Below are 54,528 nucleotides of genomic sequence, written 5' to 3'. Positions count from 1 at the left end.
CAGCGCGGATCATCTGAGCCTCGCCCGACCCAGACCGCTGGACGCTTCGCGGAGCCTCGAAGGAAGAGGGCACCGAGCGGCCGCGGCTCAAACGGCAGATAGCCCTTGTCCCCGCGCCCGGACCTGCTCCGTCGGCAGGATTGGCTCCGCAAGGACAAACCGGGAACAAATGACCGGATGGCGAACGAAAACAGTATGTGAAAACAGCTACTTCAATGGGGGAAAAGGAATGGCGGAGACGGAGGGATTCGAACCCTCGAAGCCCCTTTCGAGGCTTGCTCATTTAGCAAACGAGTGCCTTCAGCCGCTCGGCCACGTCTCCGGGTCGGTCCGCTCTAGGGAATCGGCGGGATTCGGTCAACCCGGATTTGCCGCGGCGGGCCGGGTTGACCGCGCGGGCGCGCGGGACGCCGATGGCGGGCGCGGTCCGGCGCGGGAGATCCGAGCAGGGCCCCACGGAGATCGTCGCGTCCGACGGGTGGACGTCGACGCGGTGGCGGGCTGCCTCGGCTCCTGCGGCGGCGAGGACAGCCCATGCGGCATCTCGCGGGGCGTCTTCGCGGGCAAGGCCGCCAGGCCGCCCCTGCTGCGGATGGTCGAGCGCTGGGAGATGGGGACCACGTGGCTCATCCCCGGCCACGCGATCGAGACCTTTCCCGAGGAGATGAAGGCGGTGGCCGCCGGGCACGGGATCGGCATGCACGGCTACGGCGCGCTTCCGGGCCGAGGCGGAGCCCACGCCCCTGGCCGGCCCATGCCGGCATCGCCGCCATCCTCCGGGAGAGCGGCCCGGTCGACGGGATCCGGTTCGGACTCTGGCGCTTGATGCTGCTCCACCGGCACGGGAAGCGCATCCTGTGGCTGAAGGGCCTCGTCGCGGTGGAAGGAAGGCGTCGCGACGCCGGTGGTGGTCCAGGGCGTGCCGCACCGGATCCCCCTGCCGCTCCACCTCGCCGCGCGGCCGGAAGGGCGGCCAGGAGCCCGGAAGGCGTCGTTAACGAAACCTGTCTAGATGCCTCGGGACCGTGACCGCGGAGGGACGCTGAGGTGAACGCCTGGGTGCCGAAGGAACTCGCCACGAAGCTCAGCGCGCTGCCGCGCCGGCCCTGCGCGCTCCACGCGGCCGGCCACGAGCCGCACCGCCCGGTCTTCGCCGAGATTCTCGACCGCTCCGGCCACGGCACCGGCCACTTCGTCCGCCTGCCGCAGAGCCTCGTCGAGATGATCGTGCGCGAGGCCCGGACCGGACACGATTCCCCTCCCCCGCCCGTGGCGCCGCCGCCGGAGAAGAAGCCCCGGTCGAGGCGCAAGGCGGCCTGAGCGGCCGCATCCGGGCTCCGGCCTCGGCCCGCCGCGCTGGGGCGGCGGACGGTCGTTCCGCCGCTCAGGCGAAGGGCTGGCCGGCCTGCGCCTGGGCCTCGGCGGCCTTCTGGCGGTAGAGCCCGACGAAGTCGATCGGGTCGATGTAGAGGGGCGGGAAGCCGCCGTTGCGCACCGCGTCCGCGATGATCTGCCGGGCGAACGGGAACAGCAGGCGCGGGCACTCGATCATCACCGCCGGGTGGATCTGATCCTGCGGGATGTTGCGCAGGCGGAAGATGCCCGCATAGGTCAGCTCGAAGGCGAACAGCACCTCGGCGCCGATCTTGGCGTCGCCCTCCAGGCGCAGGTCGACCTCGAAATCGGCCTCCGCGAGCTGGCGGGCGTTGACGTTCACCTGGATGTTGATCTGCGGGCCCTGGCCCTGCTGCGGCTGCAGCGAGCGCGGCGCGTTCGGGTTCTCGAAGGAGAGATCCTTGGCGTACTGCGCCAGCGCGTTGAGAGCGGGCGTGAGGTCGTCGGGCTGCGCCGCGGCGCCACCGTTGCCGTTCGGGACCGGGGAATCGGCCATGGTGGAGGTTCCTTCGAGAGTCGTGTGAGCCAAGGCTTGGCGCCGCGCTGGCGCGAAAAGCGGCGCGCGCGGCGGCGCGGTTGGCGCTATCATGCCGGCTGCGCGCGAACAAGCTGAGGCCCGGCCATCCTGCGGTTTGCCCTTCCCCAGCGGCACGGTGCGGCCGACGGCCCGGCCCGCGCGGGCCGCCTGGAAGCCCGGGGGGCGCCCCCCCATATGGAGAGGGACCCGTTGCGGCATGCCGCAGGGCCGTGGATCGGCTCGCGGCTTGCCTTCCGGGGGTGCCGATGCCAAAGCCGACTGCACACGGCGTTCAGGCCCGGGCGGCGCGCGGCGGCCGCCACGATCGGATCGATGATGCAGGACTCCCTCGACCTTACGACCCTCATCTTTCTCGGGCTTGCGGTCTTCGTGATCTGGAAGCTGCGCTCGGTGCTCGGCCAGAAGACCGGCAACGAGCGGCCGCCCTTCAACCCGCTGGTCCGCCGCCGCGAGGAGCCGCCGGCGGCCCCCCGCGACGGGGGGGACAACGTGGTGCGGCTGCCGGGTGCGGGGCCCGACCGGGCCGCCGCCGCGCCCGCCACCGCGACGGTGGCGCGCAACTGGAAGGGCGTGGTGGAGCCGAACTCGCCCGCGGCCCGCGGCCTCGATCAGGTGCTCCAGCTGGAGCCGGCCTTCGACCCCCGCGCCTTCGCGGACGGCGCCAAGGTGGCCTACGAGACCATCGTGATGGCCTTTGCCAAGGGCGACCGCCGCACCCTCAAGAGCCTGCTCTCGCGCGAGGTGGCGGAGGGGTTCGAGCGGGCGATCCAGAGCCGCGAGCGCGCCGGGCAGACCGTCGAGACCACTTTCGTGTCGATCGACCGGGCGGAGATCGTCGGCGTCGACGTGCGCAACCGCGTCGCCCAGATCACCGTGCGCTTCCTCTCCAAGCTGATCACAGCGACGCGCAATGCCCAGGGCGCGGTGGTGGACGGCAGCCCGGAGACCGTGGTGGACGTGACCGACGTGTGGACCTTCGCCCGCACCCTCGGCAGCCGCGACCCGAACTGGCAGCTGGTCGCGACTGAAGCCGGACAATAGCCGCCGGCCGGGTTCGCGCGCATGCCGCCGCAATCCGGTCCGCTCCCGGCCTGCGCCGGCCTTCTGCTCCTGCTCGCGCTGCCCGCCCGCGCCGAGACGCTGCGCCTCGGCGAGGCGGTGCTGGAGCCGGTGGCGATCGCCGCGCTCGCGGGCTTCGCCGAGGATGACCTCGGGGCGGCGCTCGCCGCCTTCCGGGCCTCCTGCGCCCAGCCGCCCCGGCCCGTCCCCGCCGAGGCCACGCCCGGCGCGCCGGGCCAGGACCTCGCGGCGGCCTGTGCGGCCGTGCCCGACGATCCGGCCGCGGCGGGCCGCTTCTTCTCCACCCATTTCGACGCCTACCGGGTCACCCGGCCCGCCCGCGAGGCCCCGCCGGAGCGCCGGGCCGGCTTCCTCACCGGATATTTCGAGCCGGAGCTGCAGGGCGCGCTCGCGGCCTCCCCCGACTTTCCCGTGCCGGCCCTCGCCCGGCCCGGCGACCTCGTCTCGTTCGAGCCGGGCCAGACCCCTCCGGGGCTCGATCCGTCCCTGCGCGCCGCCCGCCGGACGGAGGGCGGACTCGTGCCCTATCCGGACCGGGCGGCGATCGAGGACGGGGCGCTCGGCAGCCAAGCCAGGCCCGTCCTGTGGCTGCGCGACGCGGTCGATCTGCTGGTGCTGCAGGTGCAGGGGTCGGGACGGGTGCGGCTGCCGGACGGGCGCGTGGTGCGCCTCGCCTATGACGGGCGCAACGGCCAGCCCTACACCTCGGTGGCCCGGCTGATCGTGGCCGGGGGCCACCTGCCGCTGGAGGGCCTGACGCTGGCGCGCTGGACCGGCTGGCTGCGCGCCAATCCCCGCATCGCCCGCGAGCTGATCCGCCGCAACGCCTCCTACGTCTTCTTCCGCCTGGAGGAGCCGCAGGCCGGCGCCCCCGGTCCCCTCGGCGGCGGCGGCGTGCCGCTCACCCCGGGCCGCAGCCTCGCGGTGGACGCCGCGCTGTGGCGCTACGGCCTGCCCTTCTGGCTCGAAGGCCGCCTGCCGACGCCGGACGGGGGCACGGTGCCGCTGGCCCGCCTCGTGATCGCGCAGGATACCGGCTCGGCCATCGTGGGTCCGGCCCGGGGCGATCTCTATCTCGGCACCGGCCCCGAAGCCGGCGTCGTGGCGGGGCTGCTGCGGGACGCCGCCCGCTTCACGGTGCTGCTGCCCCGATCGGCCGCCGGCGCCTCGGCGGCCCCGCAGCCGGACCCCGCCCGGTGACCGCGCCGCGCCGCCCGCGGGAGCGCCGCCTCACGGCGGAGGAGCGCCGTCTCTGGGCCGAGATCGCCCGCCTCGTCACGCCGCTGCCGGGCCGGCCCGAGCCCGAACCGGCGCCCGCGCAGGCGCCCGCCGCGGCGGAGCCGCCCTCCCCGCCCCCCTCCCCTCCCGCATCCAGGCCCATCGCGGCGCCTCGCGCGACGGTGCCGGTGAGGCCGGCGCTGCCGCCGCTCGCCCCGATGGAGCGGCGCGTGCGCACCGCCCTGCGCCGCGGATCGCGCACGGTGGACGCGGTGATCGACCTGCACGGCCTGCGGCAGGCGGAGGCCCATGCGGCACTGATCGGCTTCCTGCACCGCTCCCGGAGCGCCGGGCACGCGCTGGTGCTCGTCGTCACCGGCAAGGGCGGCGCCGGGGACGATACCTTCGCCGAGCGCGGCGTCCTGCGCCGCAGCGTGCCCCACTGGCTGCGCCTGCCCGATCTGCGTCCGCTCGTGCTCGGCTTCGAGGAGGCCGCCCTTCACCACGGCGGCAGCGGCGCCCTCTACGTGCGTCTGCGGCGGCGCGGCCCTTAAGGGCGCCGCCGCGCGAAAACAGGATCCGAGCGCCGAATGTTAATGCGACCGGCGCGCGAGCCGCCCGATACTGACGGCGTGCCGGGGTGCTGGGACCGGCATTCGCGTTCGGGGGTCTTGAGTTCATCCCAAGAAGCATCTATGTAAGGGTCTCCCTCCCCAAAGTCAGGTCACGTCGCTTCCGAGCCCCCCGGTTCGACCCTCGCGACCTCCCGGGACAAGCAGGCGACGATCCGCGGCCGGCTTTCCGGTTCGGCACCCGCCTTTCTCCTCTCCAGGCCGCCCCACGGCCGAGGCGCTTCCCGACACGACTCTCTCCCCGCACCGCTCTCACAGCGAATTCCGATGATCGAAGATACCCTCGCACCGATCGAGACCTTCACACCCCCGATGCGGGAGGTGAAGCTTCAGGATCTCAAGTCCAAGACCCCCACCGAACTGATTGCCTTCGCCGAGGAAGTCGAGGTCGAGAACGCCTCGACCATGCGCAAGCAGGAGCTGATGTTCGCGATCCTGAAGCAGCTCGCTGCCAAGGACGTCGAGATCATCGGCGCCGGCACGGTGGAGGTGCTGCAGGACGGGTTTGGCTTCCTGCGCTCGTCCGACTCGAACTATCTGCCCGGGCCCGACGACATCTACGTCTCGCCGACGCAGATCCGCCGCTTCGGCCTGCGCACCGGCGACACGGTCGAGGGGCCGATCCGCGGACCGAAGGAGGGCGAGCGCTACTTCGCGCTCCTGAAGGTCAACACCATCAACTTCGAGAATCCGGACAAGATCAAGCACAAGGTCCACTTCGACAACCTGACGCCGCTGTTCCCGACGCAGCGCTTCAAGCTCGAACTCAGCGAACCGACCCGCAAGGACTTCTCGCCCCGGATCATCGACATCGTCTCGCCGATCGGCAAGGGACAGCGCGCCCTGATCGTGGCGCCGCCCCGCACCGGCAAGACGGTGCTGATGCAGAACATCGCCCAGTCGATCACCCTGAACCATCCCGAGTGCTACCTCATCGTCCTGCTCATCGACGAGCGGCCCGAGGAGGTCACGGACATGCAGCGCTCCGTGAAGGGCGAGGTCATCGCCTCCACCTTCGACGAGCCGGCGACCCGCCACGTCCAGGTGGCCGAGATGGTGATCGAGAAGGCCAAGCGCCTCGTCGAGCACGGGCGCGACGTGGTGATCCTGCTCGACTCGATCACCCGGCTCGGCCGCGCCTACAACACTGTGGTGCCCTCCTCGGGCAAGGTGCTGACCGGCGGCGTGGATGCCAACGCGCTGCAGCGCCCGAAGCGGTTCTTCGGTGCGGCCCGCAACATCGAGGAGGGCGGCTCCCTCTCCATCATCGCGACCGCGCTGATCGACACCGGCTCGCGCATGGACGAGGTGATCTTCGAGGAGTTCAAGGGCACCGGCAACTCCGAGATCATCCTGGACCGCAAGGTCGCCGACAAGCGCACCTTCCCGGCCATCGACATCACCCGCTCCGGCACCCGCAAGGAGGAGCTGCTGGTGCCGCCGGACATGCTCAAGAAGACCTACGTGCTGCGCCGCATCCTCAACCCGATGGGCGTCACCGACGCGATCGAGTTCCTGCTCGACAAGCTGCGGCAGACCAAGAGCAACGCCGACTTCTTCGACTCGATGAACACCTGACGGGACGTGAGGCGCCCTCCGGGGCGCCTTTTTCTTTGCCGGCAAATACAAGAATGTCCCGGCAGGCGAGCCGCACAGCGGCGCCGCCGGGATGCAGGGCGTGACGCCCCTCGGACCCGCATGGAGACGATCTTCGCGCCTGCATCGGGCTTCGGCCGGGCCGCGGTGGCGGTGGTGCGCATCAGCGGACCGCAGGCCCGCGCCGCGCTGGAGCGCCTGAGCCACCACGCGCCCCCTCCCCCGCCGCGCCGCCTGTCGCTCCGGATCCTGCACGATCCGCAGACCGGGGCGCCCCTCGATCAGGCCCTCGTCGCGTGGCTGCCCGGCCCCGGGACCTTCACGGGCGAGGATGTCGTGGAGCTGCACCTGCACGGCGGTGTGGCGGTGCGCGCCGCGGTGCTGCGGGCGCTCGGGCGGCTGCCCGGCCTCGTCCCGGCCGAACCGGGTGCCTTCACCCGCCGGGCCTTCCTCAACGGCCGCATGGACCTCACGGCCGTCGAGGGCTTGGCGGACCTGATCGACGCGGAGACCGAGGCCCAGCGGCGCCAGGCGATGCGCCAGCTCGACGGTGCGCTCGGCCGCCACGTGGAGGCTTGGCGCACGAGCCTGCTCGATGCGCTCGCGGCGACCGAGGCGGCGCTGGACTTCTCGGACGAGGGCGACGTCGATGCCGACGCGCTGCCGCAGGCAAGCCTCGCGGTCGTCGTGCGGGTGCGCAACGGGATCCGGGCGGCCCTCGCCGACGGACGTCGGGGCGAGCGCCTGCGCGACGGTTACACGGTGGTGCTGGCCGGGCCGCCCAATGCCGGCAAGTCCACGCTGCTCAACGCACTGGCCCGCCGCGATGCCGCGATCGTCTCGGCGATTCCCGGGACCACCCGCGATGCCATCGAGGTGCGCTGCGATCTCGGCGGGTTGCCGGTGGTGCTGGTGGACACCGCGGGCCTGCGCGAGAGCAGCGACGTGATCGAAGCCGAAGGCGTCGCCCGGACCCGACGGCGCATGGAGAGTGCCGATCTGGTGCTGTGGCTCGCCGGTCCGGGCGACCCCATCGAGAGGCCCCACTCGCATACGCTGGTGGTGCGCACCAAGGCGGACCTCGTCGCGGCGGCGTCCGGCGGGGCCCTCGCCATTTCGGCCCTCACGGGCGCGGGTCTCGACCGGCTCCTCGATGCCCTCCAGGAAGCGGCCGCGAATGCCCTCGGCGAGGGCGATGCGGTGGTCACCCGCGAGCGCCAGCGCCTCGCCTTGGAGCGCTGCGTCGAACATCTCGACCGGGCCGCTGCCGGAGCGGCGACCATGCCGCCGGAACTCGTCGCCGAGGATCTCCGCCTCGCCGTCAGGGCACTGGGCGAGGTGGCCGGCCGCGTTGGCGTCGAGGAGATGCTGGACCGGCTGTTCGCGAGTTTTTGCATTGGCAAATGACGGGCAGCCGATGCGGCGAACCGGGGCGTTTCACGTGAAAACATCGTGCGCGTTGACGCGCCGCACCGGCCGGTCCACATCAGCCGCATGCACCCTCCCGCCCCTTCCCGCTTCGACGTCATCGTCGTCGGCGGCGGCCATGCCGGCGCCGAGGCCGCAGCCGCCGCGGCCCGCATCGGCGCACGCACCGCCCTCGTCACCCACCGCCGTGACACGCTCGGCGCAATGTCGTGCAACCCGGCGATCGGCGGCCTCGGCAAGGGCCATCTCGTGCGCGAGGTCGACGCCCTCGACGGGCTGATGGGGCACATCGCCGACCGGGCTGGCATCCAGTTCCGCCTCCTCAACCGCCGCAAGGGACCGGCGGTGCGCGGGCCCCGCACCCAGGCCGACCGCAAGCTCTACGCCCGGGCGATGCAGACCGCCCTGGCGGCGACCGAGACCCTCACCATCGTGGAGGGCGAGGTCCACGACTTGACCCTGCAAGGCGGCCGGATCACCGGTGTGACGCTGGCGGACCGGCGCACGCTCTCCTGCGCCGCCGTGGTCCTCACCACCGGCACCTTCCTGCGCGGCCTCATCCATATCGGCGAGCGCAGCGTTCCGGCGGGCCGCGTGGGCGAAGGCCCGGCGATCGGGCTCGCCCACACCCTCGACCGCCACGGCTTCGCACTCGGCCGCCTCAAAACGGGAACACCGCCGCGCCTCGACGGGCGCAGCATCGACTGGCAGACGATCGAGATGCAGGCCGCGGACGACGATCCGGTACCGTTCTCGACGCTCACGCGGCGGATCACCACGCCCCAGATCACCTGCGGGGTGACCCGCACCACCACGGCCGGGCACGATCTCATCCGCGCCAACCTGCACCGCTCGCCGATGTATTCCGGCGGCATCACCAGCCGCGGGCCGCGCTACTGCCCCTCCATCGAGGATAAGGTCGTGCGATTCGGCGACCGCGATGGTCACCAGATCTTCCTGGAACCCGAAGGTCTCGACGACCCGACGGTCTACCCGAACGGCATCTCGACCTCCCTGCCCGAAGAGGTGCAACGGGGGCTTCTCGCCCTGATCCCGGGCTGCGAGCGCGCCGTGATGCTGCGGCCTGGCTACGCCATCGAGTACGATTACGTCGATCCCCGCGAACTCGATCCGACCCTGCAGACCCGCCGGATCCAAGGCCTGTTCCTGGCCGGGCAGATCAACGGCACCACCGGCTACGAGGAGGCAGCGGGCCAGGGGATCGTCGCCGGGATCAACGCTGCCCGGGCCGCAGGCGGGCAGGTTCCGGCGGTGTTCGATCGCGCGGAATCCTACATCGGCGTGATGATCGACGATCTCGTCACCCACGGGGTGAGCGAGCCGTACCGCATGTTCACCTCCCGCTCCGAGTACCGCCTGAGCCTGCGGGTCGACAATGCCGACGAGCGTCTGACCCCGCGCGGGCTCGCCCTCGGCTGCGTCTCGCCAGAACGCGCCCGGCACTACGCCGCTCAGCAAGCCGCTCTCGCGGCCGTGCGCGCCCGCCTCGATGCGTTGAGCCTGACACCGACCGAAGCCGCCCGTCATTCCCTCGGCATCAACCGGGACGGTGTCCGGCGCACCGCCTTTCAGCTCCTCTCCTATCCGGAGATCACCTGGGACCGGCTGGCGGCGATCTGGCCGGAGCTGCGCGCGATGCCGCCCGCCCTCGCGGACCGCCTGTGCACCGACGCCACCTACGCCGTGTATCTCGACCGGCAGCAAGCCGACATCGCCGCCTTCCGCAAGGATGAGGCGATCCGCCTGCCCGCCTCCCTCGATTATGGGCGCATCCCCGGGCTCTCGAACGAGATGCGGGCCAAGCTCGAAGGCGTGCGTCCGCTCACCCTGGGCCAGGCCGCCCGCATCGAGGGGGTGACACCAGCCGCCCTGACCCTGCTCGCGGCCCATGCCCGGCGCGGCGAGACCAACCCCGTAGCCGGGTGAGCCGGCCGAGCCTCTGCCAGACACGCGTGTGCCGGCACCGACCCCGTTCCCTTGCCTGACGACGAGAGCCGATGCCCTTCCTCCGAGACCGCGACGCCGTCCTGGCGCAAGCCGGTGTTTCACGTGAAACAGCCGCGCGGCTCGATCTGTACGTCGCCCAGCTCACGCGTTGGCAGACTGTGAAGAACCTCGTCGGTCCCGGGACTCTGCCCGAGGTCTGGAACCGCCACATCGCCGACTCGCTCCAACTCCTCGACGCCGCTCCCGCCGCCACGCGCTGGCTCGACCTCGGCAGTGGTGCCGGCATCCCGGGCCTGATCCTCGCCATCGCGGGAAGGGAGCGCCCCGGCTTCCATGTCGACCTCGTCGAGAGCAACGGCCGCAAGGGCGCCTTCCTGCAGGAGACGGCCCGCCTCACCGGCGCGCCGGCCCGCATCCACGTGGCCCGGATCGAGGCCGTCGTCGCGACGTTCACGCAGGCCGAGGTGGTCTGCGCCCGCGCGCTCGCTCCCCTTCCCCAGTTGTTGTCCTGGACGGCACCATTGTTGAAAAACGGTGTCACCGGCCTGTTTCCGAAGGGTCGGGAGGCTGCCGCCGAATTGACCGCCGCCCGGGAAACGTGGACATTCGAGGCCGACGTGATCCCGAGCCGGACCGATTCCGCCGCCGGTATCCTCCGCATCTCCAGCTTGAGCGGCCCACTTTCATGAATGCGGACCGAACCGAGGTGAAGGCGGGTCCCTCCCCTCGCCCTCTTCGCATCATCGCGCTCGCCAACCAGAAGGGCGGCGTCGGCAAGACGACGACCGCCATCAATCTCGGCACGGCCCTCGCCGCCATCGGCGAACAGGTGCTGATCATCGATCTCGATCCGCAGGGCAATGCCTCGACCGGACTCGGCATCGACCGCCGCCAGCGCCGCCTCTCCACCTACGACGTCCTGGCGGGCGAGGTCCCGTTGATGCAGGCCGTCCAGGCCACCGCGGTGCCGCGCCTCTCCGTCGCCCCCTCGACGATGGACCTGCTCGGCCTTGAGATGGAGATGGCGAGCGCGCAGGACCGGGCGCAGCGCCTGCGCCGGGTTCTGGAGCCGGTGGTGAGCGACGAGCGGCCGGAGGACGAGCGCTTCTCGTACGTGCTGATCGACTGCCCGCCCTCGCTCAACCTGCTCACCATCAATGCGCTCGCGGCGGCGCACGCCGTGCTGGTGCCGCTGCAATGCGAGTTCTTTGCGCTCGAAGGGCTGAGCCAGCTCCTGCGCACCGTCGAGCAGGTCCGGGGGGCGCTCAACCCGCGCCTCACCATCCAGGGCATCGTCCTGACGATGTTCGACCCGCGCAACAACCTCTCGGCCCAGGTGGTCGCCGACGTACGCGAGTTCATGGGCGACAAGGTGTACGAGACCATGATCCCGCGCAACGTCCGCGTCTCCGAGGCGCCGTCGCACGGCAAGCCGGTTCTGCTCTACGACCTGAAATGCGCCGGCTCCCAAGCCTATCTGCGCCTCGCCTCCGAGATCATCCAGCGCGAGGGGCGCCTACCCGCTGCGGCCTAAGCAGATTTCGCAAAAGTGGTCGCCGGTTTTGCGAAATCTGCGAAGAAACAAGAACCTAAGCGGACGAAGCGTTGGCTTGCCAACGCAAGTCTGCTTAGTTCTGCCGGCGCGATTACGAGACGAGGATCACCTTATGGCGGACGAGACGACCCGCCCGCGGCTCGGGCGGGGGCTCGCGGCACTGATCGGCGATGTCGGTGACGATCCCTCCCCGGCGCCCGCCGACCGCAAGGGCCAGCGCCGGGTCCCCATCGAGTTCCTGCGCCCGAATCCCCGCAACCCGCGCCGCCACTTCGCCGAGACCGAGCTGGAGGAACTCGCCGCCTCGATCCGCACCCGCGGCGTCATCCAGCCGATCGTGGCGCGGGCGGTCGCCAAGGTCCCGGACGCGTTCGAGATCGTGGCCGGCGAGCGGCGCTGGCGCGCCGCCCAGCGCGCCGGCCTGCACGAGGTGCCGGTGGTGGTGGTCGAGATCGACGACCGCACCTCGCTCGAATACGCCATCTTGGAGAACGTCCAGCGCGCCGACCTCAACGCCATCGAGGAGGCGGCCGGCTACGAGCGGCTGATGAGCGAGTTTCGCTACAGCCAGACCGAACTGGCCGAGATCATCGGCAAGAGCCGCAGCCATCTCGCCAACACCCTGAGATTGCTGCAGCTGCCGCCCTCGGTGCAGGAGCAGGTCATCGCCGGCACGCTCACGGCCGGGCATGCCCGGGCGCTCCTCGCCGTGCGCGACCCGGAAGCGGTGGCGCGCCGCGTCGTCCAAGAGGGCATGACCGTCCGCGAGGTCGAAGCCCTGGGGGCCGCCGAGCAGCCCGCGGAGGGCGGCCCGCGTCCCGGCCGCCCGCGCAAGCAGCCGCCCGTCAAGGACGCGGACACGCGCGCCCTGGAGCGGCGACTGGAGGACCTCCTCGGCGTCACCGTGTCGATCGAGCACCGCGGCGGCGGCGGCGAGGTGCGGCTGCGCTACGGCAGCCTCGACCAGCTCGACGGCCTCTGCCGCCGGCTCGAAGTGCACTAGGGCGTTGTCCGACGAAGCGGATACCGGTTCGTCAAAGACGACGCGGAAAAATCAGAGACCTCAAGCGGGATCCGATCGCACCATGATCGGATCCTTCTAGCCGGGCGCGACCCCGGTCAGGAGCGGCGGGCGGCGTCGAGGGCGAGCCGCACCAGCATGTCGGCGGCCAGGGCGTGCGCGAAGACGCCGCCGGCCCGCCGACAGGCCAGCACCGCCTCCTGAAGGCGCGTCACAGCGCGTCGCAGCGCCTCGGGCGACCAGCGGGCGAAGTGGGTCTCGACGATCTTTTGCCGGCGAAAATGCAATCCGCGCCAGCCCGCCACTAGGGCGCTCGGGCTCTTTCCGTCCCCGTCGAGGCGCATCGCCAGGAGCGTCAGGGCGTGCCGCAGGGCGCCACCCAGCATCACCGACGCGTCGAGCCCCTCGGTCTGAAAGCGGCGGTAGAGACGTTCCACCTCGCTCACCTGCCCGGCGAACGCCGCGTCGACCAGCGTGTTCAGCGCCGAGGCCGAGACGTCGCTCGCGATCGCCTCGACATCCTCCAGTTCGATCTCGGCTTGGCCGCGGGCGTAGAGCGCCAGCTTCTCGATCTCGCCGAGGCTCGCCCGCCGGTCTCCTCCCAGACTCGCCGCCAGCGTCTCGCGGGCCTCGCGGCTGATGCGCAGGCCCTCATCCCGCAGGCGGCCATCGATCAGGTCCGCCAGCGAGCGGGCATCGTCCGGATAGCAGGGAATAGCGAGCGCCTCGGCGGCGCGCTCGCAGAGCACGCGCAGCGGCGCCGACTTGGCGAGATCTCCCGCCTCCACGACGATCCGGGTCGCGGCGGAGCCGCCCTTCAGCACGGCTTCAACCGCCGGCGCGTAGTTGCGGCTGCCGGACCGAACCCAGATCGCGCGCTGTCCGCCGAACAGCCCCACCGTGCCGGCCTCGTCGACGAGCCGGCCGGGATCGGCGGCGAGGGTGTCGCCGTCGAGCTTCACCAGCGCGAAGGGATCGGCCGGGTCGGTCACCGCGCTCTCGGCGAGGCGTCGGGCGCGCTCGGCCACCAAGCCGGTATCGGGTCCGTAGACGAGGATGACGGCGATGCGCGGATCCGGCCCGCGCCGCAGCAGGCCCTCGACGTCGCCGGGGCGGACGGCCGTCACCGCCGCCTCAGGGCTGCGTCGCCAGGATCGCGGCGACGCGGCCCTTGATCTGCTCGGAGAGCAGCTTGGCGAGCCGGATCTCCGCCTCGCGTGCGGCTCGGACGCTGGCGTAGCGCTGGACCGACCGGTCGTAGGTGGCCGAGCCCGTCGCGGTGCCGTCCGTCAGCACCCGGCTGCCGTCGAGGGTGGTCACCTTGAAGGTGGCGGTGCCGAACAGGGTCGCGGATTCCGCCCGGCCAGTCACCGAGCTGACGATGGGGGTCTGGACCGACTCGCTCACCGCGAGCTGGAGGCGATAGCGCTTCTCGGAGGGCAGGCCCGAGCCGTCGAGGTCGAACACCAGTTCGCTGCGCAGGTAATGCCCGAGGCGCTCCTGCCCCTGGGGCGTGGTCGCCGGGTCGACCTGGATCGCCGCGAGCACGGCGCTCAGCGGCGCGCCTGAGGCGGTCGGCCCGTAGAGCGGCCGGAAGCAGGCGGTGAGCCCGAGCGTCAGGGTTGCCGCCAGCGCGAGCCGCCGCGCCGTCCTCGCCGTGCTGCCTGCCATTCCGGTCCGTCCTGCCTCGCCAGCACCCCGCCGCATAGCGGGGCGCTCGCCGACTGCCAAGGTTTTCTTCGTAAGCCGTCCCGGCAGGCCGGGTCCGGCCCGCCCGCTCTCGCCGCAGGCTTACCGGCTCCGCCTTAAGGAAGCTCTGCGGCAGGAGCGTGGTGGGGTTCAGGCCACCACGTTCACGATCCGCTGCGGCACGACGATTACCTTGCGCGGAGCCTTGCCGTCGAGCGCGCGCTGCACGGCCTCGAGCGCGAGCACGGCCGCCTCCACCGCCGCGACATCGGCCTCCCGCGGCACGGTGACGTCCGCCCGCTTCTTGCCGTTGATCTGCACCGGCAGGGTCACGCTGTCCTCCACCAGCAGGTCGCGCTCGACCTGCGGCCACGCCGCCTCGGCCACGAGGCCCGGCCGCGCCAGCACGGCCCAGCAGGCCTCGGCGAGGTGAGGCATCATCGGGGCGAGGAGCTGCACCAGGATGCCGGCTGCCTCCGCCAGGGCAGGGGGGCCTGCGCGGCCGAGCCCGTCCTGCAGGGAATTGGCGAGTTCGTAGATATGCGCGACGCAGCGGTTGAAGCGCAGGCGCTCGATGTCCTCCTCGACCGCGGCCAGCGCCTTGTGGGCTGCCTTGCGCACCGCAAGGTCGTCCGCCGGACTTCCGCCGCTATCGCTGCGTTCCGTGATCTCGTTGACGATGCGCCAGACGCGCTGGACGAAGCGGGACGCGCCCTGGACGCCGTCCTCGGTCCAGATCACATCGCGCTCGGGCGGCGAATCCGAGAGCATGAACCAGCGGGCGGTGTCGGCGCCATAAGACGCGATGATGTCGTCGGGATCGACGACGTTGCGCTTCGACTTCGACATCTTCTCGATCGGGCCGATCGCGACCGGCGCGTCGGTTTTCACGTGAAACGCCTGCCGGCCGCCATCGGCCGCGACGATGCGCACCTCGGCCGGCTGCACCCAGGCTCCCGCCGCGTCCTTGTAGGTCTCATGGACCACCATGCCCTGCGTGAACAGGCCGGCAAAGGGCTCGTCGGCACCGCCCCAGCCCACTTTGCGCATCGCCCGGGCGAAGAAGCGCGAGTAGAGCAGGTGCAGGATCGCGTGCTCGATGCCGCCGATATACTGGTCCACCGGCAGCCAGCGGTCGGCGGTCGCCGGATCGGTCGGCTCGTCCGTGAGCCACGGCGCGGTGAAGCGCGCGAAGTACCACGACGAATCCACGAAGGTATCCATCGTGTCGGTCTCGCGCAGGGCGTCGGCGCCGCAGCTGGGGCAGGGGACCCGGCGCCACGCGAGGTCGCGTTCCAGCGGGTTGCCGGGCTGATCGAACGAGACCTCCTCGGGCAGCGTCACCGGTAGATCCTCGACCGGCACCGGAACCACGCCGCAGGATTCGCAGTGGATCACCGGGATCGGGCAGCCCCAGTAGCGCTGGCGCGAGACGCCCCAGTCCCGCAGGCGGAACTGCACCCGGCGCTGCGCCACCGGCGCATCGCCGAGGATCTCGGCCTCAAGGCGGTCCGCCACCGCCGCGAAGGCCTGCTGCGTAGTCATCCCGTCGAGGAAGCGCGAGTTGATCATCCGGCCGTCGCCGTCATAGGCGGTGTCGGTGATGACGAAGGAGGCCGGGTCCTGGCCGGGCGGGCAGACCACCGGCGTGTTGCCGAGCCCGTACTTGTTGGCGAAGTCGAGGTCGCGCTGGTCGTGCGCCGGGCAGCCGAACACCGCGCCGGTGCCGTACTCCATCAGCACGAAGTTCGCGACATAGACCGGCAGGGTCCAGGCCGGATCGAACGGGTGGCGCACCCGCAGGCCCGTGTCGAAGCCGAGCTTCTCGGCGGTGTCGATCGCCTCCTGGGCGGTGCCCATGCGGTGGCAGGCGGCGATGAAATCTTGCAAGGCAGGCGAGGTCGCGGCCACGGCCGCCGCCAGCGGATGGTCGGCCGCCACCGCCAGGAACTTCGCGCCGAACAGCGTGTCGGGGCGGGTGGTGTAGACCTTCACCTCCTCGGGCACGCCGGCGGGCGGCGCGTCGAGGGCGAAGCGCAGCTCCAGACCCTCCGATCGGCCGATCCAGTTCTTCTGCATCAGCCGGACCTTCTCCGGCCAGCGCTCCAGCGTGTCGAGCCGATCGTTCAGGTCCTGCGCGTAGTCGGTGATCCGGAAGAACCACTGCGTCAGCTCGCGCTGCTCCACCAGCGCGCCTGAGCGCCAGCCGCGGCCGTCGATCACCTGCTCGTTGGCCAGCACGGTGTGGTCGACCGGGTCCCAGTTCACTTTGGCGGTGCGCCGCGTCACCAGCCCGGCCTTCAGGAAGTCGAGGAACATCCGCTGCTGGTGCTTGTAGTAGGACGGATCGCAGGTCGCGATCTCCCGGCTCCAGTCGAGCGACAGGCCCATGGATTGCAGCTGTGTCCGCATCGTCGCGATGTTGGCGTAGGTCCACTCGCGCGGATTGACCTTGCGCTCCATGGCGGCGTTCTCGGCCGGCAGGCCGAAGGCGTCCCAGCCCATCGGGTGGAGGACGTTGAAGCCCTTGGCGCGCTTGTAGCGCGCCACCACATCGCCCATTGCGTAGTTGCGGACATGGCCCATATGGATGCGCCCCGACGGATAGGGGAACATCTCCAGCACGTAGTAGGTGGGGCGCGGATCGTCGTTGCGGGTGCGGAAGAGGTCGCGTTCGGCCCACACCGCCTGCCAGTGCGGCTCGGACTCCTTCGCGTTGTAACGTTCGGCCATGAGGGCGTCTTTTCGGACCATGCGGCGCCGGCGGGGAGCCGGCGTCAGAGGGGCAAGGGGAAACCGTCGCGGCGGCAAACGGTTGAGCTTGCCGGGCCCGGCGCCGCGGGACTAGGACACGGTTTGCCAGCCGGGGTCAACGGTCCTGCCGGTCACCCGGGGATCGGCATGGCGGCGGGGTGACGAGGAGGTCCCATGATCGAGCCTGACGCGGTCGCCGCCCGACTCGCGGCGGTGCGGGCCGAGATCGCCCGCGCGGCCATCGACCACGGGCGCGACCCGGCCTCCGTCGCCCTGGTGGCGGTCTCGAAGACGATCCCGGCGGAGGGCATCGTGCCCGCGCTGGAGGCCGGCCAGCGGCTCTTCGGCGAGAACTACGTGCAGGAGGCCAAGGCCAAGTGGCCGGCCCTGAAGGCGCGCTACGCGGATGTCGAACTCCACATGATCGGCCCGCTGCAATCCAACAAGGCACGGGAGGCGGTGGAGCTGTTCGACGTGATCCACTCCCTCGACCGGTCCTCGCTCGCCGCCGCGCTTGCTCGGGAGATGCAGCGGCTCGGCCGCCGGCCGGTGCTCCTCGTGCAGGTCAATACCGGGGACGAGCCGCAGAAGGGCGGCGTGTCGCCCTCCGAAGCCGACGCCTTCCTGGCGGCCTGCCGCACCGAGCACGGCCTGACCATCGACGGGCTGATGTGCATCCCGCCGGCCGAGGATCCGCCCTCGGCGCATTTCGCGCTGCTGCACGCGATCGCGGCCCGGCACGGCCTGACGCGGCTATCGATGGGGATGAGTGCGGATTTTCCGGCGGCGATCCAGATGGGTGCCACCCTGGTGCGGGTGGGTACGGCGATCTTCGGGGCGCGCGCCGCGAAGGGCTGATGCGCCGGCCAGCGAGCGCGGCCAGAAGGCGTCAGTTGGTGCGAAGGTGACGGATCTCGGCCCGCGCCTGCTCCAGGAAGCGCAGGCGATCGTCGTCGGTCAGCGCCTCCGGATCCGTCAAGTCGCCGCGGTAGCGGACGCCGTGGTCCCACAGCGTATTCTTCGGTCCTTCCGCTGCATGGATCTGCCGGGCCCGTACGATCTCGGTCGCAGTGTAGGCGTCGAGCTGCATGGGCGCCTCCCTGGGGTCTCGTTCTGCTGTGAAGTGGACCGGACCATACAGAATGTCGAGGGGGTACGCGAGTATGGCAGCGTTACCAATACGTCCGGCTTCGGACGAATGGACGCTGCATCGCAGCACACGACGTGACGAGAAGAAGAAAATTCTACGGAAACCTGTGTGCGGCTGCGAAGTCGCCGATCAGATCAGCAGGCGGGTGTCCGGCCCGAGCCGAGCCAGCAGGCGGACCAGATCGGCGCGGCGCAGGGCCACGCAGCCTTCCGTCGGCAGGAAGCCCGGGCGCGCCACGTGCAGGAAGATCGCGCTGCCGCGCCCGCGGCGGATCGGGCCGCGGTTGTAGTCGAGATCGATTACGAGGTCGTAGAGCCCGTCCTCGCGCCACAGCCGCTCGGCGCTGATGCCGGGGGCCGGCAGCGGAATCGGCCGGTTGTAGCGCCGGTCCCGCGGGTCGTCGCACCAGCCATCCCCCGGCCGGATCGGACGCAGCGCGAGGCCGGCCGGCGGGCGGGCGCCGAAATGGTCGGGGCGGTAGAAGCCGCCGCGCAGGCGGAAGCAGCCCTGCGGGGAGGCCCCGTCGCCCTCGCGCTTCGCGCGGGTGCGGCCGGTCTTGCCGAGCGCGCAGGGAAACTGCGCCGGCCCGGCGATCAGGGTGCCGCGGGACCGGTCGCGCACGCTGGCGCGCACGCGCAGGAGCGGGAGGGTGAGACGCTTCATCGCCCCCTCATAGGGCGAGCGCCGCCGCGGCTCCAGCGGGCGCGTGACAGGTCGGCGCCGCCCCGCCTAACCTGAGCGCGCGAGGTCCCGGTGACGCAACGATTGACCACACCCGACTGGCTCGGCTGGCTGCCGCCGCGGCTCGTCGTCCTCGATGTCGAGACCACGGGCCTCGGCGACCGGGACCGCGTGGTGAGCTTCGGGGCGGTCGCCCTCGCCACCCGCTCCCTCCTCGATCCCCGCCCGGCCCTGACCTGCCACCACCTGATCTTCGATCCGCGGCGCGCGAGCCATCCCCGGGCCGAGGCGGTGCACGGTTACGACGACTGGCTGCTGCGCCATCAGGAGCCCGCCGCCGCCCATCTCGGCACCCTGGCGGATCTCTTCGCCGACACCGACCTGATCGTGGCCCACAACGCCGCCTTCGACCTCGGCTTCCTCAACCGCGAATTCGCGGCCGCCGGCCGGCCCGCCGTCGCCGGGCGGGTCTACTGCACGATGGAGGCCTATCGCCGCCGCGGCGAGGCCGGCTCGGCCTCCCTCGATGCCGTCTGCCGCCGGGTCGGCGTCGGGCGCACCACCCACCGCCACGGCGCGCTGGAGGATGCGTGGCTGGCGCTGCGGGTCTATCTCTGGCTGCAGGCCTGCCCGGTGGCCGTGGCACGGCCGACGATCGGCCCGCCGACGAACCTGCGCACCCCGCCTCCGCGTCCCGACGGCGCGCTGCCCCCGCGCGTCCCTGCGTAAGCGGGCCCGGAGAGCGCCGCGCGTCGAACCGTGGACACGCCTCTGCCGGGCCTTGCCGCGGCACCGCGCTCCGCTACTCTGCGTCCTGCCAAGCGGCACCATCAGGCCGCGCGCTCTCTGCCGGCCGGGGCGGCCGTCCGGCAGGAGCGGGTTCCGAGCAGGTTCCGTAAGAAGTGTCCCGCTGTTGTCCGACGAGATCCTGCGCCACGTCGAAAACCCCGATCGGGCGAAGCGTCGGTCCGCCGATGCCAGCCTGCTCCCGAGAGCCGGCGGCGTCCGCCTGATCGCGTCCCGAAAGTGCCGTTCCGATGTCGAACGTCCATCGCCTGCTCGTCGTCGATGACGATCCCTCCCTGCGCGAGACCCTCACCGAGCAGCTCGAACTCCAGGCCGAGTTCGAGGTGGTGACGGAGGAGACCGCCCTCGGCGCCGTGGCGCGGGTGGGGGCGGAGCGGGTCGACCTCGTGGTGATGGATGTCGGCCTGCCCGACATGGACGGGCGCGATGCCGTGAAGCAGATGCGCCAGAACGGCTTTCGCAGCCCGGTGATCATGCTCACCGCCCAGACCTCCGAGATCGACACCGTGATGGGTCTCGACGCGGGCGCCAACGACTACGTGACCAAGCCCTTCAAGTTCGCGGTGCTGCTCGCCCGCATCCGGGCGCAGCTGCGCCAGTACGAGGCGAGCGAGGACGCGATCTTCCAGATCGGCCCCTACACCTTCCGGCCCGGCGCCAAGCTGCTCGTCGGCGAGCGCGGCTCGAAGCTGAAGCTCACCGAGAAGGAGACCGCGATCCTGCGGTTCCTGTACCGGGCGGGCCGGCAGGTGGTCGGGCGCGACACGCTGCTCGCCGAGGTATGGGGCTACAACGCGCAGGTCACCACCCACACGCTGGAGACCCACATCTACCGGCTGCGCCAGAAGATCGAGCCGAACCCCGCCGCGGCCTCGATCCTCGTGACGGAAGGCGGCGGCTACAAGCTGCTGCCCTGACGCCCTACCGCGGCGTGGTGCGGCCAAGCCGGATCGGCTAAGCAGGCGGTCGACCGCCCCCGGGCGGCTGGGGGAGACCGGGGCCGTTGGCGCTCGACGACGACATCGCGATTCTGGCCGCCGCCCCGCTGTTCGGATTGATGAACCGGGATGCCCTGCGGCTGATCTCGTTCGCGGCCGAGCATCGCAGCCTGGACGCGGAGGCGGTGCTGTTCACGCGCGGCGACGCGGCGGATGGCGGCTACGTCGTCCTGCGCGGCACGATCCGCCTCGATCCGCGCCCCGCCTCCGCGCCAGCCGTCGAGGCCGGGCCGTCGAGCCTGATCGGCCGCACCGCCCTGTTCCTGACCCAGACGCGCCCGACCACGGCCCGGGCCGCCACCCCCGCCGAGGTGATGGTGATCACGCGCGCCCTGATGCGCCGCGTCCTCGAAGTCTTCCCGGACGCCGCCGCGGCGATCCACGACGATCTGGCGGAGGATCTCGCGCGCCTGACGGGAGATCTCGCCGGCAGCCGCGCCGCACGCCCTGACCCGCCCGGCTGACCGGCGCGCGAGGATGCCGAGGCAAGGATGCGCCGGGAATTGCGCGCCGCACCCGATTGCAAGGCGATCGGATGCTGCTCTAAGCAGACGCCCGGTCCCATCCCGTCAGGAACCCGCCGTAGGAACCCGCCATGTCGCACGCCGAACTCGCCCGGACCATCGAAGCCGCCTGGGAGGACCGCGCACAGATCGGCGCGTCCACGCAAGGCACCGTGCGCGAGGCCGTCGAGGCGGCGCTGGCGCTGCTCGATTCCGGTACGGCGCGGGTCGCCGAGAAGACCGGCTCCCACGACTGGCAGGTCAACCAGTGGCTCAAGAAGGCGGTGCTGCTGTCCTTCCGCCTCAACGACATGGCGGTGATCCCGGGCGGCCCCGGCGGGGCGGCGTGGTGGGACAAGGTCCCGTCCAAGTTCGAGGGCTGGGATGCCGACCGCTTCCGCGAGGCGGGCTTCCGGGCCGTGCCGGGCGCCGTCGTCCGCCGCAGCGCCTACATCGCGCCGGGCGCCGTGCTGATGCCCTCCTTCGTCAATCTCGGCGCCTATGTGGGCGAGGGGACGATGGTCGATACCTGGGCCACCGTCGGCTCCTGCGCGCAGATCGGGAAGAACTGCCACATCTCCGGCGGCGCCGGCATCGGCGGCGTGCTGGAGCCGCTCCAGGCGAACCCGGTCGTCATCGAGGACAATTGCTTCATCGGGGCCCGGGCCGAGGTGGCCGAGGGCGTGATCGTCGGCGAGGGCAGCGTGCTCTCGATGGGCGTCTATCTCGGGGCCTCGACCAAGATCGTCGACCGTGCCACCGGCGAGGTGATGCTCGGCCGCGTGCCGCCCTATTCGGTGGTGGTATCGGGCTCGCTGCCCGGCAAGCCGCTGCCGGACGGCAGCCCCGGCCCCTCGCTCTACTGCGCGGTGATCGTCAAGCGCGTCGATGCCGGCACCCGGGCCAAGACCAGCATCAACGAGCTGCTGCGCGACTGACCTGCGTCAGACGGCGATGTTGTCGATGAGCCGCGTGCGGCCGAGATAGGCCGCCGCGAGCACCCGGGCCGGGCCGTCCACCCGCTCGAGCGGCGCGAGCGATTCCGCGTCGTTCACCGAGAGGTACTGCACCGGGCCGAAGCCCGCGGCGTCGAGCGAGGCGCGGCCCTCCGCCAGCGCGGGCGCGGTCTCGGAGCCGTCCCGCACAGCCTCCGCCACCCGGGTGAGCACCGCGTGCAGCCGCGGCGCCACGGCGCGTTCCTCCGCCGAGAGATACTGGTTGCGCGAGGACAGGGCGAGCCCGTCCTCCTCCCGCACGGTCGGCACGCCCTCGATCACCACCGGGATGTCGAGGTCGCGCACGAAGCGGCGGATCACCTGGAGCTGCTGATAATCCTTCTCGCCGAAGAGCGCCCGGTTGGGCAGGGCCTGGAGCAGCAGCTTCGTCACCACCGTGGCCACGCCCGCGAAATGGCCGGGCCGCAGCGGGCCGCACAGGACATCGGTCAGCCCGGCCACGCTCACGGTGGTGGCAAAGCCCGGCGGATACATGGTGGACACGTCCGGCAGGTAGGCCGCATCCGCGCCTTCCTGGGCGAGCAGCGCCAGATCGCGCTCGGTGTCGCGAGGATACTGGGCGAAGTCCTCGGTCGGGGCGAACTGCGTCGGATTGACGAAGATGCTCACCACCACCCGCGCGCAGCTGCGGCGGGCCTGGCGCACCAGCATCAGATGGCCCTCGTGCAGCGCCCCCATCGTCGGCACGAGCGCGACGCTCTCCTCGGCCACGCGCCACGCGCCGACCTGCGCGCGCAGCGCCGGCAGGTCCGTCAGGCGTGCGACGGGGGAGGGGGGGTGGCTCGACATAGGACGGCTCCAGGCACCGGATTCGGCGCGACCCTAGTGTGGCGGAGGTCCGGGCGCCAGCCGCTGACTCTTGGGCAGGGCTTATGGGCAAGGGCTTATGGGCAGGGGCTCATGGACAAGCGCGCAGGCGGCGCCCGTAGGGATCGTCCGTTCCGAGCGGCGGAGTGAAGCCGTAGCGGCTCGGCTTGCCGAGGCCATAAGCCGAGCCGACGTAGCTCGGATCGTCGAGGCCGTTCGTCGGCACGCGGCCGTAGCCGGGCGGGCAGGCCGGGAGCAGCAGGGGAGGGGGCGGGGGAGGGCGCCGCACCACCGTCTCGTCGCTGCGGGGAAAATAGCGGATGACCGGATTGTAAGCCGGCTCAAGAAGATCGGCCGCGGAGGCGGCGGGCGTCCATGCCAGGAGCCAGAGCACGGCTGCGCCGCGGGGCATCGCCCCGCACCCCACGGGGCTCCGCCCTCGACCCGCCGGGGTCGCGGACCCCGGACCCCGTTCTCGTCCGTCCCGCCGCACGATCCGCCACGCTTGAGATGCCGGCGCCAGGATCCCGCCGCATGGTTAAGACTTCGTCACGTCACGGCCTCGGTGCGCGCGCCCAGCGCGGCCACGAGGTCCGCGGGCGCCAGCAGGATCTGCAACCCGCGCTGCCCGCCATTGACGAAGACCTGCGCGTGGCCGAGCGCGTCGGCGTCGATCAGAACCGGCACGGCCCGCTTCTGGCCAAGCGGCGAGATGCCGCCGACATGATACCCGGTCAGGCGCTCCGCCTCGGCCGGCCGCATCATCGCCGCCGATTTGCCGCCGAAGGCCGCCGCGAGCCTCTTCAGCGACACCTCGCGGTCGGAGGGCACCAGCACGCAGACCGGCTTTCCGTCCACCTGCGCCATCAGCGTCTTGAGCAGCCGCTCGGGTGGCACGCCGAGCGCCTCCGCAGCCTGGAGGCCGATGCGTGCCGCGTCGGGATCGTACGCGTAGGCGTGCACGCTGTGGGCGACGCCGGCCCTGGTCAGCGCCAGGGTGGCCCGGGTGGTCTTCGACATGGGAGGTCGGGAGGTCAGGCCGGGAAGGTGCGGGTGACGAGCCGCCCGACTTCGGCATGGAGCGCATTGCGCGCATCCGGCGTGCCGGGCGATTGCGTGAGATACACCGCAGCGATGAGGGGCGCACTATTTTGCCGGCGAATGACCGCCACGACATTGGCGGTGCCGTTCTCGCCGGTGCCGGTCTTGTCGCCGACCTGCCAGTCCGGCGGCAGCCCGGCGCGCAGTCGCTTGGCGCCGGTCGGGCTCTCGGCCATCCAGCCGAGGAGCCGCGTGCGGCTCGCAGGCGACAGCGCCGGACCCAGCAGGATGCGCTCCAGCAGGCCCGCGATCGCCGCGGGCGTCGTGGTGTCCCGCGGATCGCCCGGGATGGCCGTGTTGAGGGTCGGTTCCGTGCGGTCGAGCCGCGTGACCGTGTCGCCCTGGGAGCGCACGTAGGCGGTGAAGCCCTCCGGGCCGTCCAGCGCCTGAAGCAGCAGATTGCCGGCGGTGTTGTCGCTCCACACCACCGCGGCGGCGCAGAGATCCTCGAGGGTCATCGCCCCCTCGGCCACATGCTTGGCCGTGACCGGCGCGTAGGTGTCGAGGTCGCCCGGGCCATAGGCCATGCGCCGCTCCAGCCGCTCCTCGCCCCGGTCGACCCGCGCCAGCACCGCGGCCGCCGCCACGGCCTTGAAGGTGCTGCACAGGGCGAAGCGCTCGTCCGCCCGATAGGACAGGACGCGGCCGGTGCCGGTGTCGCGCACGCACACGCCGAGGCGTCCGCCCTCCTGCCGTTCGAGGGCGGCGAGCCGCGCGACAGCCTCCTCGGGCCCCTCCGCCGCGACGGCGCGGCAGGCGGCCAACGCGGTGCCGACCAGCATCGCACGGCGGGTAAACTGCAACATGAACACGCTCCGGTTGAGATTCCGGGCGCGGACCCTCGCGGAGAACCTTGGCCCTTTCGGGCTGCCGCCGTGACGGAACCGGGGCGGCGATGTCAGCGCGCGGCCCCGTCCAGGGCGGCCAGGGGATCGGGCGCGGCGGCCTGCGGGGCGGGCGTGCTGCGGGCGAGCGCGCGGGCGAGCCGGCGCAGGTCCGGCAGCGGGGCCGTTCCCTCGCCGAACAGCGCCCGGTCGAGGGCCGCGAGACCGGGGGCGGTGCACGGATCGCCGGCCCAATGGGCCGCGAGCGCCGGATCGGCCGCCGCGAGGTGGGACCGGAATGCCCGGGCCTCACCCCGTCGCGCGGCCCGCGCCAGGCGCCGCAGCAGCGCGGCGCGCGGATCGGGCACCCGGCCGGCGCGGGCGAACAGCGGCAGCCCGAGCGCGAAGGCGCCGAGACCGGCGAGCACCGCGAGCCAGGGCGAGGCCGGGGGCGGGGCGTCGGCCTCGTCGGGATCGGCCTTCGCCCGGCTGCCGACGATCCGGGCCGGGATCTCCGCCTCGCGCATCGTGCGCGTCACGGTGTCGAACCACGGCACCTGGATCGCCGCCAGCGTCACCGGCTCGGCCACGCCGGGCCGCACGTCCCACTGGTAGGTGGCCCGGCTCACCGGCCCGGAGGGGGTGATGGCGGTCTGCCGGTCGATCGGCCCCGCGAAGGTGAGCACGCCGCGGCTGCGCAGGATCGGGCGCGGCGGCAGGCCGTCGCCGGTCATGCCCTTCGCCTCGATGGTGACGGTGCGGCGGGCCGATTCGCCGACCCGCAGGGTCTCGGGTTCGGGCGACCAGACGTCCGTGACCGTCACGGCGGAGGCCGGCAGCCACCACGGCTCCTTCACGTCCGGGCCTCCGGGACCGGTCCAGGCCTTCACCTCCACCGGCACGGGGCTGGAGCGCACGTCGACCACCCTCCGCCCGCCGCCATCGACCACGGTCAGCCGGTGCACGAAGGGATCGATGGTGAAGCGCCCGGCCGCCTGGGGAAACACCGCGATCACCCGCTCGAAGCCGCGCGCCTCCAGGCCGTCGACGCTGGTCTTGAACCAGCGGTCGCGGCCGAGCTGGGTCCAGCTGAAGTTCTGCAGCGGCGGCTGGCGCAGCTCCTCCAGGGTGATCTGCGTCCGGTAGGTGCCCTGGATGCGCAGCAGGATCATCTCGCGCGGATACGGCACGGCGTTGCCGCCGACCTCCGGCGTCACCGTGAGGGTGAGGTCGCCCTCGTCGAGGGCGAGCGCCGGGGCCGGGACACCGAGCAGCGCCGCCAGGACTGCGCGGTGAAGGTGGCGCCGGACGAGGCGCGGGATCCGGTCGGGCGATCGTCTCACCACGGGTTGCTCCCCGGCTGGACGGCGGTGCCGGCCTCCTTGCGGCGCAGGTGCTCGGCCTCGATCCGGCGCTTGAGGAAGCGGCCGGGATCGTCCGTCATGGTGGCGAGCCAGTGCCGGTCGGCGCGGATCTCCTTGGCCTCGAAGCTCTTCGAGATCCGGCGCGCCTCCCGCTCGTAGGCCTGGGTGGCCGCCGCGATGCCCCCGCCGCTGCGCCCGCCCCCCTCCGCGTCGCTCGCCGAGCCCCGGGCCTGGCCCCGGCCGGGATCGATGGAGCGCTGCTCGGCCTTGCCGGTGCGCGAGGCCTTCGAGGTGCCGGGCGCGTCGGAGGCCGACGATGCCTCCAGGCTGCCGGCGAGGCCCTCGCCGAAGGAATTGGTACCCGGATCGTTCGGATCGGCGCTGGCCTTGGGGTTGTAGCGGGTGGTCTGGTCGGCCCGGGCATTGGCCTCGCCGGCCGCATTGCCGCCGAGCGTCAGCCTCTCGTCGAGGAGGCGGGCGACGAGGTCGCGGTTGGCCCGCGCATCCTCGTTGCCGGGGTCGCGCGCCAGCACCGCCTCGTAGGCCGCGAGCGCGCCCGGGAGGTCGCCGGCCCGCGCCAGCGCGTTGCCGCGGTTGTAGGCGGCGGCCCGGCCCTTCGCCTCGCCGAAGGCCGCGGCGGCCTCCGCGTAGCGGCCTGCGGCGTAGAGCGCGGTGCCGCGCCAGCCCGGATCGTCGGCGATCTGCGCCGCGAGGCCCGGCAGACCGGCGGCGAGAAGCGCCCGGCCGACCGTGGCCCGCGGCACCGCCAGCGCGCAGAGGCCGAGGAGCGCGAGACCGGCGGCGAGCGCGCGCGCGCCGGGCCGCGGCAGGCGCCAGCGCAGCGGCCCGGTCGGGAAGGCGGGGACCGCCGGCATCAGGCGGGTCTCCGGAAGAGCAGCAGGGCCGGCAGCAGCGCGAGAAGCACCAGCCAGCGCCCGACATCCTGCCACGCCAGCACCGCGTAGCTGCCGGCCGCGAGGTGGCCCGCGCCCGTCTCGGCCACCGCCGCGACCACCGGGGAGGGGGCGTCGATCTCGCCCGCCGCGCCCCCGCCCGTGCGGGCCAGCCGGTCGAGCGCCGCGCGGTCGCTCCGCGGCGCCTCGGCGGGCAGGCCGGGCGTCGGGATCGCCAGGGTGTGGAGCCGGTGCCCGTCCCCCGCCAGTCCCGCCGCCTCCCGGCGCGCCGGATCGTCGATGCCGCCGCCGTCCGAGAGCAGCACCACGTCGGCCGCCACGGCGCCCATCTCGGCCAGGATCCGGCGGGCGAGCGCGAGCCCCCGGGCCGGGTTGCTGCCGCGGTCCGGCACCGTGGCGCCGTCGAGGGCGAACAGCACCGTGCCGAGGGCGTCCCGGTCGGTGGTCGGCGTGGCCGCCACGTAGGCGTCGCCGGCATAGACCACGACGGCAACCTGACGGGTGCCTGCCGCCTCGGCGAGGCTCTGGGCGACGCTGCGGGCCTCGTCGAGGCGCCCGCCCTCGGCGACGGAGCGCGACAGGTCCATCACCAGGATCGTGGCGTCGAGGTTGCGGTAGCCCGCCGCGTCGCTGCGCTCGAAGGCCGGCCCGGCGAGCGCCAGCGCCAGGATGGCCGCGGCCGCCACGAGGGCGCCCTGTGCCTGGCGCCGCCCGGGCAGGATGGCCCCGCGGGCCCTGAGGCTCGCGAGCAGGTGCGGCTCCACCGCCCGCGGCCAGTCGCCGAGCGGGGCGGCCCGGAACACCGCCCGCCATGCCACGAGCGCGACGACCGGCAGCGCGAGCAGCCACCAGGGCCGCAGCAGGGTGACGGCCTCGATCATGCGGTGCGCCTCGCCAGGATGAGCGCGAGCGCGGTGAGGAGCGCGAGCCCCCCCGGCCAGGGCCAGAGGTCGCGCCGCAGCGGCACCGGCGGCGCCTTGGCGCGGCCGCCCTCGATCGCGTCGATGGAGGCGGCCACCGCCGCGAGGTCGTCGGTGGTGCGCACGCGGAAGAAGCGCCCGCCGCTGGTCTCGGCCACGTCGCGCAGCGCCTCCGCGTCGACCACGTCCGGGTCGCCCTGCACGTCGGCGGTGTCGCGCGGGCCGAGCGCGATGGTGTGGACCTTGATGCCGAGGTCCCGCGCCAGCACCGCCACGTCGTGCGGCGTGGTCTGGCCGGCGTTGTTGGCCCCGTCCGAGAGCAGCACCACCACCTTCTCGCGCGCCGGCGCGGCGTCGAGGCGCTTGAGCGCGAGGCCGAGACCGTCGCCGATGCCGGTGGAGCGGCCGACGAGGCCGATCTGCGCCTCCTCCAGCGCATGCGCCACCGAGGCGGTGTCGAAGGTGAGCGCGGCCGCCACGTCCGCCTGGTCGGCGAAGATCACGAGGCCGATGCGGTCGCCGGCCCGGCGCCGGATGAAATCCGCCCCGACGCGCTTCACGGCGGCCAGCCGCGCGACGTTGCGGCCGTCGAGCGCGAAGTCGATCCGCTCCATGCTGCCGGAGAGGTCGAGCGCCAGCATGATCTCGCGGCCCGAGGCCGGCAGCGCGGCGGCGGGCAGCACGAGGCGGGGACCCGCGAGCGCCGCCACGAGGCAGACCCAGAGCAGCCAGCCGAGGAGCGCGCGGCGGCGCGCGCGCGCCGCCAGCGCCTCGGCCCGTCCCACGCCCGCGACGAGCGAGCCCGGCACCACCAGGGCGCCGCTGCCGCCCGCGCGCTCCGGCGGCAGGAACCGGCGCGCGAAGAGCGGCAGCGGCAGCAGGAGCAGCGCGAGCGGCGCCGCGAGATCGAACCCCGAGAGGCCGAGCGCGCCCATGCTCAGGTCCGGACCCGCGCGAGGAGCCGGACGAGCCCGGCATCGATCGCCTCGGTGTCGGGCACCGTCCGCGCGTAGAGGTCGCGGGTGAGCGCCCGGCCCGGCCCGGCGGTGAAGAAGTCGGTGGCAAGGAGCCGGTCGAGGGCGGCGGCCCGGTCGGCGCCCTCGGCGCCCAGGGTGCGGGCGAGGCGCGCGACGAGGCGCGCCTGCGCGAGGAGCCGGGCGGCCGGGTCGAGCCCGCGGGAGGCGGCGAGGTCGGCGAGCGCGGCGCGGCGCACCGAGACGCGGCGGCGCGCGAGCCAGCCGCGCAGGAGGAGGGTCACGGCGGCGAGCAGCAGGCCGAGGCCGATCGCCGCCAGCACGTCGAGGCGCAGGCCGCCGGGATCGGGCGGCGGGTGCAGGCCGCGCAGATCCGCGAGCGCCGCCTGCGCGGCCGGCGTGAGCGCGCCCTCACAGCACGGCATCGAGCCGCTCCATCAGGGGTGCGAAGGATTCGGGACCGCCCTCGCTGTCGAGGCGCACCCCTTCCAGCCCCACCCGTGCCCAGCGGGCGAGGCGAACGTCGCCGGGCGGCCGGCGGCCCACCTGCGCGGTGCCGCGCCGGCCCTCCGGCGTCGCGAAGGGATAGAGGCCGGGGGGCGGCTCGCGCTCGAAGGCGTCGCTGACCAGGACGAGGCTCAGGGACACCCGCTCGGCGAGCGCCGTCAGCGCCGCCTCGAAGCCCTCGCCCGGCTGGTCGAGGGCGCTCGCGATCACGAGGTGGCCGCCGGCCGGCAGCAGCGTCTGGGCGCGTTCCAGCGCCGGGGTGAGGGGCGGATCGGGCTGGAGCGGAGCCGCGAGGGCGAGCGCGTGGGCGCGGGCGAGCGCGCCGGCCATCGCTCCCATGCCGCGCCCGCCGCCCGTGGGCCGCAGCGCGACCGGCTCCGGGGCGCAGGAGGCCACCACGAGGCCGATGCGGCCCCCGTCGCCGACGATGCGCCAGCCGAGCAGCGCCAGCCCCTCGGCGGCGGCGACCGAGCGCAGCGCCCGGCGGGTGCCGACCAGCATCGAGGGCCGGAAATCCGCCAGCAGCACCACGGCGCGGTCGCGCTCCTCGTGGTGGGTGCGCACGTGCAGCGTGCCGGTGCGGGCGGTGGCGTTGCGGTCGATGTGGCGCACGTCGTCGCCCTCGGCCCAGGGCCGCACGTCGTCGGGCTCCGAGCCGCGCCCGCGCCGCCGCGTGACGATGCCGCCGGGCAGGCCGACGAAGCTGCGCGACGCGAGCCCCGCCCCCCGCCGGGCGAGGTGGCGCAGGCCCATCAGGGCTCCTGCCTCCAGGGCGACGCCGGGGGCGGCGAGGGGATCACCCTCGGGGAGGTCGGGCAGGAGCCCGGATGGAGCGGGGCGTGCCACGGCGCGGCTCAGAGCGGCCGGACCCGCTCGAGCAGGCCGGCCACGAGGTGGCGCGCGGTCCGCCCCTCGGCCGCGGCCCGCCACGTGACGGCGAGACGGTGCGAGAGCGCGTCCGCCGCGAGCGCGGTCACGTCCTCCGGCACCACGTGGTCGCGCCCGTGCAGGTAGGCCCGGGCCTTGCCGGCCAGCATCAGGGCCAGCGTGCCGCGCGGCGAGACCGGGTGCTCGATCGCGGCACGCAGATCCGGCGCCGTGGTGTCGTTGCGGGTGCCCGCCACGAGCCGCACGAGGTAATCCTTGAGGGCCGGGGAGACGTAGGTCCTGAGGGCCGCGGCGCGGGCCGCCCGCAGATCCTCGGCGGTGAGCCGCAGCGGCATCGGGGCGGCCTCCTCGTTCATCTCGCCCTCCACGAGGTCGAGGATGCGCCGCTCGGACGCCTCGTCGGGCATCTCCACCACGACGTGGAGCAGGAAGCGGTCGAGCTGCGCCTCCGGCAGCGGGTAGGTGCCCGCGTGCTCGATCGGGTTCTGGGTCGCCACCACCATGAAGGGGTCGGGCAGGGGGTGCGTGGTGCCGGCGATGGTCACCTGATGCTCGGCCATGGCTTCGAGCAGGGCCGACTGCACCTTCGGCGGCGCGCGGTTGATCTCGTCCACGAGCACCAGCGAGTGGAAGAGCGGGCCGGCCAGGAACTCGAACCGGCCGCCATCCGGCCGCCAGACCGTGGTGCCGGTGAGGTCGGCGGGCATCAGGTCGGGGGTGCACTGCACGCGCGCGAAGCCCGTGTGGAGCCCCTCCGCGAGCCGCTTCACCGCCCGGGTCTTGGCGAGTCCCGGTGCTCCCTCGATCAGCAGGTGGCCGCCGGTCAGCAGGCCGATGAGCAGCCGCTCCACGAGACCGGAACAGCCGATCAGCCCCTCGGCGAGCCCGTCGCGCAGCCGCAGCACCCGGGCGCGCAGGGCGTCGTCGGACGGCCCCGCACCCGTCGGCGGTTCTGCGAGATCCGCGGTTCTCATCACGCCCGGACTCTCGGCTTCGTCTGCACCGCGCACCACACCATCGTCGGCGTCTCCTCGGGCGGGGCTTCTGGTGTGTCCCGCTCGCAGGCGATGTGGCCGCAGCTTGAATCGAGCGTCAATCCCGACAGGGGTCCAACGGGAGAAGCGCCCGAGCAGCACCCTCTCCCGGATGGGAGAGGGGCAGGGGATCGAAGATCCCGCATGGGCCCTCGCCCGCGTGAGGATGTGACGCTTCAGTGTGAAGAGGCGAGCGTAGTGAGGGGAGCGGGACGGGTCCGATTCAGCCGAAAGCCTCGGTGCTGGCAGCGGGCCTCGTCGAGTCTGCTTGCGGCAGCGTCCCACCCTCACCCCTGCCCCTCTCCCACCCGGGAGAGGGGAGTCCGCGCATCACCTTGCTGCGGTCATAAGATATTGAGAGATCGGCAATTCTTGTGGTCACGACGATGCTTCGCGCACTGACGGGCCTGCTGCCGGCGGGATCGTCCAGTGCCCTCAAGCGCTAGATCTGTGCACGGCTATAGGATTTTGATTTGCCAGCTTATTAATGCCTTCACCTCACCGACGATGTTCCTCGATCGCCGTCGCCTCACCATCAGGGCGCCTCGCCGACGCAGGCCCGTCAGGACGCCGGTATGACGAGCCCGGACGGCGCGACGCGTGCGGCCGGCCGGCGGCGCGCGGTCAGCCGCCGCAGGCCGCCCGGCAGCCGCCTGTAGAGCCGCTTGGCCACACCGCGCAGGGTGACGAGCGCGAAAGCGGCGGCCCGGCCGCGGGCCGTCAGCACCAGGACGCGGCCGCGCACCGGCATCCGCCCGGTGGCCCAGCGGGTCTTGTAGGTGTCGTCGGGCGGCAGGAAGTCGTAGAGGGCGGCCCCCTGGCCGGACAGGTGATGCAGCAGGGCCGCCGTCATGGCATGGCCGGGGGCGTAGCGGGCATAGGCCGGATCGAAGCTGCCCACCAGCGAGCGGTAGACCGGCCCGGCCGACAGGCCGAGATCGTACGCGATCGCCCGCGGGCCGACCCGCAGGCGGTGCACGGCGAGATCGCCCGCCGCCGCGGCCTCCTCCAGGAAGGGCGCCACCACCGGATGGGACAACCCTGCACTCACGAGCCCGCGCTGGGCCAGCCATGCCGCCTTGAGACCGAGCGCGGCGCGGACCGCGTCGCGGGCCGCGGCACCGGCCGGCACCGCTTCCACCTGCGGCGGTCCGTCGTCGGCGAAGTCCCGGGCCAGCAGGCGCAGGCGACGCCGCCGCGACTTGGTGCAGGGCGGGTCGCGCCGCGGCAGCGGCACCTGCGGCGCCATCGCGGCCGCGCCGGCCGGCACCCCGGGGGCCGCCCCGCTCCGCGCCAGCACGCCGTCGTCGCGCAGCCGCCCGAGATGGACGAGATCGACGTCGTCCCAGCCCCGCATGACGGCGGCGGCCCGGGCGATCCACACCTCGCGCTGGGGGCCCGGTTCGGCCAGCACGTCACCGTAGGGGGTGATCGGCTCGCCGATCCAGCGGGCGATCCGGGCGCCGAAGCGACGCTCGACCATCAGGGGCCACAGCATCACCAGACGGCCGGCCACGCGCAGCGCGATCACGCGCGGTGTCGCCGCATGGCCCCGCTGCCGGCAGGCCGCGACCCATGTCCGGCACCACGCGTAGGATTGGAAACCCGTCGCCTCGGGCGTGCGCGCTTGGAGCGCGCGCCAGTCCTGCGCGCAGGCGTCGATCGCCTCGAGACTGTCGAGGATCGCGATCTCGGGCATCGCCCCGGCGGCCATCGGCCTCAAGCCCCGCCTAGACCGCGCGCGCGCCGGGCGCGGTGTCGCGGATCCCCTCGGCCGCGGCGGGATCGACCCGGAAGCTCGACCGCGCCGGGTGCGGAGGGGTCGAGGCGAGGAGCTTGTGCAGGCCCGCGAGCGCGAGCTTGGCCCAGGCGCCGGGTCCGAGGGAGGCCTGCGAGAGGACGGCGTCGCGCCCGGTCGCACGGCGGATCAGCCCGTTCGCGTAGTTCACCGCGTAGGCCGCGCGCAGGGCATCGGTCCAGTGTTCCAGCGTGAAGGAGACGCTGAGGCCGCCGCCGTTCACGACCCGGTGCGGGGCGTTCAGCGGCCACGTCGCTATCGTGCCGGGCGCGAGGTCGAGGCAGGCGGCATGGTCGTCGAAGCCGTCCTCGTAGGCGAGCGCGGTGTCGGCGGCCCGCTTCAGGATGATGTCCTCCAGCGCCGCCTGAGGCAGGAAGGGCGGGCGGGGCGGATAGATCCAGACCCGCTTCTCGCCCCGCACCTGCCACAGGCTCTGGCCCGGTACGTCGACATGGTAGGCGACGTTCATGCCGGGCGAGGAGACGAGCACGCTCATGGAGTGCCGGTAGGTGCGCAAGCCCGGCAGCCGCCGCTCCCACTCGGCGAAGATGTCCGCCATCAGGGCGCGATAGCGCGCATCGGTCTCGTGGACCCGCCGCAGATGCACCCAGATGAACCCGCGGCGCACCGCGTCGAGAACCGCCCGGCCGCCCAGGGATCCGAGGTCGCCCTCCCGCCAGGAAGCCGGATCGCGCGCGGTACGGTGCATGGTGCCGACCTGGACGCGGTCGCGCGGGGTCGCGTCGATGAGCTGCTCCAGGGCGTCGTCGTCGAACAGGGGCGAACCCGAGAGGCTATGGCCGAGCCGCAGGGGCCGGGATCCGAACGCAGTCCTCTCCTCCTCCGTCCAGTCGGCGAGAACGCCAGCCATGCCCCGATCCTCCTGCCCCGATCGTCTGCCGGAGGGTAGGAGGACGGACGCGCCTCATCCAGGGCCGACCTTCGGCAGCCCCCATGATGATGCCCGTAACCTTTACTGTCGCTTGGGGTGGAGTGCGGACGGGCCTCAGGCGCAGCGCGCCGCGGGCTCGGATCCGGCGGCCCCCGGGCCCGGCCGCTGCGCCAGCAGGCGCCGGATGCGGCCGGCGACGTGGACGGGCTCGTAGGGCTTGCCCAGGAGCGGCCCGGTCTCGCACAGATCCGCGGCGATCTCGGCGGAGCGGGCCGCGCCGGAGGTGAGGATCACCGGGATGCCCGGATGATGGGTGCGCACCCACCGGGCGAGGCCGAACCCGTCCATCGAGCCCTTGGGCATCTCGACGTCGGAGAAGACCACATCGATGTGCAGGCCCGGGGTGTTGAGGATCGTCACCGCCTCGTCGGCCTGCGAGGCCTCGTGCACCCGGTAGCCGCAGTCGCGCAGGTAATCGGCGATGACGAGGCGGATCAGCACCTCGTCCTCGACGATGAGGATCGTGCGGTCGGCGGCGTCGGGCGAGGGCGTGCTCATGCGGCAGGCCAACCGCCCGGCGCGGCCGAGGTTCCGCGCGATCCGGCGGGCGAGCCGCCGTCCCGTGCCGCCGCGGCCTTCGCCAGGGCCTCCTGACGGCGGCCGAGCCAGAGGGCGTTGAGGAGCCACACGACGGAGAGCGGCACCGCGAGGACCGGCAACGCCGTGGGACCGAGGCCGAGGAATCCGGCGAGCGCATAGGACCACGCGCCCACCTGATCGCCGAGGCGGTACATCACCGTGTCGATGAAGCTCTTGGCCTTGTAGCGGTCCTCCCGCGCCAGCACCGTGAACAGCACCTCGCGCACGGGCCGCGCGATGGCGAAGTTGCCGGCCCGGCGCAGCACCCCGAACACCACCACGGCCGCGATGGTCGGCGTGGCCGCGAGCAGCCCGAAGCCGAGCACGCTCACGAGCGGCAGGATCGCCAGGGTGAGGCCGACGCCGAGCACGCGCACGATCCGCCCGGTGAGGAAGAGCTGCACCCCGAGCGTCAGCACGTTCACGGCGAGGTCGACGCTGGCGAAGAACGCCGTCTGGGCGCCCCGGTCGGGGAAGCTGCGCTTGGCGATCGCCGCCTGCTCGAAATACAGGAAGGTCGAGGTGATGGAGAACAGCACCAGGAACAGGCTGATGGCGAGGAGGTAGGGCGACCTCAGGGTGTGGGTGATGCCCGCCACCACGCTGCCGCCGATCGCCTGCGTGCTCGCCCCCGGCTCGCGCCGCAGCGCGTCCGAGAGCCGGGCCAGCCCGCGCATGCTGAACACCGCGACCTCCAAGAGGAGGGCCGCCGCGACGAGGAGCACACCGGTGGCCACGTCCCGCGCCAGCACCGCCGTGAAGGCCGAGCCGGTGATGGCGCCGAGCGTCGCGCCCGCCGCGATGAAGCCGAACAGCCGCTTGCCCTGCTCGGTGTCGAACACGTCGACGATGGTGGCCCAGAAGATCGAGACCACGAACAGGTTGAAGATCGAGAGCCAGACGAAGAAGGCCCGGCCGATCCACACCGTCTGCTCGCCGTCCGAGAGCGCGATGGCGCCCGCGAACAGCAGGATGTTGGCCGAGAAGAAGCGGTAGGTGAGGGGTACGAAGCGGGCCCGCGGCAGGGTGCGCACCAGCCAGCCGAACGGCAGGTTGATGAGGAGCATGCCGACGAGCGTCGCGGTGAACAGCCAGGGCAGGTTCTCCAGCCCGCCCGCGAGCCCCATCTGGTCGCGGATCGGCCGCATCACGTAGTACGACGACAGGATCGAGAAGATGTAGAGCCAGGACCAGCCGAGCGCCGGCACCTCCTCGGGCCGCACGTCGATCAGGCGCCGCAGCCAGTCCGGGACCCGCAGCCCGGCGCCCCGCGCGGCCGGAATGGCCTCACTCTCGCTCATCCGCCACTCCTCGCGCTCCGCGGCCGGACCCGTGCCACGGGCCTTCCGCGGTGCGTGCTTGGCGGAGGCGCGCGTCGCCCGCAAGACGCACGGCCCGGCCTGCCGATCACCGTGCCGCGACCGCTACTCGACGAAGACCTCGTCGCGGCTGCGGCGGATCGACGGCAGCAGGGCGACGACGAGCAGCACCACCGCGACGAGCAGCAGGCCCGCCGAGATCGGCCGGTCGATGAAGGTGCTCATCTCCCCGCGCGAGATGATGAGCGCCCGGCGCAGGTTCTCCTCCATCAGCTTGCCGAGCACGAAGCCGAGCAGGAGCGGCGCGGGCTCGAAGTCGAGCCGGATCAGCACGTAGCCCACCGCGCCGAACAGGCCGATGAACAGGATGTCGGTCGGCAGCGAGTTGATGGAGTAGATTCCGACGCAGCACAGGAGCAGGATCGCCGGGAACATCAGCCGGTAGGGCACCTTCAGGAGGCGCACCCAGAGCCCGATCAGCGGCAGGTTGATGATGAGCAGCATGACGTTGCCGACCCACATCGAGGCGATCATGCCCCAGAACAGGCCGGCGTTCTTGGTCATCACCTGCGGCCCCGGGACGATGCCGTGGATCGTCATGGCGCCCACCATCAGCGCCATCACGGCGTTCGGCGGGATGCCGAGGGTGAGGAGGGGGATGAACGAGGTCTGCGCCCCGGCGTTGTTGGCGCTCTCCGGCCCGGCCACGCCCTCGATGGCGCCGCTGCCGAAGCGGGAGGGATCGCGCGCGAGCCGCTTCTCCAGCGTGTAGGAGGCGAAGGGGCCGAGCACGGCGCCGTTGCCCGGCAGGATGCCGAGCACCGCGCCGATCGCGGTGCCGCGCAGGATCGGCAGGCCCGACTGGCGCAGGTCGTCGCGGCCCGGGAGCAGCCGCCCGATCGCCTGCCGGACCACGTCGCGGGCCTCGGTGTGGTCGAGGTTGCGCAGGATCTCGGCGATGCCGAACAGGCCCATCGCCAGCACCGGGAAGTCGATCCCGTCGGAGAGGAACGGCAGTCCGAAGGTCATGCGCTCCTGGCCGGTCTCCAGGTCGGCCCCGACCGTCGAGAGCAGGACGCCGAGCAGGATCATCGCCACGGCCTTGAGGATCGAGCCGCGGGCGAGCACGACCGCGAAGACGAGCCCCATGACCATGAGCGAGAAGTACTCCGCCGGCCCGAACACCAGGGCGAGGCGGGTGAGCGGCGCGCCCAAAGCCGCGATCATTACGGTAGCGACGCAGCCCGCCACGAAGGAGCCGATCGCCGCGATGCCGAGCGCCACTCCGGCGCGGCCCTGGCGGGCCATCTGGTGGCCGTCGAGCGTGGTGACGACGGAGGTCGCCTCGCCCGGGATGTTGACGAGGATCGCCGTGGTCGAGCCGCCGTACTGCGCCCCGTAATAGATGCCCGCCAGCATGATGAGCGCGCCGGTGGGATCGAACTTGAAGGTGATGGGCAGGAGCATCGCGATCGTCGCGACCGGCCCGACCCCGGGCAGAACCCCGATCAGGGTGCCGACGAGGCAGCCGATGAAGCAGAGCACGACGTTCATCGGCAGCGGCACGGGGCCGAGGCCGGGCAGCTCCACGGGCACGACCTGCAGGACGGTGCCGAAGCCCAGCGCGAGATTGCCGAGGAGATCACCCATCAGGCGCCCCCGGCGACGTCGGGCTGGGCCACGGGCCGGCGCGGCCCGACGAGCAGCAGCGCGAGGGCGGCCCCGCCCAGGAGCCCGGCGGTGGCCCGCAGGCGCCCGTCCTGCGACCAGCCGGTCGGGAACAGGGCCGCATAGGCCTCCGGGAACATCGGGATCGGCAGGTTGAGGAGATCGCCGAACAGCAGCATGGCGAAGGCGGTGAGGCCGAACCCGAGGGCCAGCAATTCGCGCAGCCGCGCCTCCGCCGTGGCGTAGCCGCCGATCAGCACGGTGAGCGGGCCGGCGCCGAGCAGGCCGAGCCCGGGCGTGGTGATCCCGCCGAGCGCGAAGGGCCGGATGGTGAGCGCGAAGGCGGCGATCGCCAGCAGGATCACCACGGGGCCGCGCAGGGAGAAGCGTTCCAGCGGGTGGCCGGGCCGCACGAGGCCGGCGCCCACGAGGGCGAGGCCGCACAGGCCGAGCCCGACCGCCAGCGCGCGCGGCACCATGCCCGGCCCCATGCTGCGCAGGGTGCCCTGGCTCAGGTCGGCGGTGAGATAGAGCGCGAGCGCCGCGAGCCCGACGAGGATCAGGCCGCCCACGAGGCTGCGCGGACCGCGGATCGGCCCGCGCGCATGAGTGTCGGAACTGGCCGGAATGGCGCGTCCTCCCTGGCTGTCGGGCCGATGGTTCCGGATCCCGCCTTGCCGACGTTGTGCACGATGCTTCGGCGGCCGATCAAGCGGTTCGGCCGTCTTCGTCTCGCCATGCCCCTGGGTTTCTGCCTAAGATGCGTCACCGGTAACGGGCCACGGACACGATGGCCGGCCGAGGGAGGAGACCTGCATGACGTCCGGACTGTCACGACGTTCGCTGCTCGGCGCCGCGGCGCTCGCGCCCCTGGCGAGCCCCGGCCTGCTCGCCCAGCAGGGCTACCCGACGCGGCCGATCCGCTGGGTGGTCGGCTATCCGCCGGGCGGCACCACCGACGTCCTGGCCCGCCTCATCGCCGAGCCGCTCAGCCGCCGCCTCGGCCAGCAGGTCTACATCGAGAACCGGCCCGGGGCCGGCAACAACATCGGCACCGACGCCGTGGTGAAGGCCGATCCCGACGGCTACACGATCCTGCTCGTCAACCCGGCGAACGGCATCAACGCGACGCTCTACAAGAAGCTGAACTTCAATTTCGTCGATGACATCGCCCCGGTGGCGGGCATCACGCGCTCGCCCAACATCATGGAGGTGACGCCGAGCCTGCCGGTGAAGACGGTCGCGGAGTTCATCGCCTACTGCAAGGCCAATCCCGGCAAGGTGAACATGGCCTCCTCGGGCCTCGGCACCTCGGTGCACATGTCCGGGGAGCTGTTCAAGAAGATGACCGGGGTCGACATGGTGCACGTGCCCTACCGCGGGGCGGGCCCGGCGCTGACCGACATGCTCTCGGGGCAGGCCCACGTGCTGTTCGACAACCTGCCCTCCTCGATCGAGCACGTCCGCGCGGGGGGCCTGCGGGCGCTGGCCGTCACCACGGCCGAGCGCTCCCCGGCGCTTCCAGACGTGCCGACCGTCGCCGAGACCGTGCCGGGCTACGAGGCGAGCGCGTGGTTCGGGGTCGGCGCGCCCAAGCGCACCCCGCCCGAGCTGATCGCGCGCCTGAACCGGGAGATCAACGAGGTTCTGACCGATCAGGAGACGGCCAGGAAACTCGCCAACCTCGGCGGCACGCCGCTGCGCCTCACGCCCGAGGCGTTCGGCAAGGTCATCGTCGACGAGACCGAGAAGTGGAAGAAGGTGGTCGAGTTCTCGGGCGCGAAGCTGGATTGACCGACCCCGTCACGGCGCCAGCCCGAAGGCCTTGCGCGCCTCGGGCGCCGTGACGTCGAGGCCGAAGCCGGGGCTGCCCATGGCGAAGCGGCGCGCCGCGTCGAGCGGCCCGACCACGACCGGATCGAAGCCGGCGTCGCGCACCAGCCCCTCCGCCACCGCGACCGCCCCGGGATCGTCGCCCGCGAGCGGCACCGCCATGCGGGCGCCCTCGCGGTGGGCGTTCTTCTGGAAGACCCGGTAATTGGCCGCGTTGAACACCCGCACGAGGCGCGCCCCGGGCAGGTACTTGGCCGAGACCGCGCCGATGCCGGCGGCCTCCGCCTCCGCCGCGAGGTCGCCGTCGCGGGCCTTCGTGGCGTTGCCGGCATCGAGCACGATCTTCCCCTTGAGCGCGGCCGCGTGCTCGCGTCCGATCTCCGGATAGGCCCTGTAGGGCACCGCGATCAGCACCGCCTCGCCGAAGGCCAGCGCCTCGGCGACGCTGCCGGCCCTGGCGAGAGGCCCCAGCCCCGCGACGAGCCCGGCGAGTTCCTCCGGATGGCGGGACGCGAACAGCACCGGATGCCCGGCCTTCACCCACAGCCCCCCGATGGTGCTGCCGATGTTGCCCGCGCCGATCACCCCGACCGGGATCCTGTCGGAGGGTTGGGCGCGGGCGGGCAGCGCGAGCGCGGCGCCGGCCGCCAGCAGGGTGCGGCGGGTGAGATCAGAGGCCATCGATCCACTCCTCCATCTTGCGGCGCTGCGCGGCGTCGGGCAGGCGCCCGCGGGCGGCCCCGAGGTTGTCCTCGACGTAGCGGCGCTGGGCCATGCCGGGGACCGGGCAGGTCACGGCCTCGTGCGAGAGGACGTATTTCAGGAAGAATTGCGGCCAGGTCGCGCAGTCGAACTCCGCCGCGAAGGGGGGCAGCTCCTTGCCCTTCACGAGGTTGAACAGGCGCTCGCGCCCGAACGGCACGTTGACCATCACGGCCGTGCCGCGGTCGCGCGCGAGCGGCAGGATGCGGGCGGCGGCCTCGCGGGCGTCGATGGCGTAGTTCACCTGGATCACGTCGAGGCGCTCGCGCCGCATCAGGGCTTCGAGGTCGCCGTACTGGCGCTCGACCCAGGTGGTGGCGCCGAGGTAGCGGATGCGCCCGGCCTCCTTCAGCGCCTTGAGCTCGGCGAGCTGCGTGTCCGTGTCGATGAGGTTGTGGACCGCGATCAGGTCGATGAGGTCGGTGCGCAGGCGGCGGAAGGACTGCGCGATCTGCGCCTGACCGGCCTCCCGCCCCTGCGCCGCCACCTTGGTGCAGAGGAAGGCCCGCTGGCGCAGGTCGCCCTCGGCCATGATCGCGCCCATCACCTCCTCGGCGCGGCCGTAATCGGGCGCGGTGTCGATGACCCGCCCGCCGAGATCGAGGAAACGCACCACCGCCTCGCGCAAGGGGGGAAATCCCTCCGATCCGGGCTCGACGTTGTAGCGGCGCGAGGTGCCGATCCCGATCACCGGCACCGGCTCGCCCGAGGAGGGGATCGGGCGCCGCAGCAGGTCCGACGCCTGGGGGCTCTGGGCTTGAGCGCTCTGGGCTTGGGCGCGGCCGGCCAGGGGAAGGAGCGACGCGGCCGTCGCTCCGGCCAGGACGGCGCGGCGGGTCAAACTCATCGGCGGTCTCCTCCCGGTTTCATGCGGCAGGACCGATCTAGGGCAGCCCCCGGCCGCGAAACGGCGCATCGCGGACAAATCTGCTTGAGGCGCTATCTCGCTCGCATAAATCGTGGCGCGACCGGACCGATCTGCTCCGATCGCAGGGACGTCGCATCGGTGCGCGACCCGCCGGCCCTGCCGGCGACCGATGCGGCGGGAGAACCGGGAGAGGCGCATGTCCATGCCCACCGCCGTCGTCGTGGGAGTCGGGGCCGAGCAGGGCCTCGGCGCCGCCCTCTGCCGCCGCTTCGCGCGCGCCGGCCACCACGTCCTGGTCGCCGGCCGCACGCAGGCGCGCATCGCGGGCATCGCGGCGGGCCTCGCCGCCGCGGGCGGGAGCGCCGAGGCGGTGCCCACCGACGCCACCGTCGAGGCGGAGGTGGCGCGGCTGTTCGCCCGCGCGGCGGCACCCGGCCCCGGACGGGAGCCCGCGGATCTCGTGGCGTTCAACGCCGGCAACAACCGCCGCATCGACATCCTCGACGTCGCCGCGGCCGAGTTCGAGGATTTTTGGCGGGTCGGCTGCCTCGCGGGCTTCCTCGTCGGCCGCGAGGCCGCGCGCCTCATGGCCCCGCTCGGGCGCGGCACGATCCTGTTCACGGGCGCCTCGGCGAGCCTGCGCGGCAAGCCCGGCTACGCCCACTTCGCAGCCGCAAAGGCGGGCCTGCGCATGGTGGCCCAGAGCATGGCGCGCGAGTTCGGCCCGCAGGGCCTGCACGTCGCCCACGTGGTGATCGACGGGGGCATCGCGGGGGAGCGCCTGCTCACCCGCGCCCCCGCCCTGGCCGAAGCCCGCGGCGAGGACGGGCTGTTGTCGGTCGAGGCCATCGCCGAGTCCTACTGGCAGCTCCACCGCCAGCACCGCTCCGCCTGGACGCAGGAGATCGACCTGCGGCCGTTCCGGGAGCCGTTCTGAGACCGACGGCCAGGGATGCCGACGCATCGGGCCGTCGAGGCATCTCGATGTTTCGACGCCATCAGAGATTCGGCGACAGATCGAGAACCGAACCGTCGGTCATGTCCATTGACCGCCGGTATGGGGCGTCAGTCGCCGCCCCCGCCGCCGTCGCCTCCGCCGTCACCGCCTCCATCCGCGGCGCTGTCGAACCCGGCGTCGAAGGCGTCGAGCCCGTCGAAGGCGTCCCACAGATCGGCATCGACGCCCGCGAGGTCGACGTCCCGGCCTGCGGCCTCGTCGCCTGTGCCGCCCGACCCGCCGTCGCCGCCCGCATCCCGGTGCGCCCGCAGGACGCCGGCGATGCGCTCGAAATGCGGCTGCAGCCCCGGCACGAGCAGGATCGCGCCGCCGAGGGCCGCCGCGAGGGCGGCGGCCTGGGCCGGGTCGCGGTCGAGCCAGACCGGGATGTCGGCCGCCCGCGCCATTAGCCCGGTGAGGCGCTGCCGCTCGGCCTCGCCCGCCGGCGTGGTCCGGAAGCGCTCCACCGGCACGAACAGCACGCGCGTGCGGCAGGCCTCCAGAAGGCCCCGGCGCACGAGGCGGGGCCGCACCAGATCCTTGACGAAGCCCGCGAGGTTCGCGCCGTGATCGCGGCGCGCGAGGCGCACCACCTCCCGCAGGCTTCCCTGGCGGCCCTGCGCCGCGTGCACGAACCGCATCGCCGCCGCGGCCGGGACTGGGAGGCTCGGCTCAGGCCGCCCGGTCGCGACGAGGTTGGGAGGGCGCCGCCCGCCGAACCAGCCCGGCGGCGCCGGGACGATCCGGATGGAGCCCTGCAGGATCAGCGACATCAGGGTCAGCTTGAGCGCCTCGCTGCCCCGGGCCCCGTCGGGGTCGAGGAGCACCAGGGCTTCCGCGGCGGAAAGGGTCGGAGCGGGAGGCATGGCACGGGCTCGGCACGGCGCAGGGGACAAGCGGGCCCCGCGCCCTTCATCCTAGGCTCAGGGCGGGTTAACGATTGCCATCCTACGAGACTTGAGCGGGATCCGCCCGCCTTCAACCGCCAGGAGAGCCGCCGGCGTGCTGCGCGAGATCGTCCTCGACACCGAGACCACGGGCACGGATGCCAAGACCGACCGGCTGATCGAGATCGGCGGCATCGAACTGCTCAACCACATCCCCACCGGCCGCGAGTTCCACCGCTACATCAACCCGCAGCGGGCGGTGTCGCAGGGAGCCTTCGCGGTGCACGGGCTCTCGGACGCGTTCCTGGCCGACAAGCCGGTCTTCGCCGCGGTGCTGCCGGACCTCCTCGCCTTCTGCGGCGACGCGACCCTGGTGATCCACAACGCGGCCTTCGACGTGGGCTTCCTCAACGCCGAGTACGCCCGGCTCGGCGAGGCGGCCCCGCCCGCGATCGACCTCGCAGGCGTCGTCGACACGCTGGCGCTCGCCCGCCGCAAGCATCCGGGCGCGGCCAACAACCTCGACGCGCTCTGCGCCCGCTACGGCATCGACAACACCAAGCGCGTCAAGCACGGCGCGCTCCTCGACGCGCAGATCCTGGCCGAGGTCTATATCGAGCTGCTCGGCGGCAAGCAGACCAGCCTGGGGCTCACGCTGGAGAGCGCCGGCCCGGTGCGGGTCGCGAGCCACGCCGTCCCCGCGGCGCTCGGAGAGCGCGCGGTGAGGAGCCGCCTCACCGAGGCCGAGCGGGCCGCGCACGCGGCCTTCACGGCGAGCCTCGGCGCCTCCGCGATCTGGCGCGACTACGTCTCGGACGAGGCGGCCGGCTGAGCGGCGACGCTCGAACCTGCGGGAGGCGCGGGGCGTTGGGCCGGTCCCTCTTCCGGAGATCCGCGATGGCCCCGCCCAGCCACAAGCCCGAGAGAACCACCAACACCGTGCGGCCGGCGCTCCTCGGGATCGCCCTTCTGGTGATCGTCGTCGCGCTGGTGCTCTACGCGATCGGCTTCTCGCCACGCTGAGCCCCCGACAGATCGCCGCGCCGGGCCGCGGCGATCAGCGCCTCCACCTGCGCCTCGGCGTGCGGGAAGCCGAAGCCGGTCTCGATCAGCGCGTCCGCCCGCCGGCGCTTCTCGGCGTCGGGCATCTGCTTGGCGAGGATCGCCGCGAAGGTCGCCTCGGTCATGCCGGGCCGGGCCAGCACGCGGGCGCGCTGCACCTCGGGCGGGGCCGTGACGACCGCGACCGCGTCGCAGCGCGCCTCGCCGCCGGTCTCGAACAGCAGCGGCACGTCGAGCACCACCAGGGGCGCGTCCGCGTGGGCGGCGAGGAAGGCCTGTTCCGCCTCGCGCACCAGCGGGTGAACCAGCCCTTCCAGCCGCGTCAGGCGTGCGGGATCCCCGATCACCGCGGCGCGCAGGCGGTCGCGGTCGACCGCGCCGTCGGGGGTGAGCGTGCCCGGGAAGGCCGCCCCGATCCGCGCCGCCGCGGCTCCCCCGGGGCCGTAGAGGGCGTGCACGCAGGCATCGGCGTCGTGCACCGGCACGCCGCGGGCGCGGAACATCGCCGCGGTGGCGCTCTTGCCCATGCCGATCGAGCCGGTGAGGCCGAGGATGACGGGCCGGCTCACCGCCGTCCCTCGATGTCGGCGACGATCAGCGCGCGCAGCGCCGGGGTCACCTGCGGCGTCACCCCGAACCAGCGGGCGAAGCCCGGCACCGCCTGGTGCAGCAGCATGCCGAGCCCGTCCACGGTCCGCAGGTCCCGGGCGCGGGCCGCCGCGAGGAGCGGCGTGTCGAGGGGCACGTAGACGATGTCGGCCACGGCCGCCTCGGGCGGCAGCGGGGCGGGATCGGCCGGCAGGCCGGGCGCCGCGGCCATGCCGAGCGAGGTGGTGTTGACGAGGAGACCGACCTCGGCGAGGCGGCCGGGCACCTCCGCGGCGGCCAGGGTCCCGATGCGGTGCGGGTCGAGGGCGCGCAGCGCCTCGGCGCGCGCTGCCGTGCGGTTGGCGATCAGGAGCCGCGGCACGCCGCGGTCGAGCAGCCCCACCGCGATGGCGCGCGCCGCCCCGCCCGCCCCGAGGAGCAGCGCGGGGCGCCCCGCCGCGATGCCGGTCGTGTCGAGCCAGTCCGCGCCGAGCGTGGCGTCGAGATGGGCGACGAAGCCCGTCGCGTCGGTGTTGTCGCCGACGAGCCGGCCGGCCTCGTCGAGGCTGAGGGTGTTCACGGCGCCGATCCGCTCGGCCCGGGGCGTGCGGATGTCGACGAGGCGATAGGCCGCCTCCTTGTGCGGGATCGTCACGTTGCCGCCGACGAAGCCGGCCTCGCGCAGACCCGCCAGGAAGGCCGGGAAGGCCTCGGGCCCGACGTCGATGCGCTCGTAGGAGCCGGGCAGGCCGTGGGCCGACAGCCAGTGGCCGTGGATCAGCGGCGAGCGCGAATGCGCGATGGGATGCCCGACCACGAAGGCCTTGCGCGGGGAGGTCATGGGAGGTCCGGTCGTCAGAAGGCCAGGAGGTCGCGCGCGCGCAGGCGCGCCAGGAGCGGGAGGAGCGGCAGGCCCAGGATCGTCGTGTGGTCGCCCTCGATGCGGGCGAACAGGTGGATGCCGGGTCCTTCGAGCTGGTAGGCGCCGACGCTGCCCAGCACCCGCGCCCCCGCCACCGCGAGGTAGGTGTCGATGGCGGCCCCGTCGAGCGGGCGCATGGCGAGCCGGGCGGTCTCGACGAACGCGTCGGCGAGACGCCCGCCCACGGCCACGGCCACCGCCGCATGGAGCGCGTGGGTGCGGCCCTGGAGCCGGGCCAGATGGTCTCGCGCCCCGCGCAGATCCGCCGGCTTGTGGAACACCTCGCCGTCGAGGTCGAGCACCTGATCGGCGCCGACCACCACCCGGTCGGGGGATGCGGCGGCGACCGCCAGGGCCTTCGCGGTCGCGAGCCGCCGGGCGAGGTCCTGCGGCCCGTCGCCCGGCCGCTCCGCCTCCAGGGCGCGCTCGTCGATGCCGGGCGAGCGCGTCTCGACGGGCAGGCCCGCGGCTTCGAGGAGGGCGCGCCGGGTCGGGCTCGCCGAGGCGAGGAGCAGCGGCGCCGGGGCGCGCCAGAGCGAAGCGGTCATGTGGCGGACCGGGGCTGGGCCATGCCCGCACCAATGCCCGTTTCGGCGGGTTTCGCAAGGCCGGGGCGGGGCTCGCCCAGGACCTCGCCCCAGCGCCCCGGTCAGGCCGCGCGCGAGCCCGTCTCGCCGTCGCGCGCCAGGGCCGCGGCCAGCGCCGCGCGGGCCGCCGCCACGTCGGGCGCCGCCCGGGTCGCCTGCGCGCGGGTGAGGCGCTGGTGGACGTCGAGCCAGTGGTAGCCCGAGCGCACCACCGGGAGCCGCTCGCGCTCCACGAAGGCGCGGGCCTCCTCGACGCTGCGCAGCTGCGCCGGGCAGCCGGCGCGGCCGGAGGTGAGGATGGCAGGGGAGAACAGGGTGCCGGAGAGGACGGTCATCGCGCGACGATCCCGTGCAGTGGGTCACCGCGACGGAACAGGCCGAAGATGGCCACCCGAAGGCAACCGCCTCGGGACAGACCGGCCGTCACGCCAGGCTCAGACGGCGATGAACTTGAGGCGATGCTCGCGATGCAGCTCGACGATTGCCGCGGCGGTCTCCTCGATGGAGCGGCGGGTGACGTCGATCACCGGCCAGCGGTGCTTGGCGAAGAGCTTGCGCGAGGCCGCGACCTCGTTGGCCACCGCCTCGCGGTCGACGTAGGAGGAGGAATCGTCGGCCTTGAGGCTGAGCAGGCGGTTCTGGCGGATCTGCACGATCCGCTCCGGCGAGGCGAGCAGGCCGACGATGAGGGGCTTGCGCGCGCGCTCCAGCGCGGGCGGCAGCGGCATGCCGGGCACCAGGGGAATGTTCGCGGTCTTGAGGCCGCGGTTGGCGAGGTAGATCGAGGTCGGGGTCTTCGACGAGCGGCTGACGCCGAGCAGGATCACGTCCGCCTCGTCGAGATCGAGCGGCAGGTTGCCGTCGTCGTGGGCGAGGGTGAAGTTCATCGCGTCGATACGCTTGAAATACTCGGCGTTCAGCATGTGCTGCGCCCCCGGCCGGGCGGTGGAATGCGCGCCGAGGTAGGATTGCAGCAGGCTGTGCACCGGCTGGAGCACCGAGAGGGCGGGCGAGCCGGTGGCCCGGCAGGCCACCTCCAGGCGCTCGGTGAGGTCCTGCTCGACCAGGGTGTAGAGCACGATGCCGGGCGCCTGCTCGATCTCGCTGATCACCCGTTCGAGCTGCGCCGAGGAGCGGACGAGCGGATAGACGTGCTCGATCGCCGAGACGCCCTCGTACTGCGCGGCGGCGGCGCGGCCGACATTGATCAGGGTCTCGCCCGTCGAATCCGAGACGAGATGGAGGTGGAAGTAGCTGCGGACCACGATGGCTCCCCGGCCAGGCCGACCTGCGGACCCCGGAGGGCTTGTCCACTGCGGGCGCCCCTGAGGAGTCGACGAATGGGGATAACCTTGCCGGCGCAGGAGGTCCAGGCACCGGGGCGGGCCGGTTCATCGACTCCGCCGTCAACAGGCATGCGGGCGCGCGATGCCGGCCCGGGCCGGGTGGGAGAATCCGGGACGCGACCGCCGGCCTGGCGCGGGACTGCGCGTCAAACGCTTCCCCCCCAGGCTGAAACCCGAAACTAGAGCGAACCCGTTAAAGCCCTCTTAACGCCGCGGCGATGGGGACGGGCTGTGGACGCGTCTGCAGCCTCGGGATTCGGCCCTCCAGAAGAAAAAACAGACTCCAAGAATCTTTCCTTCCTTATCTTTGGGCGCGGGACGGGATGCGCCCGATCCGGACGGCCGGGGCGGATCGCGGGCGAACCGGTGTGCGGGAGGCCGGCACTCAGCCGCCGTCCGCCTCGATCAGCGTCCAGTGGGCGATCACACCCATGAGCTGCGCGCGCCGGAACGGCTTGGCGATCACGTCGTCCATGCCCGCCTCGCGGTAGGTGTCGAGCTGGTCGGGCATGACGTTCGCCGTCATGGCAACGATCGGCACGCGTCCGGCGGCGCCCTCCAGCGAGCGGATCCGGCGGGTCGCCGTGAGCCCGTCCATCGTCGGCATCTGCGCGTCCATCAGGACGAGCCGGTAGGGGGCGGTGCGGATCTTCGCCACGGCCTCGGCGCCGTCGGCGGCGGTGTCGACCACGAAGCCTTCCTCCTCCAGGATCAGGCGCACCAGCTCCTGGTTCGCCGGCATGTCCTCGACGAGCAGGATGCGCGGGGCCGCGGAGATGTCCTCGACGCCCGGGCGGACCGGCCCGGGCGGCTCGTCCGGAACCCGCTCCAGGGGCAGGCGGACCCAGAAGGTCGAGCCGTGGCCCTCGAAGCTCTCGAAGCCGATCTCCCCGTCCATGAGCGCGACCAGCCGGCGGCAGAGGGCGAGGCCGAGGCCGCTGCCGCCGACGGGCCGGACCGCATCGGCGCGGGCGAGCGCCTCGCGCAGGCGGTCCTGCTGCGCGCGCGGGATCCCCGGCCCCGAATCCCGGACCGCGACGCGCAGCCACGTGCGGCCGGCCTCCTCCTCGGCCCGCAGATGCACCGTCACGGTGCCCGTCCCGGCCGCCCTGATCGCGTTGGTGAGGAGGTTGAGGAGCACCCGGCCGATCCGCGCCTCGTCCCCGCGCAGGCGCGACGGCACCCCCGGATCGACGGCCACGCTCACCGCCGTGCCGAGGTCCTCGGCGGCCGGCCGCACCGTGGCGGCACAGGTCTCCGCGAGGCGGCGCGGCGAGAAGGCGACCGGGTTCAGCACGAGCGGCCCGGCCTCGATCGTCGCGATGTCCAGAAGGCCGTCGAGCACCGCGAGCAGCGAGGAGCCGGAGGCGTGGATCAGGTCGAGCCGGCGCTGCTCCTCCGGCGTGCGGATCCCGGCGTCGAGCAGAAGATCCGTGTAGCCGAGGATGCTGCTGAGGGAGGTGCGGATCTCGTGGCTCATCCGGGCCAGGAAGGCACTCTTGGCGGCGCGCTCGGCCGCGCTCGCCGCCACTGCGGCATCCCGCTCCCGGGTGCGGGCGGCGAGGTCGCGGCGGAGTTGCCGCCAGTCCGTCGGGGAGGGCAGCGCGACCGCGAGAGGCAGGCGCCGCCAGAGCAGCGCGGCGGCAAGGACCGCCGCGGCCGCGGTCACGGCCCTGGCGGCGGTCTCGAGCCCCTGGCCGGGCTCCCACAGGCCCCAGACCGCCAGGAACTGCGTGATGGCGGCGGCGAGGAGGAAGGCCGCGAGTCCGGCCGGCGTCCCCCGGACGCCGATGTCCCGGCGCCTGGCCGTCAGGATCGCGAGCGCGACCAGGATCGAGACGAGGCACAGCCCGATGACCGCGTCCGAGAGGGCGTTGGGCCAGACCAGCTCCGGTCGCCAGAGCAGACAGGCTCCGCGCGGGGACAGCCCGCCGTCGTCGAAGATCCTGCCCAGATCACCCAGCATCACCGTCCTCCCGGGCGGCGCGCGGGTGCGGTCACCGCCTGTCCGGCCTCGCGGGGGCTTCGCCCTGCCGCGGCCGTGTTGGGACGATCTCACTCACAATTGAGGCGAATATCAACTGGAACGTGCACAATCGGAACGACGGCGAGTGCGGTCCGAAGCATCGCCGCGCGCCGGGTTGCACCGCCCGCCTCCCCGCTCAGCCGCGCAGGCCGGGCGCCTCCCGGCCGGTGCGCGCCACGTACTCCGTGTAGCCGCCGCCGTACTGGTGGATGCCCTCGGGGGTGAGTTCGAGCAGGCGGTTGGACAAGGCGGCGAGGAAGTGGCGGTCGTGCGAGACGAACAGCATCGTGCCCTCGTAGCGCGACAGGGCGGTGATCAGCATCGCCTTGGTGTCCATGTCGAGGTGGTTGGTGGGCTCGTCCAGCACCAGGAAGTTCGGCGGGTCGTAGAGCATCCTGGCCATCACCAGCCTGGCCTTCTCGCCCCCCGAGAGCACCCGGCAGCGTTTCTCGACGTCGTCGCCCGAGAAGCCGAAGCAGCCGGCCAGCGCCCGCAACGAGCCCTGTCCGGCCTGCGGGAAGGCCTCCTCCAGGGACTGGAAGATCGTGCGCTCGCCGTCGAGGAGATCCATGGCGTGCTGGGCGAAGTAGCCGAGCTTCACGCTGCTGCCGAGCGCCACCGTGCCGTCGTCGGGCCGGGTCGCGCCCGTCACGAGCTTCAGCAGCGTCGACTTGCCCGCGCCGTTGACGCCCATCACGCACCAGCGCTCCTTGCGGCGCACCGAGAAGTCGAGCCCGGCATAGATCGACCGGCTGCCGTAGCGCTTGTGCACGCCCTTCAGGCTCACCACGTCGTCGCCCGAGCGGGGGGCGGGCTGGAAGTCGAACGCCACCGTCTGCCGCCGGCGCGGCGGCTCCACGCGCTCGATCTTGTCGAGCTTCTTCACCCGGCTCTGCACCTGGGCGGCGTGCGAGGCGCGCGCCTTGAAGCGCTCGATGAACTTGATTTCCTTGGCGAGCATCGCCTGCTGGCGCTCGAACTGCGCCTGCTGCTGGGTCTCGTTCAGCGCGCGCTGCTGCTCGTAGAAGGCGTAGTCGCCCGAATAGGTCGTGAGCGTGCCGCCGTCGATCTCCACCACCTTGCCGACGATGCGGTTCATGAACTCGCGGTCGTGCGAGGTCATCAGCAGCGCGCCCTCGTAGTTCCTGAGAAAGGCCTCCAGCCAGATCAGGCTCTCGAGGTCGAGGTGGTTGCTCGGCTCGTCGAGCAGCATCGCGTCCGGGTTCATCAGGAGGATGCGGGCGAGCGCCACCCGCATCTTCCAGCCTCCCGACAGGGCGCCGACGTCGCCCTCGATCATCTCCGGGCTGAAGCTGAGGCCGGCCAGCACCTCCTGCGCCCGGCCTTCGAGCGCGTAGCCGTCGAGTTCCTCGAAGCGAGCCTGCACCTCGCCGTAGCGCGCCACCAGCACGTCGAGTTCGTCCGCCCGGTCCGGGTCGGCGAGCGCGGTCTCCAGGGACCGCAGCTCGGCCGCGACCGCACTCACGGCGCCCGCGCCGTTCATGACCTCGGCGACGACGCTGCGGCCGGACATCTCGCCCACGTCCTGGCTGAAGTAGCCGATGGTGACGCCGCGATCGGTCGCGACCTGGCCCTCGTCGGGCTGCTCCTCGCCGGTGATCATGCGGAAGAGCGTCGTCTTGCCGGCGCCGTTCGGGCCGACGAGCCCGATCTTCTCGCCTCTCTGGAGCGATGCGGAGGCCTCGATGAAGAGGATCTGCTTGCCGTTCTGCTTGCTGATTCTGTCGAGGCGTATCATGCGTCCGCGGGGGCGTCGGGTGGGCTCGACGCGCCCTTAGGCCATCGGGCGCGCCAGCGGAAGGGCAGCCCTGCCCGCGCGGCCGCCTCGGCGGCAGTTGCCAGATCGGTCCTCACCGGCGACGATCAGGCCGTGAGGTCGGAGCCGCCGCGATGAAGGACCGGATCAGCGATGCGGTCGAATTGAGTGAGCGCGTCACCCAGGCGTGCAGGACGCACAACGACAGGATGCTCGACCTCTACCGATCCGCCTCGGCCGCCGCGAACGCGCGCGACCTGCAGGCGGCCCGGCACGCCTACCACCAAGCGCAGGAGGCGCTGGCGATCGCGCGGGAGACCACCGCGCAGGTGCTCGGCGCCATCAAGGATTTCGTCGCGGGAGGGCGGCGGGAGGGATGAGGCCGGCCGGCGCGATGGCGCCGCCGAGGCTGCCGGCCGGCCGGCGCGCCTGCAGCGGCAACCGGTCATACACAAGGTTAAGGCCGTCGCTGATCAGCATAGAGGCCCCATCCCTCTGCTCCTTCGACCGTATTCCATCCTCCATCATGCTTCCTGCCGCGTATCGGCGGCGACGCCTGACTGGCGCGAATGGCCGAGAACGTCCAGCGCTCGGTGATGTTGTTGTTGTTCCTGCAAGGCCCGGGAGCTTGACGGGGCCGTTCCGGTCCGGATGAGTGCGCTCCTGCGCGACGAGGCCGTTCCGATCGACACCGGACGGGTGGGCGGGGCGGCCGCCCGCGACGAGGAGACAGCATGGCGACACGGCCCGGCGACCGCGATCTCACCCTGCCGGGGCTCACGGCGCCCGCGGAGATCCGCATCGACCCCTGGGGCGTGGCCCACATCCGCGCCGGCACCCGCCTCGATGCCTTCCGGGTCCAGGGCTTCAACGCGGCCCGCGACCGGCTCTGGCAGCTCGACCTCTGGCGCAAGCGCGGCCTCGGGCGGCTCGCGGGCGATTTCGGGCCGGGCTACCTCGCGCAGGACCGCGCCGCGCGCCTCTTCCTCTACCGCGGCGACATGGCGGCCGAGTGGGCGGCCTACGGTCATCCCGAGACACGGGCGATCGTGGAGGCCTTCGTCGCCGGCCTGAACGCCTTCGTGACGCTGACCGAGGCCGAGCCGGCGTGGCTGCCCCCCGAATTCGTGCGGATGGGGACGCGGCCGGAGCGCTGGCGGGCCGAGGATGTCGTGCGCATCCGCAGCCACGCGCTCGTGCGCAACGCCCTCTCGGAGGTGGCCCGCGCCCGGGTGGCGGCCGAAGGGGCGCTCGCCCTCGACTCCGTCCGCAAGGTGCTGGCGCCCCCTCACGGCCTGCGCGTCCCCGAAGGCCTCGATCCGGCGGAGATCCCGGCCGACGTCCTCGACGCGGTGCGCCTGGGGACCGCGGGCGTCGGCTTCACGGCCGAGCGGCTGGCCGCCCGACGGACCGAGGCGTGGCGCTGGTGCAAGGTCACGGAGCACGGCGAGGTGGTGACCGGGCCCCTCCCGTCCCCTCCGGCGCCCGCGTCCGCGCCGCCGGAGGGCTCGAACAACTGGGCCGTCGGGCCGGGGCGCACCGCGACCGGGCGGCCGATCCTGGCGAGCGACCCGCACCGCGCCTACGGGCTGCCCTCCCTGCGCTACGTCGTCCACCTCACCGCCCCGGGCCTCGACGTGATCGGGGCGGGCGAACCGGCGATCCCCGGCATCTCCATCGGGCATAACGGACGCGCCGCCTTCTCGCTCACCATCGCGCCGATCGACCAGGAGGATCTCTGCGTCTACGAGACCCATCCGGACGATCCCGACCTCTACCGCTACGGCGGGGGCTGGGAGCGGATGCGCCGCGTCGGCGAGGCGATCCCGGTCCGCGGCGGCCCGGACGAGACCGTGTCCCTGGCCTTCACCCGCCACGGGCCGGTGATCCGGGAGGACCGCGCGGCGCGGCGGGCCTTCGCGCTGCGCAGCGTCTGGAGCGAGCCCGGCAGCGCCGCCTACCTCGCGAGCCTCGCCTATCTCGACGCCGACACGCCGGAGGCGTTCGGGGCGGCGCTGCGGCACTGGTCCGCCCCGTCCGTGAACCAAGTCTACGCCGACGTGAACGGCCGCATCGCGTGGTTCATGGCCGGCAAGGCGCCGCGGCGGACGGAGGGCGACGGGCTGATGCCAGTGCCGGGCGACGGGGCCTACGAGTGGGACGGCTTCCATCCGGCCGAGGATCTGCCCCGTGCGATCGACCCGGCGCGCGGCTTCGTCGCCACCGCCAACGAGATGAACCTGCCGCCGGACTATCCGGCGCAGGAGCGCCGGCTCGGCTTCGAGTGGCTGGAGCCGTGGCGCGCGGCCCGCATCGGGACGGTGCTGGCGGCGCAGCCGTGCCATACCCTGGCCGACTCGATGGCGCTCCAGGGCGACGACCTCTCGCTGCCGGCCGCGCGCCTCGCCCGCCTCGTCGGCGGGCTCGGGCTGCAGGGAGCGGCCGCCGGCCTGCTCGCGAACTTCGACGGACGCCTGCACGAGGACAGCCCGGCTGCCGCCCTCGTCGAGGTGTGGTGGATGCACCACCTGCGCCCGGCGCTGCTGCGCCACCTCGCGCCCGCAGCGTCCTTGCGCGCGCTGCTCGCCCCCGGCGACCCGGAGGCGCTTCTCGACCTGCTGGCGGCGCCGCGCCCGCCCCTCGACGCGGCGACCCGCGACCGTCTCCTGGCCGAGACCCTGGCGGCGGCCGAGCGCGACTGCCGGGCGCGCCTCGGCGACGATTCCACGGCCTGGGCCTGGGGCCGGCTGCACCATGCCCTGTTCGCCCACCCGCTCTCCGGCCTCGCAGAGGTCGGCCGCGACGTCGGCCCGCTGCCGGTCGGCGGCTCGGGCGCCACCGTGATGAACACCACCTACCGGCCCGACAGCTTCCGCCTGACCGTCGGGGCCTCGTTCCGAATGGTGGTGGATGTCGGCGGCTGGGACGCCAGCGTGTTCGTCAACGCCCCCGGCCAGTCCGGCGATCCGCGCTCGCCGCACTACGACGATCTCGCCGGGACCTGGGCGCGGCGGGGCTACGTGCCGCTCCTGTTCACGCGCGAGGCGGTCGACGCGGCGAGCGCGCAGATCATCCGCCTGCGCCCCGCCCCCTGAGGCCGCCTCATACCATCGCCCCAGATGCTGACGCATTTATCTCGATCCCGGGCAAGCCCGGGATCCTCCCCCGATTTCGCGGTTCTCCCGCATTTTGCGT

General features: G+C 73.0%; 54 protein-coding genes, 1 tRNA gene and 1 pseudogene. 22 read left to right on the top strand and 34 right to left on the bottom strand.

What is annotated here, in order from left to right; genetic code table 11:
• Window positions 1-230 precede the first annotated feature (230 nt).
• Window positions 231-322: transfer RNA gene (locus tag MFF61_RS27140), tRNA-Ser, on the bottom strand.
• A 156-nt stretch (window positions 323-478) separates the two neighbouring features.
• Here MFF61_RS27140 and MFF61_RS27135 point away from each other — a divergent pair.
• Together MFF61_RS27135 and MFF61_RS27130 are read left to right on the top strand one after the other, a co-directional pair.
• Window positions 479-709: pseudogene (locus MFF61_RS27135) on the top strand (polysaccharide deacetylase family protein); the annotation flags it as partial.
• Between the two features lie 338 nt (window positions 710-1,047).
• On the top strand, window positions 1,048-1,320 hold the full coding sequence (locus MFF61_RS27130) for a hypothetical protein (RefSeq protein ID WP_238240812.1): 273 nt from the start codon (window positions 1,048-1,050) through the stop codon (window positions 1,318-1,320).
• A 64-nt stretch (window positions 1,321-1,384) separates the two neighbouring features.
• On the opposite strand, the gene secB is transcribed toward MFF61_RS27130, so the two are convergent.
• On the bottom strand, window positions 1,385-1,891 hold the full coding sequence (secB, locus tag MFF61_RS27125; RefSeq protein WP_238240811.1) for a protein-export chaperone SecB: 507 nt from the start codon (window positions 1,889-1,891) through the stop codon (window positions 1,385-1,387).
• Window positions 1,892-2,248: 357 nt separating this feature from the next.
• Between secB and MFF61_RS27120 the strand changes: the two genes are divergently transcribed.
• From MFF61_RS27120 to MFF61_RS27080, 9 genes are all read left to right on the top strand, one after another.
• Window positions 2,249-2,974: a Tim44/TimA family putative adaptor protein gene (locus tag MFF61_RS27120; RefSeq protein ID WP_238240823.1), complete on the top strand. Its 726-nt coding sequence runs from the start codon at window positions 2,249-2,251 to the stop codon at window positions 2,972-2,974.
• 21 nt (window positions 2,975-2,995) lie between these two features.
• A complete protein-coding gene (gene mltA, locus MFF61_RS27115; protein WP_238240810.1) occupies window positions 2,996-4,213 on the top strand; it encodes a murein transglycosylase A in 1,218 nt (405 codons plus the stop codon).
• A complete protein-coding gene (locus MFF61_RS27110; protein ID WP_238240809.1) occupies window positions 4,210-4,785 on the top strand; it encodes a Smr/MutS family protein in 576 nt (191 codons plus the stop codon). The genes mltA and MFF61_RS27110 overlap by 4 nt, the downstream gene beginning before the upstream one ends.
• Before the next feature lie 345 nt (window positions 4,786-5,130).
• Window positions 5,131-6,441 carry a transcription termination factor Rho gene (gene rho, locus MFF61_RS27105; RefSeq protein ID WP_238240808.1) on the top strand — a complete coding sequence of 437 codons (1,311 nt, stop codon included), beginning with the start codon at window positions 5,131-5,133 and terminating at the stop codon, window positions 6,439-6,441.
• Window positions 6,442-6,561: 120 nt separating this feature from the next.
• Entirely contained in the window at window positions 6,562-7,866 is a 1,305-nt protein-coding gene (gene mnmE / locus MFF61_RS27100) for a tRNA uridine-5-carboxymethylaminomethyl(34) synthesis GTPase MnmE (RefSeq protein WP_238240807.1), read from the top strand.
• Window positions 7,867-7,953: 87 nt separating this feature from the next.
• Window positions 7,954-9,834, top strand: coding sequence for a tRNA uridine-5-carboxymethylaminomethyl(34) synthesis enzyme MnmG (mnmG, locus tag MFF61_RS27095; RefSeq protein WP_238240822.1), 1,881 nt, complete (start codon window positions 7,954-7,956; stop codon window positions 9,832-9,834).
• Window positions 9,835-9,905: 71 nt separating this feature from the next.
• Window positions 9,906-10,544 carry a 16S rRNA (guanine(527)-N(7))-methyltransferase RsmG gene (gene rsmG, locus MFF61_RS27090; RefSeq protein ID WP_238240806.1) on the top strand — a complete coding sequence of 213 codons (639 nt, stop codon included), beginning with the start codon at window positions 9,906-9,908 and terminating at the stop codon, window positions 10,542-10,544.
• Entirely contained in the window at window positions 10,541-11,389 is an 849-nt protein-coding gene (locus MFF61_RS27085) for a ParA family protein (protein WP_238240805.1), read from the top strand. Before rsmG ends, MFF61_RS27085 begins: the two co-directional genes overlap by 4 nt.
• A 133-nt stretch (window positions 11,390-11,522) precedes the next feature.
• Window positions 11,523-12,413 (top strand): ParB/RepB/Spo0J family partition protein, encoded by an 891-nt coding sequence (locus MFF61_RS27080; protein ID WP_238240804.1) that lies wholly within the window; start codon window positions 11,523-11,525, stop codon window positions 12,411-12,413.
• Between the two features lie 116 nt (window positions 12,414-12,529).
• Here MFF61_RS27080 and holA read toward each other — a convergent pair whose 3' ends face one another.
• The 3 genes from holA to leuS form a co-directional block, all read right to left on the bottom strand.
• A complete protein-coding gene (holA, locus tag MFF61_RS27075) occupies window positions 12,530-13,558 on the bottom strand; it encodes a DNA polymerase III subunit delta (protein ID WP_238240803.1) in 1,029 nt (342 codons plus the stop codon).
• 7 nt (window positions 13,559-13,565) lie between these two features.
• Entirely contained in the window at window positions 13,566-14,102 is a 537-nt protein-coding gene (locus MFF61_RS27070) for an LPS assembly lipoprotein LptE (RefSeq protein ID WP_238240802.1), read from the bottom strand.
• A gap of 168 nt (window positions 14,103-14,270) precedes the next feature.
• Window positions 14,271-16,853, bottom strand: coding sequence for a leucine--tRNA ligase (gene leuS / locus MFF61_RS27065; protein ID WP_238240801.1), 2,583 nt, complete (start codon window positions 16,851-16,853; stop codon window positions 14,271-14,273).
• 195 nt (window positions 16,854-17,048) lie between these two features.
• Between leuS and MFF61_RS27060 the strand changes: the two genes are divergently transcribed.
• Window positions 17,049-17,732 carry a YggS family pyridoxal phosphate-dependent enzyme gene (locus MFF61_RS27060; protein WP_238240800.1) on the top strand — a complete coding sequence of 228 codons (684 nt, stop codon included), beginning with the start codon at window positions 17,049-17,051 and terminating at the stop codon, window positions 17,730-17,732.
• A gap of 31 nt (window positions 17,733-17,763) precedes the next feature.
• Here MFF61_RS27060 and MFF61_RS27055 read toward each other — a convergent pair whose 3' ends face one another.
• Together MFF61_RS27055 and MFF61_RS27050 are read right to left on the bottom strand one after the other, a co-directional pair.
• The gene (locus MFF61_RS27055; RefSeq protein WP_238240799.1) at window positions 17,764-17,964 is read right to left on the bottom strand and encodes a hypothetical protein; all 201 of its coding nucleotides are present in this window, start codon (window positions 17,962-17,964) and stop codon (window positions 17,764-17,766) included.
• A 189-nt stretch (window positions 17,965-18,153) separates the two neighbouring features.
• On the bottom strand, window positions 18,154-18,687 hold the full coding sequence (locus MFF61_RS27050) for a L,D-transpeptidase family protein (protein ID WP_238240798.1): 534 nt from the start codon (window positions 18,685-18,687) through the stop codon (window positions 18,154-18,156).
• A gap of 90 nt (window positions 18,688-18,777) precedes the next feature.
• Between MFF61_RS27050 and MFF61_RS27045 the strand changes: the two genes are divergently transcribed.
• The 4 genes from MFF61_RS27045 (at window position 18,778) to dapD (ending at window position 21,951) form a co-directional block, all read left to right on the top strand.
• Complete coding sequence (locus tag MFF61_RS27045) at window positions 18,778-19,434, top strand: 3'-5' exonuclease (protein WP_238240797.1); 657 nt, start codon at window positions 18,778-18,780, stop codon at window positions 19,432-19,434.
• Between the two features lie 308 nt (window positions 19,435-19,742).
• Window positions 19,743-20,429, top strand: coding sequence for a response regulator transcription factor (locus MFF61_RS27040; protein ID WP_238240796.1), 687 nt, complete (start codon window positions 19,743-19,745; stop codon window positions 20,427-20,429).
• A gap of 86 nt (window positions 20,430-20,515) precedes the next feature.
• Window positions 20,516-20,974 (top strand): cyclic nucleotide-binding domain-containing protein, encoded by a 459-nt coding sequence (locus tag MFF61_RS27035; RefSeq protein ID WP_238240795.1) that lies wholly within the window; start codon window positions 20,516-20,518, stop codon window positions 20,972-20,974.
• A 131-nt stretch (window positions 20,975-21,105) separates the two neighbouring features.
• Window positions 21,106-21,951, top strand: a complete 846-nt coding sequence (gene dapD, locus MFF61_RS27030) for a 2,3,4,5-tetrahydropyridine-2,6-dicarboxylate N-succinyltransferase (protein WP_238240794.1) — start codon at window positions 21,106-21,108, stop codon at window positions 21,949-21,951.
• Between the two features lie 6 nt (window positions 21,952-21,957).
• Here dapD and panC read toward each other — a convergent pair whose 3' ends face one another.
• The 17 genes from panC to MFF61_RS26945 all read right to left on the bottom strand — a co-directional run bounded on the left by panC (window position 21,958) and on the right by MFF61_RS26945 (window position 38,250).
• Complete coding sequence (gene panC / locus MFF61_RS27025) at window positions 21,958-22,818, bottom strand: pantoate--beta-alanine ligase (protein WP_238240793.1); 861 nt, start codon at window positions 22,816-22,818, stop codon at window positions 21,958-21,960.
• A gap of 109 nt (window positions 22,819-22,927) precedes the next feature.
• Window positions 22,928-23,248, bottom strand: coding sequence for a hypothetical protein (locus tag MFF61_RS27020; protein ID WP_238240792.1), 321 nt, complete (start codon window positions 23,246-23,248; stop codon window positions 22,928-22,930).
• 137 nt (window positions 23,249-23,385) lie between these two features.
• Window positions 23,386-23,856: a Cys-tRNA(Pro) deacylase gene (gene ybaK / locus MFF61_RS27015; RefSeq protein ID WP_238240791.1), complete on the bottom strand. Its 471-nt coding sequence runs from the start codon at window positions 23,854-23,856 to the stop codon at window positions 23,386-23,388.
• Window positions 23,857-23,870: 14 nt separating this feature from the next.
• Window positions 23,871-24,743: a class A beta-lactamase gene (gene bla / locus MFF61_RS27010; RefSeq protein ID WP_238240790.1), complete on the bottom strand. Its 873-nt coding sequence runs from the start codon at window positions 24,741-24,743 to the stop codon at window positions 23,871-23,873.
• A 92-nt stretch (window positions 24,744-24,835) separates the two neighbouring features.
• Entirely contained in the window at window positions 24,836-26,104 is a 1,269-nt protein-coding gene (locus tag MFF61_RS27005; RefSeq protein ID WP_373324807.1) for a hypothetical protein, read from the bottom strand.
• Window positions 26,101-27,000 (bottom strand): tetratricopeptide repeat protein, encoded by a 900-nt coding sequence (locus MFF61_RS27000; RefSeq protein WP_238240789.1) that lies wholly within the window; start codon window positions 26,998-27,000, stop codon window positions 26,101-26,103. The genes MFF61_RS27005 and MFF61_RS27000 overlap by 4 nt, the downstream gene beginning before the upstream one ends.
• The gene (locus MFF61_RS26995; RefSeq protein ID WP_238240788.1) at window positions 27,000-27,920 is read right to left on the bottom strand and encodes a vWA domain-containing protein; all 921 of its coding nucleotides are present in this window, start codon (window positions 27,918-27,920) and stop codon (window positions 27,000-27,002) included. The genes MFF61_RS27000 and MFF61_RS26995 overlap by 1 nt, the downstream gene beginning before the upstream one ends.
• On the bottom strand, window positions 27,917-28,894 hold the full coding sequence (locus MFF61_RS26990; protein WP_238240787.1) for a VWA domain-containing protein: 978 nt from the start codon (window positions 28,892-28,894) through the stop codon (window positions 27,917-27,919). The genes MFF61_RS26995 and MFF61_RS26990 overlap by 4 nt, the downstream gene beginning before the upstream one ends.
• A gap of 2 nt (window positions 28,895-28,896) precedes the next feature.
• Window positions 28,897-29,358 (bottom strand): DUF4381 family protein, encoded by a 462-nt coding sequence (locus MFF61_RS26985; RefSeq protein ID WP_238240786.1) that lies wholly within the window; start codon window positions 29,356-29,358, stop codon window positions 28,897-28,899.
• On the bottom strand, window positions 29,345-30,193 hold the full coding sequence (locus MFF61_RS26980) for a DUF58 domain-containing protein (protein ID WP_238240820.1): 849 nt from the start codon (window positions 30,191-30,193) through the stop codon (window positions 29,345-29,347). Before MFF61_RS26980 ends, MFF61_RS26985 begins: the two co-directional genes overlap by 14 nt.
• Window positions 30,194-30,294: 101 nt before the next feature.
• Window positions 30,295-31,302 carry an AAA family ATPase gene (locus MFF61_RS26975; RefSeq protein WP_238240785.1) on the bottom strand — a complete coding sequence of 336 codons (1,008 nt, stop codon included), beginning with the start codon at window positions 31,300-31,302 and terminating at the stop codon, window positions 30,295-30,297.
• 622 nt (window positions 31,303-31,924) lie between these two features.
• Entirely contained in the window at window positions 31,925-33,076 is a 1,152-nt protein-coding gene (locus tag MFF61_RS26970) for a GNAT family N-acetyltransferase (RefSeq protein ID WP_238240784.1), read from the bottom strand.
• 16 nt (window positions 33,077-33,092) lie between these two features.
• Window positions 33,093-34,031 carry a hypothetical protein gene (locus MFF61_RS26965; RefSeq protein WP_238240783.1) on the bottom strand — a complete coding sequence of 313 codons (939 nt, stop codon included), beginning with the start codon at window positions 34,029-34,031 and terminating at the stop codon, window positions 33,093-33,095.
• A gap of 135 nt (window positions 34,032-34,166) precedes the next feature.
• A complete protein-coding gene (locus MFF61_RS26960) occupies window positions 34,167-34,610 on the bottom strand; it encodes a response regulator (protein WP_238240782.1) in 444 nt (147 codons plus the stop codon).
• On the bottom strand, window positions 34,607-35,992 hold the full coding sequence (locus MFF61_RS26955; RefSeq protein ID WP_238240781.1) for an NTP/NDP exchange transporter: 1,386 nt from the start codon (window positions 35,990-35,992) through the stop codon (window positions 34,607-34,609). The genes MFF61_RS26960 and MFF61_RS26955 overlap by 4 nt, the downstream gene beginning before the upstream one ends.
• A 123-nt stretch (window positions 35,993-36,115) precedes the next feature.
• Entirely contained in the window at window positions 36,116-37,660 is a 1,545-nt protein-coding gene (locus MFF61_RS26950; RefSeq protein WP_238240780.1) for a tripartite tricarboxylate transporter permease, read from the bottom strand.
• A complete protein-coding gene (locus MFF61_RS26945; RefSeq protein WP_238240779.1) occupies window positions 37,660-38,250 on the bottom strand; it encodes a tripartite tricarboxylate transporter TctB family protein in 591 nt (196 codons plus the stop codon). The genes MFF61_RS26950 and MFF61_RS26945 overlap by 1 nt, the downstream gene beginning before the upstream one ends.
• 244 nt (window positions 38,251-38,494) lie before the next feature.
• On the opposite strand from MFF61_RS26945, the gene MFF61_RS26940 reads away from it, so the two are divergent.
• Window positions 38,495-39,472: a Bug family tripartite tricarboxylate transporter substrate binding protein gene (locus MFF61_RS26940; protein ID WP_238240778.1), complete on the top strand. Its 978-nt coding sequence runs from the start codon at window positions 38,495-38,497 to the stop codon at window positions 39,470-39,472.
• Between the two features lie 9 nt (window positions 39,473-39,481).
• On the opposite strand, the gene MFF61_RS26935 is transcribed toward MFF61_RS26940, so the two are convergent.
• On the bottom strand, window positions 39,482-40,192 hold the full coding sequence (locus tag MFF61_RS26935) for an NADPH-dependent F420 reductase (RefSeq protein WP_238240777.1): 711 nt from the start codon (window positions 40,190-40,192) through the stop codon (window positions 39,482-39,484).
• Window positions 40,182-41,120, bottom strand: a complete 939-nt coding sequence (locus MFF61_RS26930) for an aldo/keto reductase (protein WP_238240776.1) — start codon at window positions 41,118-41,120, stop codon at window positions 40,182-40,184. The genes MFF61_RS26935 and MFF61_RS26930 overlap by 11 nt, the downstream gene beginning before the upstream one ends.
• 217 nt (window positions 41,121-41,337) lie before the next feature.
• Between MFF61_RS26930 and MFF61_RS26925 the strand changes: the two genes are divergently transcribed.
• Window positions 41,338-42,078 (top strand): SDR family NAD(P)-dependent oxidoreductase, encoded by a 741-nt coding sequence (locus tag MFF61_RS26925; RefSeq protein ID WP_238240775.1) that lies wholly within the window; start codon window positions 41,338-41,340, stop codon window positions 42,076-42,078.
• Between the two features lie 128 nt (window positions 42,079-42,206).
• Here the strand turns inward: MFF61_RS26925 and MFF61_RS26920 are convergent, their stop codons facing one another.
• Window positions 42,207-43,004, bottom strand: a complete 798-nt coding sequence (locus MFF61_RS26920) for a GPP34 family phosphoprotein (protein WP_238240774.1) — start codon at window positions 43,002-43,004, stop codon at window positions 42,207-42,209.
• Window positions 43,005-43,140: 136 nt separating this feature from the next.
• Between MFF61_RS26920 and dnaQ the strand changes: the two genes are divergently transcribed.
• Entirely contained in the window at window positions 43,141-43,857 is a 717-nt protein-coding gene (gene dnaQ, locus MFF61_RS26915; RefSeq protein WP_238240773.1) for a DNA polymerase III subunit epsilon, read from the top strand.
• Window positions 43,858-43,922: 65 nt separating this feature from the next.
• Window positions 43,923-44,048: a hypothetical protein gene (locus tag MFF61_RS33935; protein WP_283206043.1), complete on the top strand. Its 126-nt coding sequence runs from the start codon at window positions 43,923-43,925 to the stop codon at window positions 44,046-44,048.
• Here MFF61_RS33935 and coaE read toward each other — a convergent pair.
• The 7 genes from coaE to MFF61_RS26880 all read right to left on the bottom strand — a co-directional run bounded on the left by coaE (window position 44,021) and on the right by MFF61_RS26880 (window position 51,315).
• Entirely contained in the window at window positions 44,021-44,656 is a 636-nt protein-coding gene (gene coaE, locus MFF61_RS26910; RefSeq protein WP_283206042.1) for a dephospho-CoA kinase, read from the bottom strand. The two genes, MFF61_RS33935 and coaE, sit on opposite strands and share 28 nt — an antisense overlap.
• Window positions 44,653-45,516 carry a shikimate dehydrogenase gene (locus tag MFF61_RS26905; protein WP_238240772.1) on the bottom strand — a complete coding sequence of 288 codons (864 nt, stop codon included), beginning with the start codon at window positions 45,514-45,516 and terminating at the stop codon, window positions 44,653-44,655. The genes coaE and MFF61_RS26905 overlap by 4 nt, the downstream gene beginning before the upstream one ends.
• Before the next feature lie 14 nt (window positions 45,517-45,530).
• On the bottom strand, window positions 45,531-46,145 hold the full coding sequence (locus MFF61_RS26900; protein ID WP_238240771.1) for a Maf family protein: 615 nt from the start codon (window positions 46,143-46,145) through the stop codon (window positions 45,531-45,533).
• Between the two features lie 101 nt (window positions 46,146-46,246).
• The gene (locus MFF61_RS26895; RefSeq protein ID WP_238240770.1) at window positions 46,247-46,519 is read right to left on the bottom strand and encodes a hypothetical protein; all 273 of its coding nucleotides are present in this window, start codon (window positions 46,517-46,519) and stop codon (window positions 46,247-46,249) included.
• 99 nt (window positions 46,520-46,618) lie between these two features.
• Entirely contained in the window at window positions 46,619-47,449 is an 831-nt protein-coding gene (locus tag MFF61_RS26890; protein WP_238240769.1) for a pyruvate, water dikinase regulatory protein, read from the bottom strand.
• A gap of 466 nt (window positions 47,450-47,915) precedes the next feature.
• Window positions 47,916-49,496, bottom strand: coding sequence for a hybrid sensor histidine kinase/response regulator (locus MFF61_RS26885; RefSeq protein ID WP_238240768.1), 1,581 nt, complete (start codon window positions 49,494-49,496; stop codon window positions 47,916-47,918).
• A gap of 196 nt (window positions 49,497-49,692) precedes the next feature.
• Window positions 49,693-51,315 (bottom strand): ABC-F family ATP-binding cassette domain-containing protein, encoded by a 1,623-nt coding sequence (locus MFF61_RS26880; protein WP_238240767.1) that lies wholly within the window; start codon window positions 51,313-51,315, stop codon window positions 49,693-49,695.
• Window positions 51,316-51,467: 152 nt separating this feature from the next.
• Here MFF61_RS26880 and MFF61_RS26875 point away from each other — a divergent pair, with 152 nt between their 5' ends.
• Both MFF61_RS26875 and MFF61_RS26870 read left to right on the top strand, forming a co-directional pair.
• Complete coding sequence (locus tag MFF61_RS26875; protein ID WP_238240766.1) at window positions 51,468-51,713, top strand: hypothetical protein; 246 nt, start codon at window positions 51,468-51,470, stop codon at window positions 51,711-51,713.
• A gap of 354 nt (window positions 51,714-52,067) precedes the next feature.
• The gene (locus tag MFF61_RS26870) at window positions 52,068-54,428 is read left to right on the top strand and encodes a penicillin acylase family protein (RefSeq protein WP_238240765.1); all 2,361 of its coding nucleotides are present in this window, start codon (window positions 52,068-52,070) and stop codon (window positions 54,426-54,428) included.
• Window positions 54,429-54,528: the final 100 nt, after the last annotated feature.

The sequence above is a fragment of the Methylobacterium isbiliense genome, from assembly GCF_022179325.1.
Classification (GTDB): domain Bacteria; phylum Pseudomonadota; class Alphaproteobacteria; order Rhizobiales; family Beijerinckiaceae; genus Methylobacterium; species Methylobacterium isbiliense.
This window is presented reverse-complemented; position numbering and strand designations above follow the sequence as displayed.

Excerpts from the sequence above, each read along its gene's own strand:
- secB (WP_238240811.1), bottom strand. The coding sequence starts at position 1,891 with ATGGCCGATTCCCCGGTCCCGAACGGCAACGGTGGCGCCGCGGCGCAG.
- MFF61_RS27120 (WP_238240823.1), top strand. The coding sequence starts at position 2,249 with ATGCAGGACTCCCTCGACCTTACGACCCTCATCTTTCTCGGGCTTGCG.
- mltA (WP_238240810.1), top strand. The coding sequence starts at position 2,996 with ATGCCGCCGCAATCCGGTCCGCTCCCGGCCTGCGCCGGCCTTCTGCTC.
- rho (WP_238240808.1), top strand. The coding sequence starts at position 5,131 with ATGATCGAAGATACCCTCGCACCGATCGAGACCTTCACACCCCCGATG.
- mnmE (WP_238240807.1), top strand. The coding sequence starts at position 6,562 with ATGGAGACGATCTTCGCGCCTGCATCGGGCTTCGGCCGGGCCGCGGTG.
- mnmG (WP_238240822.1), top strand. The coding sequence starts at position 7,954 with ATGCACCCTCCCGCCCCTTCCCGCTTCGACGTCATCGTCGTCGGCGGC.
- rsmG (WP_238240806.1), top strand. The coding sequence starts at position 9,906 with ATGCCCTTCCTCCGAGACCGCGACGCCGTCCTGGCGCAAGCCGGTGTT.
- MFF61_RS27085 (WP_238240805.1), top strand. The coding sequence starts at position 10,541 with ATGAATGCGGACCGAACCGAGGTGAAGGCGGGTCCCTCCCCTCGCCCT.
- MFF61_RS27080 (WP_238240804.1), top strand. The coding sequence starts at position 11,523 with ATGGCGGACGAGACGACCCGCCCGCGGCTCGGGCGGGGGCTCGCGGCA.
- MFF61_RS27070 (WP_238240802.1), bottom strand. The coding sequence starts at position 14,102 with ATGGCAGGCAGCACGGCGAGGACGGCGCGGCGGCTCGCGCTGGCGGCA.
- leuS (WP_238240801.1), bottom strand. The coding sequence starts at position 16,853 with ATGGCCGAACGTTACAACGCGAAGGAGTCCGAGCCGCACTGGCAGGCG.
- MFF61_RS27060 (WP_238240800.1), top strand. The coding sequence starts at position 17,049 with ATGATCGAGCCTGACGCGGTCGCCGCCCGACTCGCGGCGGTGCGGGCC.
- MFF61_RS27055 (WP_238240799.1), bottom strand. The coding sequence starts at position 17,964 with ATGCAGCTCGACGCCTACACTGCGACCGAGATCGTACGGGCCCGGCAG.
- MFF61_RS27050 (WP_238240798.1), bottom strand. The coding sequence starts at position 18,687 with ATGAAGCGTCTCACCCTCCCGCTCCTGCGCGTGCGCGCCAGCGTGCGC.
- MFF61_RS27040 (WP_238240796.1), top strand. The coding sequence starts at position 19,743 with ATGTCGAACGTCCATCGCCTGCTCGTCGTCGATGACGATCCCTCCCTG.
- dapD (WP_238240794.1), top strand. The coding sequence starts at position 21,106 with ATGTCGCACGCCGAACTCGCCCGGACCATCGAAGCCGCCTGGGAGGAC.
- panC (WP_238240793.1), bottom strand. The coding sequence starts at position 22,818 with ATGTCGAGCCACCCCCCCTCCCCCGTCGCACGCCTGACGGACCTGCCG.
- MFF61_RS27020 (WP_238240792.1), bottom strand. The coding sequence starts at position 23,248 with ATGCCCCGCGGCGCAGCCGTGCTCTGGCTCCTGGCATGGACGCCCGCC.
- ybaK (WP_238240791.1), bottom strand. The coding sequence starts at position 23,856 with ATGTCGAAGACCACCCGGGCCACCCTGGCGCTGACCAGGGCCGGCGTC.
- bla (WP_238240790.1), bottom strand. The coding sequence starts at position 24,743 with ATGTTGCAGTTTACCCGCCGTGCGATGCTGGTCGGCACCGCGTTGGCC.
- MFF61_RS27000 (WP_238240789.1), bottom strand. The coding sequence starts at position 27,000 with ATGCCGGCGGTCCCCGCCTTCCCGACCGGGCCGCTGCGCTGGCGCCTG.
- MFF61_RS26995 (WP_238240788.1), bottom strand. The coding sequence starts at position 27,920 with ATGATCGAGGCCGTCACCCTGCTGCGGCCCTGGTGGCTGCTCGCGCTG.
- MFF61_RS26990 (WP_238240787.1), bottom strand. The coding sequence starts at position 28,894 with ATGGGCGCGCTCGGCCTCTCGGGGTTCGATCTCGCGGCGCCGCTCGCG.
- MFF61_RS26985 (WP_238240786.1), bottom strand. The coding sequence starts at position 29,358 with ATGCCGTGCTGTGAGGGCGCGCTCACGCCGGCCGCGCAGGCGGCGCTC.
- MFF61_RS26980 (WP_238240820.1), bottom strand. The coding sequence starts at position 30,193 with ATGGGCCTGCGCCACCTCGCCCGGCGGGGGGCGGGGCTCGCGTCGCGC.
- MFF61_RS26975 (WP_238240785.1), bottom strand. The coding sequence starts at position 31,302 with ATGAGAACCGCGGATCTCGCAGAACCGCCGACGGGTGCGGGGCCGTCC.
- MFF61_RS26970 (WP_238240784.1), bottom strand. The coding sequence starts at position 33,076 with ATGGCCGCCGGGGCGATGCCCGAGATCGCGATCCTCGACAGTCTCGAG.
- MFF61_RS26965 (WP_238240783.1), bottom strand. The coding sequence starts at position 34,031 with ATGGCTGGCGTTCTCGCCGACTGGACGGAGGAGGAGAGGACTGCGTTC.
- MFF61_RS26960 (WP_238240782.1), bottom strand. The coding sequence starts at position 34,610 with ATGAGCACGCCCTCGCCCGACGCCGCCGACCGCACGATCCTCATCGTC.
- MFF61_RS26955 (WP_238240781.1), bottom strand. The coding sequence starts at position 35,992 with ATGAGCGAGAGTGAGGCCATTCCGGCCGCGCGGGGCGCCGGGCTGCGG.
- MFF61_RS26950 (WP_238240780.1), bottom strand. The coding sequence starts at position 37,660 with ATGGGTGATCTCCTCGGCAATCTCGCGCTGGGCTTCGGCACCGTCCTG.
- MFF61_RS26940 (WP_238240778.1), top strand. The coding sequence starts at position 38,495 with ATGACGTCCGGACTGTCACGACGTTCGCTGCTCGGCGCCGCGGCGCTC.
- MFF61_RS26935 (WP_238240777.1), bottom strand. The coding sequence starts at position 40,192 with ATGGCCTCTGATCTCACCCGCCGCACCCTGCTGGCGGCCGGCGCCGCG.
- MFF61_RS26930 (WP_238240776.1), bottom strand. The coding sequence starts at position 41,120 with ATGAGTTTGACCCGCCGCGCCGTCCTGGCCGGAGCGACGGCCGCGTCG.
- MFF61_RS26925 (WP_238240775.1), top strand. The coding sequence starts at position 41,338 with ATGTCCATGCCCACCGCCGTCGTCGTGGGAGTCGGGGCCGAGCAGGGC.
- MFF61_RS26920 (WP_238240774.1), bottom strand. The coding sequence starts at position 43,004 with ATGCCTCCCGCTCCGACCCTTTCCGCCGCGGAAGCCCTGGTGCTCCTC.
- MFF61_RS33935 (WP_283206043.1), top strand. The coding sequence starts at position 43,923 with ATGGCCCCGCCCAGCCACAAGCCCGAGAGAACCACCAACACCGTGCGG.
- MFF61_RS26905 (WP_238240772.1), bottom strand. The coding sequence starts at position 45,516 with ATGACCTCCCCGCGCAAGGCCTTCGTGGTCGGGCATCCCATCGCGCAT.
- MFF61_RS26900 (WP_238240771.1), bottom strand. The coding sequence starts at position 46,145 with ATGACCGCTTCGCTCTGGCGCGCCCCGGCGCCGCTGCTCCTCGCCTCG.
- MFF61_RS26895 (WP_238240770.1), bottom strand. The coding sequence starts at position 46,519 with ATGACCGTCCTCTCCGGCACCCTGTTCTCCCCTGCCATCCTCACCTCC.
- MFF61_RS26885 (WP_238240768.1), bottom strand. The coding sequence starts at position 49,496 with ATGCTGGGTGATCTGGGCAGGATCTTCGACGACGGCGGGCTGTCCCCG.
- MFF61_RS26880 (WP_238240767.1), bottom strand. The coding sequence starts at position 51,315 with ATGATACGCCTCGACAGAATCAGCAAGCAGAACGGCAAGCAGATCCTC.
- MFF61_RS26875 (WP_238240766.1), top strand. The coding sequence starts at position 51,468 with ATGAAGGACCGGATCAGCGATGCGGTCGAATTGAGTGAGCGCGTCACC.
- MFF61_RS26870 (WP_238240765.1), top strand. The coding sequence starts at position 52,068 with ATGGCGACACGGCCCGGCGACCGCGATCTCACCCTGCCGGGGCTCACG.